Origin of the sequence: Stenotrophomonas sp. PD6 (genome assembly GCF_049199305.1) — a bacterium.
In the GTDB taxonomy this organism is placed as follows: Bacteria; Pseudomonadota; Gammaproteobacteria; order Xanthomonadales; family Xanthomonadaceae; genus Stenotrophomonas.
On sequence record NZ_JBLZQD010000001.1, the window covers coordinates 115,344 to 173,014 of the forward strand.

Annotated in this window: 48 protein-coding genes and 1 pseudogene (1 of these 49 only partly in view); 24 read left to right on the forward strand and 25 right to left on the reverse strand. The window is 61.7% G+C overall.

The features are described from left to right. Positions 1–181: 181 nt before the first annotated feature. Positions 182–1,204, reverse strand: coding sequence for a sigma 54-interacting transcriptional regulator (locus ACOZHM_RS00440; RefSeq protein WP_421566997.1), 1,023 nt, complete (start codon positions 1,202–1,204; stop codon positions 182–184). A 1,208-nt stretch (positions 1,205–2,412) separates the two neighbouring features. Here ACOZHM_RS00440 and ACOZHM_RS00445 point away from each other — a divergent pair. After that, on the forward strand, positions 2,413–3,546 hold the full coding sequence (locus tag ACOZHM_RS00445; RefSeq protein ID WP_421567461.1) for a hypothetical protein: 1,134 nt from the start codon (positions 2,413–2,415) through the stop codon (positions 3,544–3,546). 9 nt (positions 3,547–3,555) lie between these two features. Here ACOZHM_RS00445 and ACOZHM_RS00450 read toward each other — a convergent pair whose 3' ends face one another. The 4 genes from ACOZHM_RS00450 to ACOZHM_RS00465 all read right to left on the reverse strand — a co-directional run bounded on the left by ACOZHM_RS00450 (position 3,556) and on the right by ACOZHM_RS00465 (position 12,479). After that, on the reverse strand, positions 3,556–4,122 hold the full coding sequence (locus tag ACOZHM_RS00450; protein ID WP_421566999.1) for a hypothetical protein: 567 nt from the start codon (positions 4,120–4,122) through the stop codon (positions 3,556–3,558). A 578-nt stretch (positions 4,123–4,700) separates the two neighbouring features. Continuing rightward, entirely contained in the window at positions 4,701–11,096 is a 6,396-nt protein-coding gene (locus ACOZHM_RS00455) for a hypothetical protein (protein WP_421567001.1), read from the reverse strand. A gap of 159 nt (positions 11,097–11,255) precedes the next feature. After that, on the reverse strand, positions 11,256–11,966 hold the full coding sequence (locus ACOZHM_RS00460; protein WP_421567003.1) for a hypothetical protein: 711 nt from the start codon (positions 11,964–11,966) through the stop codon (positions 11,256–11,258). A 192-nt stretch (positions 11,967–12,158) separates the two neighbouring features. Next, positions 12,159–12,479: a hypothetical protein gene (locus ACOZHM_RS00465; RefSeq protein WP_421567005.1), complete on the reverse strand. Its 321-nt coding sequence runs from the start codon at positions 12,477–12,479 to the stop codon at positions 12,159–12,161. A gap of 119 nt (positions 12,480–12,598) precedes the next feature. Between ACOZHM_RS00465 and ACOZHM_RS00470 the strand changes: the two genes are divergently transcribed. Further along, positions 12,599–13,726: a helix-turn-helix domain-containing protein gene (locus tag ACOZHM_RS00470; RefSeq protein WP_421567007.1), complete on the forward strand. Its 1,128-nt coding sequence runs from the start codon at positions 12,599–12,601 to the stop codon at positions 13,724–13,726. Here the strand turns inward: ACOZHM_RS00470 and ACOZHM_RS00475 are convergent. The 8 genes and pseudogenes from ACOZHM_RS00475 to ACOZHM_RS00510 all read right to left on the reverse strand — a co-directional run bounded on the left by ACOZHM_RS00475 (position 13,712) and on the right by ACOZHM_RS00510 (position 22,764). Further along, positions 13,712–14,338 (reverse strand): DUF2306 domain-containing protein, encoded by a 627-nt coding sequence (locus ACOZHM_RS00475; RefSeq protein ID WP_421567009.1) that lies wholly within the window; start codon positions 14,336–14,338, stop codon positions 13,712–13,714. The two genes, ACOZHM_RS00470 and ACOZHM_RS00475, sit on opposite strands and share 15 nt — an antisense overlap. Before the next feature lie 168 nt (positions 14,339–14,506). Further along, positions 14,507–14,827, reverse strand: a complete 321-nt coding sequence (locus ACOZHM_RS00480; RefSeq protein WP_421567011.1) for a hypothetical protein — start codon at positions 14,825–14,827, stop codon at positions 14,507–14,509. Between the two features lie 46 nt (positions 14,828–14,873). After that, a complete protein-coding gene (locus tag ACOZHM_RS00485) occupies positions 14,874–15,065 on the reverse strand; it encodes an IS3 family transposase (protein WP_421567013.1) in 192 nt (63 codons plus the stop codon). Beyond that, complete coding sequence (locus ACOZHM_RS00490; protein WP_421567015.1) at positions 15,004–15,309, reverse strand: DDE-type integrase/transposase/recombinase; 306 nt, start codon at positions 15,307–15,309, stop codon at positions 15,004–15,006. Before ACOZHM_RS00490 ends, ACOZHM_RS00485 begins: the two co-directional genes overlap by 62 nt. A 155-nt stretch (positions 15,310–15,464) precedes the next feature. Further along, positions 15,465–15,689, reverse strand: a pseudogene (locus ACOZHM_RS00495) (IS3 family transposase); the annotation flags it as partial. 485 nt (positions 15,690–16,174) lie between these two features. Then, entirely contained in the window at positions 16,175–17,674 is a 1,500-nt protein-coding gene (locus ACOZHM_RS00500) for a restriction endonuclease (protein WP_421567017.1), read from the reverse strand. Positions 17,675–18,005: 331 nt separating this feature from the next. Further along, positions 18,006–21,776: a CHAT domain-containing protein gene (locus tag ACOZHM_RS00505; protein ID WP_421567019.1), complete on the reverse strand. Its 3,771-nt coding sequence runs from the start codon at positions 21,774–21,776 to the stop codon at positions 18,006–18,008. Positions 21,777–22,443: 667 nt separating this feature from the next. Next, complete coding sequence (locus ACOZHM_RS00510; protein WP_421567021.1) at positions 22,444–22,764, reverse strand: hypothetical protein; 321 nt, start codon at positions 22,762–22,764, stop codon at positions 22,444–22,446. Positions 22,765–23,244: 480 nt separating this feature from the next. On the opposite strand from ACOZHM_RS00510, the gene ACOZHM_RS00515 reads away from it, so the two are divergent. Next, the gene (locus ACOZHM_RS00515) at positions 23,245–24,069 is read left to right on the forward strand and encodes an AraC family transcriptional regulator (protein WP_421567023.1); all 825 of its coding nucleotides are present in this window, start codon (positions 23,245–23,247) and stop codon (positions 24,067–24,069) included. Positions 24,070–24,095: 26 nt separating this feature from the next. Further along, entirely contained in the window at positions 24,096–25,169 is a 1,074-nt protein-coding gene (locus ACOZHM_RS00520) for an alpha/beta hydrolase family protein (RefSeq protein ID WP_421567025.1), read from the forward strand. A gap of 67 nt (positions 25,170–25,236) precedes the next feature. Here the strand turns inward: ACOZHM_RS00520 and ACOZHM_RS00525 are convergent, their stop codons facing one another. Beyond that, positions 25,237–26,145 carry a LysR family transcriptional regulator gene (locus ACOZHM_RS00525; protein WP_421567027.1) on the reverse strand — a complete coding sequence of 303 codons (909 nt, stop codon included), beginning with the start codon at positions 26,143–26,145 and terminating at the stop codon, positions 25,237–25,239. A 247-nt stretch (positions 26,146–26,392) separates the two neighbouring features. On the opposite strand from ACOZHM_RS00525, the gene ACOZHM_RS00530 reads away from it, so the two are divergent. The 3 genes from ACOZHM_RS00530 to ACOZHM_RS00540 all read left to right on the forward strand — a co-directional run bounded on the left by ACOZHM_RS00530 (position 26,393) and on the right by ACOZHM_RS00540 (position 29,745). Then, on the forward strand, positions 26,393–27,598 hold the full coding sequence (locus tag ACOZHM_RS00530; RefSeq protein WP_421567029.1) for an MFS transporter: 1,206 nt from the start codon (positions 26,393–26,395) through the stop codon (positions 27,596–27,598). A gap of 112 nt (positions 27,599–27,710) precedes the next feature. Beyond that, complete coding sequence (locus ACOZHM_RS00535; RefSeq protein ID WP_421567031.1) at positions 27,711–28,547, forward strand: SDR family NAD(P)-dependent oxidoreductase; 837 nt, start codon at positions 27,711–27,713, stop codon at positions 28,545–28,547. A 55-nt stretch (positions 28,548–28,602) separates the two neighbouring features. Beyond that, a complete protein-coding gene (locus tag ACOZHM_RS00540; RefSeq protein ID WP_421567033.1) occupies positions 28,603–29,745 on the forward strand; it encodes a metallophosphoesterase in 1,143 nt (380 codons plus the stop codon). Positions 29,746–29,808: 63 nt separating this feature from the next. Here the strand turns inward: ACOZHM_RS00540 and ACOZHM_RS00545 are convergent, their stop codons facing one another. Then, the gene (locus ACOZHM_RS00545; RefSeq protein ID WP_421567035.1) at positions 29,809–29,970 is read right to left on the reverse strand and encodes a hypothetical protein; all 162 of its coding nucleotides are present in this window, start codon (positions 29,968–29,970) and stop codon (positions 29,809–29,811) included. 618 nt (positions 29,971–30,588) lie between these two features. Here ACOZHM_RS00545 and ACOZHM_RS00550 point away from each other — a divergent pair. Then, a complete protein-coding gene (locus tag ACOZHM_RS00550; RefSeq protein ID WP_421567037.1) occupies positions 30,589–31,260 on the forward strand; it encodes a class I SAM-dependent methyltransferase in 672 nt (223 codons plus the stop codon). On the opposite strand, the gene ACOZHM_RS00555 is transcribed toward ACOZHM_RS00550, so the two are convergent. From ACOZHM_RS00555 to ACOZHM_RS00570, 4 genes are all read right to left on the reverse strand, one after another. Next, positions 31,261–31,665, reverse strand: a complete 405-nt coding sequence (locus tag ACOZHM_RS00555; RefSeq protein ID WP_421567462.1) for a beta-eliminating lyase-related protein — start codon at positions 31,663–31,665, stop codon at positions 31,261–31,263. It lies immediately after the preceding gene. A gap of 108 nt (positions 31,666–31,773) precedes the next feature. Continuing rightward, complete coding sequence (locus ACOZHM_RS00560; protein ID WP_049431593.1) at positions 31,774–34,767, reverse strand: Tn3 family transposase; 2,994 nt, start codon at positions 34,765–34,767, stop codon at positions 31,774–31,776. 24 nt (positions 34,768–34,791) lie between these two features. Beyond that, complete coding sequence (locus ACOZHM_RS00565) at positions 34,792–36,063, reverse strand: site-specific integrase (protein WP_005413373.1); 1,272 nt, start codon at positions 36,061–36,063, stop codon at positions 34,792–34,794. Next, on the reverse strand, positions 36,060–36,473 hold the full coding sequence (locus tag ACOZHM_RS00570) for a MerR family transcriptional regulator (protein ID WP_012480230.1): 414 nt from the start codon (positions 36,471–36,473) through the stop codon (positions 36,060–36,062). Before ACOZHM_RS00570 ends, ACOZHM_RS00565 begins: the two co-directional genes overlap by 4 nt. Before the next feature lie 90 nt (positions 36,474–36,563). On the opposite strand from ACOZHM_RS00570, the gene ACOZHM_RS00575 reads away from it, so the two are divergent. Genes ACOZHM_RS00575 through ACOZHM_RS00605 form a run of 7 tightly spaced genes read left to right on the forward strand, consistent with a single transcriptional unit; the run spans position 36,564 to position 45,266 of the window. Further along, positions 36,564–38,519: an FTR1 family protein gene (locus ACOZHM_RS00575; RefSeq protein ID WP_005413375.1), complete on the forward strand. Its 1,956-nt coding sequence runs from the start codon at positions 36,564–36,566 to the stop codon at positions 38,517–38,519. A 27-nt stretch (positions 38,520–38,546) separates the two neighbouring features. Then, a complete protein-coding gene (locus ACOZHM_RS00580) occupies positions 38,547–39,164 on the forward strand; it encodes a cation transporter (protein ID WP_005413376.1) in 618 nt (205 codons plus the stop codon). Continuing rightward, positions 39,161–39,517: a hypothetical protein gene (locus tag ACOZHM_RS00585; protein ID WP_012480228.1), complete on the forward strand. Its 357-nt coding sequence runs from the start codon at positions 39,161–39,163 to the stop codon at positions 39,515–39,517. Before ACOZHM_RS00580 ends, ACOZHM_RS00585 begins: the two co-directional genes overlap by 4 nt. Positions 39,518–39,572: 55 nt before the next feature. Next, on the forward strand, positions 39,573–40,850 hold the full coding sequence (locus tag ACOZHM_RS00590; protein ID WP_005413377.1) for a TolC family protein: 1,278 nt from the start codon (positions 39,573–39,575) through the stop codon (positions 40,848–40,850). Continuing rightward, positions 40,847–41,794, forward strand: a complete 948-nt coding sequence (locus ACOZHM_RS00595; RefSeq protein ID WP_005413378.1) for an efflux RND transporter periplasmic adaptor subunit — start codon at positions 40,847–40,849, stop codon at positions 41,792–41,794. Before ACOZHM_RS00590 ends, ACOZHM_RS00595 begins: the two co-directional genes overlap by 4 nt. An 8-nt stretch (positions 41,795–41,802) precedes the next feature. Continuing rightward, on the forward strand, positions 41,803–44,994 hold the full coding sequence (locus tag ACOZHM_RS00600) for an efflux RND transporter permease subunit (protein ID WP_005413379.1): 3,192 nt from the start codon (positions 41,803–41,805) through the stop codon (positions 44,992–44,994). Continuing rightward, a complete protein-coding gene (locus ACOZHM_RS00605) occupies positions 44,991–45,266 on the forward strand; it encodes a hypothetical protein (RefSeq protein ID WP_005413380.1) in 276 nt (91 codons plus the stop codon). The genes ACOZHM_RS00600 and ACOZHM_RS00605 overlap by 4 nt, the downstream gene beginning before the upstream one ends. A gap of 375 nt (positions 45,267–45,641) precedes the next feature. Here ACOZHM_RS00605 and ACOZHM_RS00610 read toward each other — a convergent pair whose 3' ends face one another. Next, positions 45,642–47,042 carry an MBL fold metallo-hydrolase RNA specificity domain-containing protein gene (locus tag ACOZHM_RS00610; RefSeq protein ID WP_005413381.1) on the reverse strand — a complete coding sequence of 467 codons (1,401 nt, stop codon included), beginning with the start codon at positions 47,040–47,042 and terminating at the stop codon, positions 45,642–45,644. 111 nt (positions 47,043–47,153) lie between these two features. Further along, positions 47,154–47,981 carry a universal stress protein gene (locus tag ACOZHM_RS00615; protein WP_049430389.1) on the reverse strand — a complete coding sequence of 276 codons (828 nt, stop codon included), beginning with the start codon at positions 47,979–47,981 and terminating at the stop codon, positions 47,154–47,156. Positions 47,982–48,032: 51 nt separating this feature from the next. On the opposite strand from ACOZHM_RS00615, the gene ACOZHM_RS00620 reads away from it, so the two are divergent. From ACOZHM_RS00620 to ACOZHM_RS00635, 4 genes are all read left to right on the forward strand, one after another. Continuing rightward, the gene (locus ACOZHM_RS00620; protein WP_080101814.1) at positions 48,033–49,412 is read left to right on the forward strand and encodes an MgtC/SapB family protein; all 1,380 of its coding nucleotides are present in this window, start codon (positions 48,033–48,035) and stop codon (positions 49,410–49,412) included. A gap of 88 nt (positions 49,413–49,500) precedes the next feature. Next, positions 49,501–50,271, forward strand: a complete 771-nt coding sequence (locus ACOZHM_RS00625; protein ID WP_049447182.1) for a universal stress protein — start codon at positions 49,501–49,503, stop codon at positions 50,269–50,271. A gap of 20 nt (positions 50,272–50,291) precedes the next feature. Then, positions 50,292–51,131, forward strand: coding sequence for a universal stress protein (locus tag ACOZHM_RS00630; RefSeq protein WP_049430394.1), 840 nt, complete (start codon positions 50,292–50,294; stop codon positions 51,129–51,131). Beyond that, complete coding sequence (locus ACOZHM_RS00635; RefSeq protein WP_049430396.1) at positions 51,121–51,831, forward strand: DUF2238 domain-containing protein; 711 nt, start codon at positions 51,121–51,123, stop codon at positions 51,829–51,831. The genes ACOZHM_RS00630 and ACOZHM_RS00635 overlap by 11 nt, the downstream gene beginning before the upstream one ends. On the opposite strand, the gene ACOZHM_RS00640 is transcribed toward ACOZHM_RS00635, so the two are convergent. Next, a complete protein-coding gene (locus ACOZHM_RS00640) occupies positions 51,810–52,109 on the reverse strand; it encodes an ArsR/SmtB family transcription factor (RefSeq protein ID WP_032967187.1) in 300 nt (99 codons plus the stop codon). The two genes, ACOZHM_RS00635 and ACOZHM_RS00640, sit on opposite strands and share 22 nt — an antisense overlap. 207 nt (positions 52,110–52,316) lie before the next feature. Here ACOZHM_RS00640 and ACOZHM_RS00645 point away from each other — a divergent pair, with 207 nt between their 5' ends. The 5 genes from ACOZHM_RS00645 to ACOZHM_RS00665 are packed head-to-tail and all read left to right on the forward strand — an operon-like array spanning position 52,317 to position 55,316. Further along, the gene (locus ACOZHM_RS00645; RefSeq protein ID WP_421567463.1) at positions 52,317–53,228 is read left to right on the forward strand and encodes an MBL fold metallo-hydrolase; all 912 of its coding nucleotides are present in this window, start codon (positions 52,317–52,319) and stop codon (positions 53,226–53,228) included. Further along, a complete protein-coding gene (locus ACOZHM_RS00650; RefSeq protein WP_005413386.1) occupies positions 53,225–53,665 on the forward strand; it encodes a YeeE/YedE family protein in 441 nt (146 codons plus the stop codon). The genes ACOZHM_RS00645 and ACOZHM_RS00650 overlap by 4 nt, the downstream gene beginning before the upstream one ends. Continuing rightward, the gene (locus tag ACOZHM_RS00655; RefSeq protein WP_046272483.1) at positions 53,662–54,093 is read left to right on the forward strand and encodes a YeeE/YedE family protein; all 432 of its coding nucleotides are present in this window, start codon (positions 53,662–53,664) and stop codon (positions 54,091–54,093) included. The genes ACOZHM_RS00650 and ACOZHM_RS00655 overlap by 4 nt, the downstream gene beginning before the upstream one ends. Beyond that, positions 54,090–54,527 carry a TIGR01244 family sulfur transferase gene (locus ACOZHM_RS00660; protein WP_049430400.1) on the forward strand — a complete coding sequence of 146 codons (438 nt, stop codon included), beginning with the start codon at positions 54,090–54,092 and terminating at the stop codon, positions 54,525–54,527. The genes ACOZHM_RS00655 and ACOZHM_RS00660 overlap by 4 nt, the downstream gene beginning before the upstream one ends. A gap of 27 nt (positions 54,528–54,554) precedes the next feature. Beyond that, the gene (locus tag ACOZHM_RS00665; RefSeq protein ID WP_080341470.1) at positions 54,555–55,316 is read left to right on the forward strand and encodes a sulfite exporter TauE/SafE family protein; all 762 of its coding nucleotides are present in this window, start codon (positions 54,555–54,557) and stop codon (positions 55,314–55,316) included. Here ACOZHM_RS00665 and chrA read toward each other — a convergent pair whose 3' ends face one another. The 3 genes in view from chrA to arsH are tightly spaced (at most 54 nt apart) and all read right to left on the reverse strand, a layout consistent with a single transcriptional unit that may run on beyond the window. Further along, a complete protein-coding gene (gene chrA, locus ACOZHM_RS00670; protein ID WP_046272486.1) occupies positions 55,317–56,519 on the reverse strand; it encodes a chromate efflux transporter in 1,203 nt (400 codons plus the stop codon). A gap of 54 nt (positions 56,520–56,573) precedes the next feature. After that, positions 56,574–56,993: an arsenate reductase (glutaredoxin) gene (gene arsC, locus ACOZHM_RS00675; protein ID WP_046982947.1), complete on the reverse strand. Its 420-nt coding sequence runs from the start codon at positions 56,991–56,993 to the stop codon at positions 56,574–56,576. Then, positions 56,990–57,671: the 3' portion of an arsenical resistance protein ArsH gene (arsH, locus tag ACOZHM_RS00680; protein ID WP_046272488.1), read on the reverse strand. It continues 59 nt past the right edge of the window; 682 of the gene's 741 nt are visible here — the last part of the coding sequence; the start codon falls outside the window, past its right edge; it ends in the stop codon at positions 56,990–56,992. The genes arsC and arsH overlap by 4 nt, the downstream gene beginning before the upstream one ends.

Here is a 57,671-nt window from a genome sequence, read left to right on the forward strand (position 1 = left end):
TAGGGTTCGCAACATCCATGCCAAGGAAATTTGCGTCGTCGTGCGCGCTCGGACGCACGGAGCGTGCGTCAAAGTGTGAGCTTCAGCACAGTCAGGTTGCGCAAGCGCCGCCGGGCGACTTGATCGACTGGGTGATTGCACACCCAATGGCGATGCATTCGGGTGTGCCCGGACCCGGCGATCAGTTGTGGCAGTGGCGCCCGATGCCGTGCCGCTTGAGCATCTTTCCAAGATGCCGGCGTTCGGTGTTCGCCGCAGCTGCGGCGCGGCTGACGTTGTTGCCGGTACGGGCCATCAGCTGGGTCAGGTAGTCGTGCTCGAAGCGTTCGACGGCACGCTGCTTGGCTTCCGCCATCGAAAGCAGATCGTCTCCGCCGGCGCGCGGTGTCGACGGAGGCGAGGTTGATGGCAGCGCAGAGAACGCCTTCGCAGCGAGCGCCAATTCAGCAAGGCCGATCCGGCCATCGCCCGCGCGCATGCACGCCCGCAGTGTCACGTTTTCCAATTCGCGCACATTGCCTGGCCAGTCGTGGCGGGGCAGGGCATGCAATGCCTGCTCGGTCCACTCGCACGGGGGCAGGCCGAAGCGCTCGGTCAGCTCGGTCAGCAGGTGCACGGCCAGCCGTTGAACGTCGCCGCCACGATCACGCAGCGGCGGCAGGGTCAGCTGCAGGGCGCCAAGCCGGTAGTACAGATCGCGGCGGAAGTGACCCTGGTCGATCGCCGACAGCAACGGACAGTTCGTCGCGGCCAGCACGCGGACGTTGGCGGTACGCAATGTCCGCTCGCCAACCACCCGGAATTCGCCGCTCTGCAGGAAGCGCAGCAGCGTGGTCTGCGCCCGCGCGGACAGCGAGTCGACTTCATCCAGGAACAACGTGCCACCGCTGGCAAACTCCACCAGCCCCTGCTCACTGGTGCGGGCGTCTGTATACGCACCACGCCGGTGGCCGAAGAGCTCCGTCTCAAGCAGGGTGTCGGGTAGGGCGCCGCAGTTGACCGGCACAAAGGGCTTGTCGCGGCGCGGGCTGGCGTAGTGCAGCTGGCGGGCCACCAGTTCCTTGCCGGTGCCGGTTTCACCCTCGATCAGGACCGATGCATCACAGCAGGAGTAGCACTCAATGAGATCCTTCATCTCCCGCATCGCGGCGGAGTCCCCGACTAGTACTGGTATTTCAGGGGGTTTCGCAGGCGCACTGTCCATAGCACTCGACTCCGTGTGTAACCGTTCTTTGACGATAGGTTGCGCTGCAGATGGCGCATCAACTGGCCGGAAACACTCCTGGATGCAGGAGGCAGACTCTCGGGCAGCATAAAATTGAACGGAAGAGTTTGGAGTAACCGGACAGCCAATGACGCCCGCCGCGATCCCATTCCCTGTTCAGGTCGGACAGAGCAAGGCGCTGGTCAGCATCGCGGCGGACTTACGCCCATTCAGCAGGGGCGCGTCGTGCGCATCCCGGGCGCGACCTTTACATGAGCCGATCTGCTTGCAGCCGGCGCAGGCGCCGATTGCTGATCGTCAAGCCAGCCACCTCGCCGGAGGCCTTGCGCACGAGCGTAACCGTGCCGCGCGAGCCCACGAAGCGATCGCCGCCGACGGACTCGAGCTCGATCTCGTTCGCCGACTCTGTCCGAACAGGGTCACGGAACAGGGAGGAGGGGACGCGCGAAGGGCAGGGAGGCGTATGACGAAAGGGGCGGGTGCAAGCGTTGGCGAAAAATGGGGGCTGGCACTGGCCGGTGCCAGCGGAAGCCATGGCGTTGGGTACTCGGACACTGATGTGGCCATTGCCGACTCACGACAGTCCGCGTGAGCACATCATTGGTATTGTTCACCCAGCTATAGGGGGTTACATGGACGTAAGAGTAATCTTGGTTCTCGCGCTGATCTTCGCTGGACCTGCATCTGCCCAACAGGTCCACAAGTGCATCGAGGGCGGGAAGGCTGTGTATCAGTCGGCCCCGTGCGCCAACGGTGCCCCGGTGAAGACCTGGGATGCGCCGCCAGATGCTCCCAACCCAGATCGTCAGGCCCGGCTGGATGCTATCCAGCGCGACGTGGACCAGCGAAGGCAAGCAGCCACATACGCTCCCGCACCCAGGAACGGTACCAACGGCGTGGCTATCAGCCAACACAAAGATCGTGGACGCTGCGAATCGGCCAAGGCTCAGCGTAAAGCGGTGTTCGACGCCGCGGGCCTACATCGGACCTTTGAGACGTCCCGGCGTATGGACGATCTCGTTTACGATGCCTGCAAGTAGACCGGGCGTTGCTTCAGAAGGGGATGGGGGTTGCCAGAGCCATTGCCGATGCCTAGCATTTCCGATGTTGCTGCAGCACAATCGACCTGGAAGCACAAGGAAGCGCTCATGACACGACAAATCACAAAACTCGTAATCGGCGCGGGCATCATGGCTGTCGCGACGCAAGTCGGGGCCAGCGAATTTCTGATCGACATGCAAGGTGCAGCCGGAAATCGTGTCAATGTCTACGCCAATGACGCGGTGATCGACCGCACACCGATCAATGATGTCTTGAATCCTGGCCCAAACTGGATCCGTCAGATTGATTTGACAATGGTCTATGAGGCGGTCGACCAACCCCTATGGTTGGAATATAAACTTCAGTTCAAATGCCCCAAGCCGAGCAAACGCGGCCGTGGCGCGCCCAAGCAGAAGACAGAGTCAACCGGCATGTTGGACACGCCGGATTCCGTGGAATTCCGGGTGGCCAGCGGCACAAAGTCCATGAAACAGGATCCGGCGATCATTGATCTCCAGCCTACCGATTGGCAAAGTACGACCAGCTACACGATGCGACAGGCATGGAATGTAGCCTGCAACAATGACAGCATTGTCAGCGCCAAAGAAGCTGTGTCTGTCAATCGTGTGTTTCAGGCCGACGCATTGCGACCGAAACTGGCAGCCCTTGGTTTGAATGGACTGGAACTGGTCCCCGATGGACTGTCGATGAGTTTGCTTGCCGACTTTACCTGGGAAAAACTGTGGGCCGATGTGCCGAAACCCGCGATCAACAACGGCCGCAAGCTGACGCCAGAGGAATCGGCAGCGCACAAAGCAAAATTGGCGCAAATGCAACAACAAGTAACCGAAGCGCAGGGGAGGGTGCAGGGCAGTCTGGCGACGATGAAGACCGATCTGGATTTTACTCAGGCCGCCGCTGAATACCGGGGAAAAAGGCGTTTATCGCGCAGTGAGTCGATCCTGATCCAGGTGTGGACGGGTAAGACTGAGCAGGAGGTCGTCGCCGCGAACGGCAACCCAGCGGTCCGTCAGGCCGGGATCGCGCGGACGCTCTCTTATGGGCAGACCTTTGACAATCGCGTCATGTGGCAGAACCTCGCGACCGGCGCGACGTATAACGGCGGAGGTTACAAAAGCTGCAACGTACGCTATGTGCTGATCCCGGACAGCGCCGGGATGCTAAGGGTTGCCGATGTGAATGTCTTCGGTGAAGCAAGTGGCGACACAAGAAAGATACGTGACGCCTGCAACGACATCTTGAACGTGCCAAACGGCTGAAATCAGCGCCTATTTTTGTGCCACGTTCATGCAAGCCGAAAGCTGGCGATAAGCCAGCTGCAGCTGTACAACCTTTGAGCGGAACACCTCTTTCCCCTGAAACTGGATAGCGAGCTCATTACTGTCCGGCTTTTCCTTCACCGATTTCCGCACGTCGATGGTGAGCAACAACGCCCCACTGCTCTGGCCCGGCATGCTCACAAGGGCGGCCTGGACGTTCTGCGTTGGGTAGTTGGTAGATGACAACGTGATCGGAGCGATCTCGGTCTTTGTCACCGGGGGGATTGCCTTGCTGATGAACCAAACGCCGCCATGACCCTTTCGCGCCATCTCTGCGTCGGCGGGACCGCGAAGCGAAAAGGTGGAATCTGGCGTGATGAAATTAACTGAGCAGTGGTAGCCGGTGTTGACGGGTTCGCGTACCAGCACCCAATTGCCCTCAGCCCCTTTGTAGAAGGATTCGCTGAACATCGGTGTATCCGGATCCGCGCCGCCGAGCAACTCAGGGGCGACTTGAGCCACGCAAGGGTTGGTCCATGCCATGGTGACTACTACGCCGATCAGCCAATTCTTCATCGAAAATCGTTCTCCATTCGTTCGTCCTTGACGTACGGCTTCGTGCTACTGGCCGTAGCTTAGCCTTCCAAGCTTGCAGTGTAACGCTTTGCACGCCAAACCCTACAGCATGCTCGAGTGGTGGCCCTGGAAGACCTGGCCGAGGCCAGGTGGGAGCTCTCAGCTCGGCGCTAAGAGCACCAGATCGGCGAGCTGAAGCAACGCGGTGGCGAGATCTGAGCGAGAATCGCGTGGCGAGGACGTCAGATCTGCCGAGGGTCGAGCGCTACGCGACGTAGATCAGGTTGTGGCTCTTTGCCTTTTTCAGCAAAGTCCTCAGTAGAGCCAAGTTCGGGAGGTCGGGCATCAGGCTTGTCCGGTGATAGGAAGGCCGACAGATGGCAGGCCCAGCTTGAGCAGGCGCACGGAGTAGCCCGGTCGGGCCAGCCAGCGTTCTTACATAATATACATTATGCGAAATTGGGTTTAGGGCTGGCTGCGTGGATCGGCCCTCGGGCCCCCACTCGTTTTCCTGATAGGAACAAGGTTAAGCATGACTGTTTTGCTTACGAGTAGCGTGCGACGAAACTCGTGATACGTCACATGCGCTGCGCCGAAGCTCTTAGGCGAGCGATAATGCCGCCCAGCGGGCCGCGCAGCGACCATTGTGTATCGCACATGGTGGTCAGAACGAAAAGGACATGGGTAGCCTGTTCGCTATCAAGCCCCTGTGCCATCAGGCGACGCGTAAGCGAAACCACTGCATGGATCCAGTCGCCCTCTCTATCAAACGCGCCATAAGCAGTAAGACCCGCATGCAGACGCACTGCGATGGGAAGATTGGGTCTATGGACCAAAAAATCCTCAACGGCTTTTGCAAGTTCAGCGTGTCGACAATCGGAAGCCGCCATGGCAAGAGTTACAACAATCTGGTGCACCACTCGTTCCTCGACCTCGGCCAAGGACGCATCAAAACTACGTAGTTTCGCCGCAATATCGGCCGCGAGGGTTTGAGGCGCCTTCCCAAAACCTACGGTGTGCGCAGCAACCAGCAATCGCTCATAGAGCGGCCTCTCGTGGTCCTCCAATAGGCTCGCAGTCTCTTCTATAAGTTGCTCAGGTAGCGGTGGCGCAAAGGCCGCGTCGCCTTCCAATGGCCCTGGCAATCCCGCTAGCCCTGCCCTCCACTTTGATGCAAGTGACCCCTCCGCATCTGCGAATATGAGCTCGCCAAGGCTCGAACCCTCGATCTCTGCACGTCGAACCTGTGCCGCATTCATTACCCGCCCTATCAATTCTTGCGACAGTTGACCTGGCTGAAGCAGATAGCCGTGCCAGCGTGGCTCCTGGACAAGATCGCATAGCGTTGCTGCCTGGAAACGAGGCGATGCCTGTGCAGCCCACTTCGAGATGGTCGGCAGCGACACGCTGGTGCGTAGCAAAACGCGCTCGACGAGAGCGGAGTGCGCGATACTTGCAGACCTGCGCCAGAATGGAGGTTCTGAGGCTAAAATTTGACCTGTGTTAAGCGTACAATCGATGTGCGCGATGAGGCTAGACTGCAACTGAAGGCGGTCGCTTGTAGCATCGGCATGCTCGGCCAGGAGCCGAATGCCTGTGGCAGCTTCAGTCGCAAACTCCATGACCAAGTCTTCACGGGATAGAAGCCCTTCCAGCAAACCGGTCAGCGACCACAGATCCAGCGCGTCCAACCACTCCACAAGCCACGATTTGAGCTCGCCGCACGGGGCCGACTTGATGGTCTGCAGGGGCACCAGATTTGAGTGAGCGGACACGAGGAGATCTAATTCAAGCCAATCCAAGCCAGGTCGGCCCGCCTCTGTTGTGCGCCGTGTTACGGCAAAGGCTTTCACGTTTTGGCTCCCACCCCGCGCGCCAACGAGACGCTCGAAATAGAGTCGCTCTTTAGGTACTAGGTCGCTTCCTTGCATTGAACCGCTTTGGAGCCAAGCCTCCAATCGTTCTGAGAACCCCCGAGCGGTGTATTTCAAGTCTTCTTCGAAGGTCTCCACTGAATCGACCGAAGGCTGGCTGAGGCGGTCCCACGGGATGTGCTGTTCTTGCACTCCGTGCGCACGATACAACGTGCGGATGTACTCCTCCCGAAGATCGTTTTCGCTGGATATGAGTTGTGCGTGGCTAATTTGGAATTGGCCAGTGCCCTCTTCCTCGTGCGCCCATACCTCTCCAGCTTCGTTGGACGTCAGGCGCCATCGCTTGCCCAAAGAATCCTCAACGGCGGGCGAAGTATCTTTACTGAAGCAGCTTGCAGCAGCTTCGTAGAGTTCTGGCATGTCAATCGACGGCTGCCCTTCCACGTGCAACGAAACGATTCGCTTCCGTCGCATACCGATGCTTTCGAGCAAAGCGGCGTCCGCTATCACGGCGTCGCGAACCGATGTTGGTAGCCAGCTGATCATTTCCACTGCCATCTTCAAGGCTAGCGAGTCCAGCATCTCTTCGGCGAGCTTGGTCTCCTGGTCGGCCAGTATCGCGCGTATAGAGGTAAGCTGCCGCTTGACCAGATCGACTAGAACGTCGAAGGTGAGCGGGCGCTGCTTTCTCAAATCTTGGAGATAGTCACTTTCAAGCCACTCCGCATAGCTATGCCGCTGTTCCTCTTGGAGCGTCAACGGCGCGATCAACTGCCACAGGAGCATCGCATCGATGTGGTTCCATCGCTCTGAATCTACCAGATTTGGCAACGATGGGCCGAATCCGTCTAGACGGGCCAAATCTAAGAGCCAAGAACACTGAGCGGCCACGACCTTACTAGCATTGGCGTCGTTCCAAAGCTGCACAATACTGTCCCGCACGACGCGACTATTGTGGACAAGCCAGGCCGTCTCCTCAGGTTGCTGTAGCAACTGTGAGAACTGCGCGAGCTGATGGTTCTCGCGCAGCGCCCTAGCCTGAAGCGATTCTCGTAGCTCGCCATCTTCCGCTTCACAGTCCCCGACTACAGCAACTAGCTCCTCTTTCGCGAACGGGATAAACACATACCCTGCATGCCTGAGCTCCGCGCGTGCCGAAAGCCAGTCGTCGAAATTGATGCTGCCCCTGTCCAATAGCAAGTCAAGTAAATCTAACGTCGAGACGGCAAAGACTTCCCGCCCCTGTCCGTCTTTCATTGACCGGTGACGGTTCCCAGCGCGGTCGTCCATCGCGACTGCATCAACCGTTTCGAGATTAGCGAACAGATCGAGCAGCATGACCAAGCTGCTGCCACCTTCGTTGGTCATGGCCTCGAACGCAGCTTGATCTCTGGCGTCGTCGCCAGCCTTTGAACGCGGCGCCGGTGGTCGGGGTAGAATCGTAAGCTTGGCGTTGCTGCCAGATTGCTTGAGCAAGTCGCGGATACGATCAAGTCGTGCAGTGACGGTTTGACTAACATCATCCGCGGCCTCATAGGCGTGCGCCTCCTCATGCACTGACTGATCAACCCAAAGCGTGAAGCCACCACGCACACAGGCATCGACTAGATCCAGATGCTCCAGGTAGTTCAGTGCAAGATCGGTCAACAACAATGCACTTCCGCGGTCGATCGTGGATTCGTCGCCCCAACCTTGGTCGACGTTCGATAGATACGCTTTTGCTCGCTCATAGTCCTTGCGGCCGATTGCGCCTTGCTTTGAGAGGGTTTCAACTACGCAGTGCAGACTGCGCATACTCTGCGAGCACTGGCTGACATTTGCAATCTCCTCACCAAGCGAATTCGGCCGGTACACAGGTGCCGTCTGAACCACGAACCACTTTCCAGTCCCCAGCCCACTCGCAGCGGCAGACGCCATAAGTTGGGGAATCTCATCTCCAAGCTCGGCTGCAATCGCGCGTGAATATTCGGCTGGGCGAGTCAAGACCTTAATCTTGGATCGAGAAAAGCTGCTGACAAGCTTCCTCGCAGCGGAGACCTTGCTGGGTTGGTGGTGGGGCGTCCGCTCGCGCTCCTTGAATATCCATGCCCCCAAAGAGTGGGGCAGCGCGACCGCCTCAAACGTGTTGAGCACGACCTCGAGCAAATCAAGCTCCGCCAGTGTCAGTAGGGCGGTCGTATCGAGCGCAATGCGATCTACGTTCTTGAAGACCTCCGTATCCCGTGCAGCTGCTGCAAAGGCAGGAATCGCAGTTCGCTGTCCCGGATCTCCTTCGCGTCGATTGTGCTCAGCCGTCGCTGGATAAAGCTTTGACAAAGTTAGGTTGAGCTGCTTGGCCGCAATTGCTTGGAACATGCTTGCTGAGGCAACCGCGCTCGCGACTTGCTCGTTCTTCTCTCTCCAGGCGGGTGCGGCTTCCGCCAGCTCTTTCAGGCTGCGACTCTGGATTGGGCCATCGACGCTCGCTGACTGCACTGCGAGGTTGAGCCAACGGGCGACGTCTGGGTCAGCTTCCCAATTGCCGCTAACTGCCAATGAATAGCCTTGAATCCATCGCTGTGCATCTGCGCCAGGGAGCTGCATGGCACGACGTGTCAGGACCTTTGAGAGGTGCGGCTTGTCGAGAACGACGGCAATGTGCGCCCACTGCAACAACGCTCCTGCGCAGAGGTTTGGGGCGGATTTGGCGCGTTCGAGTTGGGCGCCCAAACGGTCCCAATGGCCAGAATAGAGCGCAACTTGTTGTTCCAACGCGTCCAATTCGTTTGAAGGCAAATCCTGTTCGTGAGCGACACGCAGCACTTGGTCCCAGCGCCCCAAGTTGAAAAGTGCGGCGATAAACCTCCCTTGTAAGAGGGGCGAAGCGCGTGTGAGCTCCGGCGCGGCCAAGAGTTCAGCTATCTCTTCCCACCTGCCCTCCTTATCCAGCGCACTAGCTAGCGCTTCGGCATCGAGGTGAGAGCTGCTTTCATCGAAAAGCTCTCTAGCCAACGGCAGCGCGCGCTTCCATTGAGCGGTTCGCATCAGCGCCTCCAGAAGCTCCCGTCGCGCGCCTTCTGTGGGATCTTCCTCAACACGTCGCTGCAGATCCGCAATTTCGTTACCGCCGGTCTTCGCTTCGATCCAGCTCAGCAATCGGTCCCGCGGGTCCGAATCCATTACCAAGTGCTCCCGCAACCACGCGCGTGCGTCCTCTACGCGACCGCGAGCAATGAAAGCTCGGACAGCAAAACTGGCGAGGCCGGTCTCGGAGAAATGCTGACTCAACTCCTCGTTGAAAAGTTCCCAACGATCTAGCCATAGCGCCGGATCTGTCGCCATCAGAATAGCAAGGAGTGCTTCTGATTTTGCTGACGTGAGGCCTCCGAAGATCCCGATCTGCCTGGCCAGCTGGGCAAGAAGCACCTCCGTTTCTATCTCGACTCCCGCATTGATTGCCAACGCAACCCACTCAAAGCTATCGGGCTCAGCCGCGAGGCGTGACTCGATCTCCGCACGTGCTGGAATCTGGCGGCCAGGATCTTGAAGTTCCAGCAAAAGCGCGTACTTGATCGCGCTGGTTGCGCGAGCTGCCAGGCCATTCTCAGCAGCCCATATAGCAAAGCCTCGAAACTCGCGAACTGCTCTGTTTCGCCTAAACTGCGCCTCGGCGGTGTCGCGGAACATCACCTGCCCGAACAAGGGAACGCCATGAATTACCTCCTCACGCGTACTTGTTGTCGACGACAGACCCGTCAGTCCGAATCCCAGTCCCCAGCTCAAAGCGGGACACTCGCCTGAGGGCGGCGGTAGCTGAGCAATCCACGTTTCGACCTGGCTCCAGCGACAGGCTGAAAGCAGGTCGTTCAGAACAAAAAACCGCCCGTCTTCGTCCAAGTCGTCGGGTGGAATTTGGGTTTCCTCAATCCAGTCAAGGGCCGCCTCGGGAGATGTCTTGCGTGCCAAGAAATAGCGTGCTGTCATAGCCAGTTGGCTACGGGTGTCTTTCAAGGATTTGATCGCTGCCTGCGGGTCTGACTCGCCCATCCGGAGCGCCACGACGATTGAGTGTAGGTCGTCTTCATTCAATTCTCTTGCTTCAAGAATGGCGGCGTCCGCGTCTTCAGGTGCCTTATCGAGCAAGACGCGCGCACACCAATTCAACGCCGTGGCGCGAACGGGAGAAGTGCCTCCCTGTAACGAGCCACCGCGGCGCACGTCGCGCAACAGCGCGCGTGCGTCTTTGAGCAAATCCTCTGCCCCAACAAAAAATCTCGTCTCCCGGAGCCGCCTTGTACGCTCGATAATCTTGCCGTCGAAGTACGAAGGATCAACGCTCCGCGCCACTTCGGCAGCATACCTGAGGCTTTCGTGCTCGCCATGGAGCAGGAACTTTCCCATGGCATCCTGAATGAAGCGCTTAAGGTCCTTGTGAGTAAGAGCGCGATCAGCCTCGTCCTTCTGCGCGGAAGCGGTCGTAATGCGGTCAATGAGTCTAGGAAAGGCTATTCTGGCGCTGGTCGCGTCCGCGCCCGTTTCTTCATACGCGCGCTTCACGAACATCTCTTGCGCTTCGTACTTAACGCTCTCAGTGCTGGCCGCACTGTGTAGCCAAGTCACGGCTTGGATGATCTTTTTAGTGATCGTGCCGGCATCCTGCGCGCTTAGAAATCCTGCGAGTGCGCTGCCATCTTTGGCTAAGCCTTTCAAGGCGCGAATTAGTTCGACTGGATCGCCTCCTTGCTTGACTTCGTTCCAAACATCTACCCCCCTTCCTCCTCCGTCAAAAAGTGGGGGTCGCTCGTTGCCCACCGCAGCTGTCGTCAGGTAAACGAACCGTAGGTGGCGAGAAGGATGGTTCTCAATGTGGCGCACGACGTTGTCTATGAAGGGCAACGCAACTCTAAGTGTTAGTGGGTGCTGGACTCGACGCACTTGCGTGATAACGGCACCCGAATCATCCCGTGTGGCGTAGTCCTCGGCCGTCTCAATCTGTAGCACTTCAGATGGTTCAAGTCGCAACCAAGCCAGCGCAGTGGCGTAGTTCTGATATTGAAACCCGCCCTGAGCCGCCACCGCGTCGCGGCGGGAGAGACCAACCAATGGTGTGTCGGAATTCATGCGTGTTGGTAATCCACTTGGGATCGTAAAAGGATGTGACTAGGGGCAGAATACACTTCAGTATCTCAATCCGAACGCTGCTTTGACGTCCGAAATGCCCCGCCCGTAACCTGGATCGTGAGAGCGACTTTGTTGAGTGGGCTAGTGTAAAATTCGACGTTACGGGACATCTGGTGGCGTCGCAGGACGCCCGCGAGTGATCTCCAGCTTCTCGAACTCGCTAGCTGCCAGAAGTATTGTTTTCTTTCCTTCGGGATTCCACAACGCATACGTGTCGCCTAAACGGCCAATCAGGTTCAGTCCATCGAGCGTCTTGGATTTGAGTGTCACGCTTGCGAAGTATTCTCCCTCCCCTTTCACGATCTTTTGCGCCCGCTCAGTGCCCAACCAGTTTGATGCTACCGAAAAATACACAAGCATAACTACTGCATATGTTATCCAAGGCGAGTTTCTCGCTGCCTCGGGCACCACCGGGGAGAGCGTAACCACCACTAGGCAGACAACTGACAGTAAGGCACCTATCAGAATTGCCCAAGCGTTTGCCCACCAAATGATCGCTCCCAGCCCTAGCACTAGGAAGAATGGCGCAAGCCACACGAGGACTTTGCGATCTGGACTGATGCTGGTGAGCTTGCCCCCCAACCAGTCGCCCAACAAAATCGCAAAGAGCATTAGGCCGAGCGCTAATCCGATTCCCGCGAGCCCGGCCAACGCAATCTCGCCTACTGCAACAAACTGAAATGGATCAAGGCCAAATTCGCGCCAATATGCTTGAAGATATAATGCGCCTTGCACGAGCCCAAACGTTGCGAGAGCAGATCCCCATCCGGCGACGTCCGCAATCGACAGCTGCTTTTTTTGGCGCTCCATTGGCTAGCCCTCGTCCCAAGGCTCTAATATAGCTGTGCGAGCATCGTTGAGCCAGTATCGTCATAGCGAGGCATACGGTGTCGCTGCACAGGTCTCGTTTTCTGGCCATCGGTTACTTGGCTGATCATACCGTGAAGGTAGTCTATGACGGCAACCGGGGCGACGCTGCCGGCGCCCCGGTTGTTGCACCTCTTACCCGATCGGCCCCAGCTTCCAACTGCCCCCAGTCTTCTCGAATCGCACCATCGCCTTGGACAGCGCCTCCGGCGATGGGTCTGCCGCCAGGACAAACAGCTCACGCCCGACGCCCAGGTACATTCGCGTGCCGGGCTCAATGCCCAGCCCGCGCATCCACAGCCCCCTCGCCTTCAGACACGGAATGGTTGGACAGCCGGGATAGGTTTCGAGCCCCGAGTGATGAAGCGCATTGATCATTACGCTCTTCTGCGCGCGCCAGAAGCGCCCGAGACGGGCGCGGTGCTCGGCGGTCAAGTTCCTCCAGTCGTCGTACATGATGGTTCTCCCCTGTGCCCCTCCCCCGTGATGCCTGCCTTAACCTGCACGGGGCAACGCCAACGCGTGAAGGGCTGCTAAGCTTCCGCCCACGCCTTGCTGCCGGTCTGCTTCCTTACATGGACTCCTGGAACATTGTCTTCGCTATCGGGGCTGCGCAGGCCGCTTTGCTGGCGGCCGCTCTTTGGCGTTGGCAGGTCAATGCCGCGGCTAACCGCGTACTGGCGGTGTGGATCGCGCTGATTGGCATCGATCTGGCGTTGAAGGCGATGCATTGGGATGGTCACACTCCCGGCTTGTTGAAGGTGGACCGGTTCGTCGGCCTGTTCCCGTTCCTCTACGGCAGCCTGTTCTACGTCTACGTAAAGACGCTTACCAGAGTGACCGCACCAAGCTGGCGGGACACAGTGCATTTCGCGGGCTTCATCATTGTGGTGGTCATGCACGTGGGCGTGTTCTTTCCGGACCTGCTGCCGACGGAATGGGCAGTGGCGCGAGTGGTGGGAGGGCCAGCTGAGCCGAAGTGGTTTCGCTTGGACATTCTGCTTTACGCGTACAGCCTGTCATACGTTGTCGCCGGGCTGGCCGAGGTGTACCGCTACCGGCGAGAGTTGCGGCAGCGACGTTCAGACGCGGACAGAATGTCACTGCGCTGGATCGATGCCATGGCGGCCTCGCAGATCGCCATCTGGTCCATTGCAGCCTTGCACTGGTTCGTCAGCATTTCCTGGGTGAGTTACCCGCTGATCTTCGGCGCGGTCACGGCTTGGGTGTTCGTGGTTGGATACCTGAGCCTCCGCCAAGGTGCAGTGGTGGTCGAGGCGCTTCCAGAGCCACCGCCGGCCGTCGTCGATGCGACCCCTGACGCCGACGACCCGCGCTTTGGGGACGTTGAGGAGCGGCTGTCACAGCTGATGGATAGGCATCACATGTATCGCGAACCGGCCCTCACCGTTGGTCAGTTGGCCAAGCGTTGCGGGTACCCGGAATACCTGGTATCGACGGTCATCAACCGTCGCTTCCAGGAGAATTTCTGGGAGTACATCAACCGGCAGCGGATCGGAGCTGCGGCTCGCTGCCTTGCCGATGCCAGCGATACCAGAACCATTCTTGACATCGCCTATGCCTGCGGCTTCACCTCGAAGTCGACCTTCAACGCAGCGTTCAAACGCCAGCTGGGTGAAACGCCCAGCGCCTTCCGCAGATGTCATGCCGGCGCTGTTGTTTCGGAGTCACCGAGCGGTTGACAGTGTTTTCACCGTCGCCGCCCGCGCTCGTTGCCAGCGTAGCGCCAGTTCACAGGCGGCCAGGTTGAAGGTCCAGCAGCCCCACGCCGCGGCCAGATAGACCAGTGGAAATGGAACGTGCAGAACACCAAGCCCGACGCCCAGAATCAGCCGCAGCGTCATGGCCGACGCGGTGAGAGCGATGCTGCGCCACATCCAGTCCCGGTGCTTGACCAGATTGCCGGCAAGGGCGTAGCCGAGTCCGAGTCCAGTTGTTACGAGCCACACGACCCCCAGCAGTCCAAAGCCCAGGCCGGTAGCGGCACCCCCCTGTGCGTGGCGGGCCAGGGACAGACCTGCCAGACCCGCTATCAGTACCCCGCCCGCGTATAGGCCGCCGCTTATGCGGTGCAAGCGCGGGATGCGCCGCCGGACCCATCCGCTCATCTGAAGCGGGGCCAGCAACAGGGCCAGGCCGCCACCGAAGAAATGAGCGGGGACGTCCATGCCGGAAAGTGCAAACTTGGCATGCAGCGGATTGCCAGCCTCCGGTTTTAGTGCGTCCGAGAGGAAGGAGAATGCGTAGACCGATACGGCCGCGCACAGAAGGGTGAAGGCCAGGCTGGCAAACACGCGTGCTGCCCTGGGGAGCCATCGTGACATATCTGAACCTCTTGTCGAAGGAGGCCCTAGCGTCGTTCCAACGCGGGTAATGGTCGTCCGAACCGGCGGAATCGTACTTGCCGGCACGCCAAGGCGGCACGCGGGGCGGGGCTGCAAGCGCCCCGCTTGTTGCCTCTCTCACCCAACCGGCCCCAGCTTCCAACGGCCCCCAGTCTTCTCAAATCGCACCATCGCCTTGGACAGCGCTTCCGGCGACGGGTTTGCCGCCAGGACAAACAGCTCACGCCCGACGCCCAGGTACATTCGCGTTCCAGGCTCAATGCCCAGCCCACGCATCCACAGCCCTCTCGCCTTCAGGCACGGAATGGTTGGGCAGCCGGGATAGGTTTGGAGGCCTTCGTGATGAAGCGCGTTGATCATTACGCTCTTCGGCGCGCGCCAGAAGCCCCTGAGGCGGGCGCGTTGCTCGGGGGTCAAGTTCGTCCAATCGTCGTGCATGATGGTTGAACCTTCCTCCTGAAATCGGACGCCAAGAACTGGCGGGTCAGGCGGTGGCTTTCAATCGTCTAGCGTAATCGTTTGGCGACCGCAATCCGAGCGTTGAATGTAACCGGGTTGGGTTGTACGAGCTGTGGATGTAGTTCGCGATGGATCGTCGAACATCATCTTTTGTTTCATATTGGCCGGTGGCTTCTTCGTTCTTCAAGGTGGCAAAAGAATCTCTCGGTAACAACATTGCCCCAGCAGTTTCCTTTTCGAATCATGCTTGGCAACACGCCGTGCGTGGTCACAGTCCCACCGAAGGCACCGTTGATGTATTGGGAGCCGCGAGCAGGGTGGAACAGCAGTCCAGGCTGACCTAGGGACGCTGCCCGTGCGTTGAGGAATGCTTGTTGGACCAAGTCATCGGGCATCCTATCGGACAAGCTGTAGCGCAGTACATGGCGTGTCTGCAGGCTGATAACGGCGGCAAGATACATATCCAGCCTTCGCGGGTTGCCAGATAGGTGATGTCGCCCACCCACGCTTGCTGATCGCTTTTCACGGAAAAGCGCCGATTCAGGAGATTCTCGGCAGGCGAGCGACCCTCGCTGCGATGACTACTTCGCGGCCGGTGAGCGTCCTTGATCCTGCCGCTCAGGCCCTCTTCGGCCATCAGCCGTGCGACGCACTTGTGGTCCACAGCGCGGCTTCGTGCATGCAGCGCTCGGGCCAACCGGCGGCGACCATAGGTTCGGCGACTCTGGGCGTGAATGGCCCGTAGGTCTCCGCGCAGTACCGCGTCAGGGTCTAACGACGGCTCGCAAGCCTTCGCAGATCGTCGCGGAAGCCCGTGGCCGAAGCGTCTATCAGTCGGCACAGTAGGCGCACTGGATCGTTGGTCCGTTCACGAGCGACGAAGGCAAGCCTCACTTGGACTCGTTGGCAAGGAACGCCGTCGCTTTCTTTTTGGATGTCGCGCTGCATGCGCAGGGTGGCATTTCACGCCCTTAAGCGGCTCAGCTCGGCCTCGACCTCCGTTACCGGCTGGCGCGAAGGGGCGCGCAACGGCTGCCCCACGCGTGACGCTGTGAGCCAGTTCGCCAGCGGCTTCACAGCAACGTTGAGCTGCCGGACAGCGGCGATAGGCCCGATGGATTCAGCCAAGATGACGGCCTGGACCCTCTGTTCATCGGTGTAGTGACGTCGAGGGAGAGGGGGGCATAGGGAACCTCCAAGTGGGATTAAGTTATCGCTTCTTGGTGTCCGTTTCAGCAGGGCAGGTTCAAATTGATAGTCCTCCCGGCAGATTCTACTTGAGGAACTACACTGGCTGTCGACGCAGCTACCAAAGCCTCTGACATCTCAAGCATCGACAGCAATGGCCTTGAATCGCGAGATCTCACCGAACGGAAGTACGGCGGCGTTCTGGGTCGCAACGGGGAAGCGGCTCACCACGAAGTGCTTGATGTCACTCAACCCTAGCTCGCCCAAGAGTACTTTTTCACGCGTGCCCTCTTTGTCGAGCGCGCGCTGATAAGCGCGATCCAATCTGCGGTTATAGCGAACGAACTTCTTCACGTCCGCTTCGATCCTGTTCAGATCCACAAGGTTGTTCTTGCACTGGATGTTATAGATCACACCGTCGAGTGTAGCAACAACGTCGAACTCGGCATGTCCAACCCTTTTGATGTCTGTAACAGTGAACCCCTGGCGCCTGAGAGCTTCCTTTACCGAGTGCTCGAAGATGAACCCTGATCGGATCTGATAGCGGCGAACGCGGTTGAGGCAGGAGTTCTTCCAATGGTTAGCAAATCGGCTAAGCAGGGTGATGGAAGTGACCAACTCACCACCGACCCGATTAAATGGTGCATATGTGCTTGTGCTCTCGACGTAGTCCCCACTATCAACGACCAGCGCTTTCTTGAGGTGATCGGGCAGTCCGTGCTTGGAGCACAATTCATCAAACCGACCAGTTGTCAGTTGCACGTAGTACTCGTCCACGACCATCGGGAGTAGGCTACGGAAGAAGGCAGCCAGCTGCCCATACGTAGTCTGATCGAGGTTGAACTCCGCATATGCTGCGGCGATTAGTCCCAGATTGTTCTCCAGTTCCGCTTTGGAGAAAATTAGGCGGCGATTCACCGGCACATTCTTGAATTCAGCAAGGTCCACGCCGGCCATCTCGGTAATGGCCGTTCGCTCAGGCTCCAAGAAGAGCGAGTCGAGGGCATTGAAACCATGGCTTGCGGAAGCCCCTGCGTTGTCAACTTCCAAACTGAAGTCCGGATAGACCATCGACAGCATCAGGTTGTAATGCATGGTAGTCGTTCCCCGGCAAGCAGTCTCTATCAAATAGAGAAACTGATTGAAACCATCCACTTCGTGCAGTCGCCTTGAGCCATGGCAGGTTTTGGGGATCGTGTAAAGAAGGGCCAAGATATGCCGCCGCCGAGACTGGAGGTAGTCAATAGCCGATCCCACTGTTACCAACTCGCTGGCGCAGGGGACTCCATGCATTGCAAACGATCTAGAGATGGCGTGCAATTGCACAAGCGTCTTGAGCAAGCGCATCACCACCAAGCGTGAGAGGCGAGAGTCTAGACTTGCTTTGATCGAAACCATCTCTTGGGCGAACCCCTGCATGTCAAGCAGGTCAAGGCCAAGAACTTGGTACAACAGCGGTTCGCCTGCAAGCTCTACTGGCAGATTGATTAGCTCTTCGATTCCGCGGTACGTCGAAAACCAAGCCTTGAAAGTGCTGCGCGGCTCAAATGGTGCCAGCGCCGAAGCGATAGCTTTGTGTGAAAACGCTAAAAGTCGCTGGGCTTCTTCTTGCGCGGCGGCACCGGTGAACTTCTGCATCACCATAATTCGGTCCTTGGATAGTGCGCTGAATCGTGAGATAACGCGATTGTTTGTTTTGAGCCGCTGACTATATGGCGTAGAACCGCTATGAGAAAGGCTCCTATGAGCGGTTGGCTGCCGTTTCTACTTTTTCTGCTTGGCGTTCGGTCCCAAGGTCCCGCCGCCCTATCGCCTGGTTTGGCTGCGCTAGAACGTATAGAGAGTCCACTGCTGAGCCAATCGCATCTTATTGCAGAGCTGAGGCGATCAATGGCTTGCTTCGGTGACCAATGCCTAAGGACCGTTCCGAGTCCGCTCTTGAGTAGCCGTAGATCTCTGTCGCTGACACCTATGCTGCTGGCGGCTTTGTCAGCATCACATCGCCATACGCGGTCATCGCCATTGCGTACTGCGGTACGCGTCCGAATTTCACATCGACCGCGGCGTTGGCCGCAAAGGTCGAATCCAGCGCGGTCGCACCCCGCTCCCATTCCCCCATGAACGTTTCCAGCCAGTATCCCGAAATGATTGGTGTAATCGGCCACGGCGAGGCAATGACAACGCGCGAGCCGGCCATCAACAGGAGCTTTGGTAGGCCGATAGTTGTGTTGGCATGCGGGTGCCGATCAACACGGCCACCACTACAGATGAACAAGATCACAAGCTCAGTCCCGGCCAGAGCCTGAGTCAATGCTCGCGGCGATATCACCAACTCCTTCTCATCGCTCACCCGATGCAAAAAGCGACCATCGGTGCCGACACTACCATGTGCCGCGATCACGGCGATTTGTGCATCGACCAGATCCTTGGGTAGCGAACCATTGGTATCGACCTTAAAGCCGTGCCTCTGAAACGCCTCGTCCGTGCGCTGAATAACCGCAACCAAAGCACTGTTGCTGACTAGCTCGCCCGGGTCGGATATCCATGCCACGCGTCGGGCATATGTGATCCTTGGCCGAGCACGGGTGGAGTGCAGCCACGTCAGCGAGGGCACGTACCCAATGGCCTGGTGCTGTCCCCAGAATCCGTCCCCCTTGGCCATAAGGTTGAGCGGAATCTGGAGCAACGCCGGCTCGCCTACCACGACCAGCTTGGTCGTCTCCGGCAGCGGTATCGCCACGGGCGCCATGGTTACGAAAATCTCGTTGTTGCCCTCTTCGCGCTCGATCTTCCCGTATCGAAGCGGGTAATTGTCGCTCCAACTGGCTAGTGCATCACCAAACGATCCCGTGTCTCGGGACGGTCGCGCTACCGTATCGCCTTGCTCGGTGCAGGTCAGCACCGCTAGTTCGCCATCGATGTCCAAGCCCATCATCATGGCCGCTCCTGCTACAGAACGGATCTCATGCAGGCATTGCAAGGGCCAACTGACGTCCAACACGCGCTCGATAGCCACCGGATCCATTTCGCGATCGGCCAATAGCTCAATCGCGGTTGCTGCATGCTCGGCAGTCAGTGCGGGTTCAGATAGGATTCGTCGGGCGGCAAATTCAGCGGCTAGAAGATCTCCAGGCGCGTCGTCCGAATGTCGCGCCACTTCCACGCGATTATGCAGGCGTACCGCCTCTTCAATGGTCGGATGAGCGGCCGAGATCGCGTCCAGGTACGCTCGATCCACCGCCGTCACCTGCTCCATCGCCGCCACTTTAATCTGTTGGATGTCCTCAGGCACGACGCCACCTACGCTTTCGAACAATCCCATGGACTGCACCAGCAGTGCAAGGGCCGGGATCAGCTCCTCGCTCATTCCCTTGACCGAGACGCAGTGATTGGCCGTGTCTTGCACCATCTGCTCAAGCGTGGCCGGGGTACGGTCCTGCCTATCCATCAACCGCACGCCCAGCTCCAGCGATTGCATGCGGGCGCGTCCGGCCGGGGTGTCAGCGACCATTTCTTGCAGGCGCCTGAGAGGCATCAGCAGCTCGCGCGCGAACGTGAATAGGCCTATGTCACGAGCACTGCGGAACAGGGTGTAGGTCTCCCACCACAGCGTGGCGGCATCGACCGGCACATCTATGGAGAACGCAGACGAGAGACCGATAAGTGCATCCAGCGGATGCCGTGAGCGCTGATACAGGTCTGCATACGCGCCCCAAGCAAGCCGGCCTCTAATCTTGGAGGTGCCGGCAAGCTCAAGAATCTGCTCGGCCAAGTCGCGGCTTCGCTGCACCTTCCCATCCATCGCCCGACGGCTCGCGATCAGCCGGAGCATGTTTATGTCGGTGAGCGTGTCGGGGATCCGCTTTGCAAGCATCGCACCTACAAAGGCCACGTTTTCGACGTTACCGGCCTTGTCAGGCTCCCACGTTTCGACCAGGTAGTCGACCGCATCTGACATCGCATCCAGCAGTGCAGCCGGGTCGTCCTCGCCGATGACAGAGTCAGGCACTACCGTGCTTTTGACATCGATGACGCCTGATTGGCCCATCCACAGAGCAGCACGCCGCATGAACGTCTCAAACGCCTCAGGCGAGGCGGCCTTCATCACTGGAGGGGCGATGATCACGGCCACGGCACGTGTCGCCAGCTCTACCGTTTGCGTTACGAGCAAAGCAAGGCCCCAGCTGCCACTGGTCTCGACACTGAACAACCCGCGAAAGTATTCCCGCAACTCTGGATCATCTGGGTGTGCGGCGACGTAATCGCGCAGCCGATGGAATACCTCATTGTAGAAACCTGCCTCGTGTACTTCTGTTCTTTCCAGCAGTACACGCTTCAGCGCGGCAATCAACATCCAATTAATGCGCCTCGCATGTGCCCCGCGTGTGGACGTCTGTATTGCCAGCGCGATAGCATTGTCCGCCTCATTGAGAGCCAGAAGCCGGTGCGCCCCGCACAGCCTTGCAAAATCGCGCTGGTCGGCCGACCAGGGTGCGCTTAGCTCGACCAGCGTCTCTACCCCTTTAGCAGAGAGATCGCACAATGAGTTGGCAATGATGGCATCGTGGCTTGCAAGTGTCAGGTGGCGGATCACACCGCCGGTCCGATCACCGGATACTTCCCGACTCCAGCGAATCAGCAAGCGCTCCCGATAGTCCATTAGGGCCTCACTGTCCGGATACAGCGTCCGTAGGCGCTCATAGACCAGTACTTCCAGCTCGCTATCGTCCAGCCCTGTGCACGAACCCAGGGCGCGCGCGAGGTGGGACTCCTCGGTCACTTCGTGTATTCCCTGCCTGATGAGTGACTTCGCCGATTCGGCATCGCCTCCTTCCTGCGCCATCCACCCAAAACGGACCGCGCTTTCGGCCGGAACTTTGACACCGCTGGCAAGCAGCGCGCGGATTTCCTCAGCCGCCCGCTCCCGTTCCTTTCCCCGAAAGAGTACTTGGATACCCAATTGGCGCTTCATGCTTGCACTAAGTTCAGACGCCTCGATGTGCGCAAGCGCCTCCCGCGCACGCCCCGTTTCCGCTAGGGCCGCCCAGTGCTGCATGTGATTTACAACAAAGGCGTTCTGTTGCACATCGTCTTCATAACCAAAGTTGGCGACGTCCAGGTCCTCGATTGCATCAATCGCAGCCTTGTTGTCGTCCCGCATCAAGAGCGGACCGGGGATACTGAACATGATGGCGCTTTCATTGGCGTATACATGCTCAATGCAGCCTGGAAGCCATGCGCTGACGTTGGGTACCCAGATGTCCTCCGCCAGTAGCACTGTGGCCCGCCCATGCGGCGCACCGGCCGCGGCACGGGTATCCCGATAGATCTCCGCCATTGGCACCAAGATGAAGTCTCCATCGGATCGCGCCACGTGGGCGAGCAACGACACGGCGTTCACGTCGTCGCAGCGCACGATCGTCACGCGCCTTTTGATAGCGTTCACTTCATCGGTCAGCAGTTGTGAGCCTCGAAGCTCGCTGCCGCCTTGCGAGATCAGCGCGATGATTTCGTCATCGTGCTTTGCCCAGGCGGCCGTGGGCGGCGCGATGATTGCCACGCGCGGGAAGGAGGGCGTACCGTCGGGGGATTCGCACATCAGAATATGCGCCGTTGTCCTACCTACCGCCAGGTCGGTATCGACACCGATCAGCAACGTGGCGCGCCCAGCGGCTCCCCTATAAATTTCAGCAGGATCAAAGCCAGACAGGCGCGATGGGGTGGTTGTACTTGATGTCATGCGACTTCTCCTTGTCTATGGACTGCAGGTTGTTGACGTATTCTGTTATTGGACCGATCGCGGAGCAAGACAATGCTATCGGCGGCCATACTGATATAGCGTTATGGGCTGCGGACTGAAATGCTATAGGGTGTTGTCGCCAGGCAGATTACAGCCTCCCCTTTCGCCGTCCTTTGCGCTTCCTTACCCAGCGAAGGATAAGCGCGGCATGTTGACGGACTTGATTACCCGAGCCATTTGCGACACCCGCCGACCTTGATGCTGCGCCGCCGATTCTTTCTAGCGAGCTGCCATCCGCTACCTCCGATGAATCGTCCTAGTCACCAGAACCCTATGCTTGTGAGTGTGTATTGAAGTTGAGTTGGTGAAAGTGCGGGGTGGAGTTCTGGCGCCTCCATTCGACGTCGTACTCACCATTGAATTGTGCACCTGCTTATTAGCAGTGGGTTGTGGCGGGCGTGCAGGACCCGTGGTCGTGTGAATCTGTGAAGCCGCAATCGACGACATCAACATGCCAATCGTAGGCATCGATAAACGAACGTCCAGTTACCTCCCGCCTTCGTCCGTACCTATACTGCACAGAATCGGGGAGCGCTGCCATAGGGCGTCCCCCGACACGCTTCAACGCTCCGGTGCGGCGCTGCTGCCGCACCTCTCAACGCACAGGTCAACCAACCGGCCCCAGCTTCCACCTGCCGCCAGTCTTCTCGAATCGCACCATCGCCTTGGACAGCGCCTCCGGCGACGGGTCTGCCGCCAGGACAAACAACTCACGCCCGACGCCCAGGTACATCCGGGTTCCAGGCTCAATGCCCAGCCCGCGCATCCACAGCCCCCTCGCCTTCAGGCACGGAATGGTTGGGCAGCCGGGATAGGTTTCGAGCCCCTCGTGATGGAGCGCATTGATCATTACGCTCTTCGGTGCGCGCCAGAAGCCCCTGAGGCGGGCGCGTTGCTCGGGGGTCAAGTTCGTCCAGTCGTCGTGCATGATGGTTCTCCTCTGTGTTCTCCCTCGCCGGGATGGCGAGGGAGTCGGGAGGTTCAGAACCGTGAAACAAACAAAAACGGTGCGACGTGTTTCCACGAGGGTGTTGTATTCCGCCACCCTCCCGACACAGGACGTCCAACATGCAATGTTTGTTTCGGGTTCTGACACCCAGGCACACCATGCGACAGACGCGAGAGTACTGGAACTCGACGCCGCCCGGTCGCGGTTCACGGCATCAATGGGGTTGCCAGGCGGCATTTCGCGAGCAAATCATTTCGTGAGAATTCGTGTGACGGCACGCATTTACCAAGGCATCAGGTCGCACTTTCAGCCCGCTCGGTCGCCAGCAAAAACGTTCGCCAAACCACCGCCAACACTGTCGCTTCCAACCCAGACCGCGCACCAACAGCAAGATCCCGCAAACGCCCTCCCCCACCCTGCGGTACGCTCCCACCCAGTCACTGGCACGGAGCAGGCGTCATGGGTGCGGCACGCAAGGCGCTGTGGTACATCGAAAGCCACTTTGCCGAGAATCCGTCGCTGGCCCAGATCGCCGAGGCGGTCCAGCTCTCGCCGTTCCACCTCTCACGCCTGTTCCAGGTAAGTACTGGAACCTCGATGGCGCGCTACCTGCGTGCGCGTCGCCTGACCGAGGCCGCGCGCACGCTGGCCACTGGCAGCTCGCCCATTCTTGATGTCGCCCTGGCCGCCGGCTACGCCTCGCATGCGGCCTTTACCCATGCCTTTACGGAGCAGTTCAAGCAGCCACCGGAACACGTGCGGCGGGAAGGTCTGCAGGGGCTGGCGCTGGTGGAGGCCGTCAAGCTCGATGCCCCGCCCCTGCCCTGCGAAGTGGCGCCGGTACGCCGCCGGCTCGGCCCGCTGCGTGTGGCCGGCATCCGTGCCCGGCACACCTCCGCCACCGTGGCATCCATTCCCTCGCAGTGGCAGCAGTTGGCGCTGACCCGGGAGCTGGGCAAGGACATCGCGTTCGGGGTCTGTTGCAACCGCGATGGCGAGGGGGCGTTCGACTACATCGCCGGCATGGAGATCGGCGCGAACGCCGCCGTGCCGTCGGCCTGGCAAGCCGTTTCCATTCCCGCCGGGGACTATCTGGTGGCGTGGCATGCGGGCCACATTTCTACGATCCGCTCCACCTGGTTCTGGTTGTTGAACGACCACCTGCCCCGCTCCGGCCTGACCCTCGCTGACGCGCCGGATTTCGAACGCTATGACGCCCGTTTCGACGACCGCACCGGTCACGGTGGCGTGGAGATCTGGCTGCCGCTGTCCACCCTGAGTTGACCCAAGGAGATTCATCCGTGCGAGCAATGCCACGCGCCCTCGTCCTGCTTTCCTGCCTGCTCGCACCACTGGCATGGGCGGCCCAGCCCTCCCCCGCCGTTGGCGAAACCCATGGCGTGGCACATACGGCCAGTGCAGCGGTGCGTGATGCCGGGCACAGCGACCGCGTGCGCTATACGGTGTGGTACCCGGCGCAGCCCGGTGCGAAGGAGCAGCCACTCGCGATAGGGCCGCCGGGCGCGCCGCTCTTCGAGGAGGGATCGTCTGCGGTGGACGCCCCGGTTGCGTCGGGCCGCTGGCCCCTGCTGCTCATGTCGCATGGCAACGGCGGCAGTGCCCGCATGATGGGGTGGTTCGGCACGGCCCTGGCACGCGCGGGGTATGTGGTGGTGGCGGTGGACCACCCCGGCAACAACGGCGTGGACCCGATGACGGACGCGGGTAGCATCCTCATGTGGAACCGGGCCGACGACCTCGCTGCCGCGCTGGCAGCGGTGCAGGCCGACCCCGTGCTGTCTCCCCATGTGGATGCGGGCCGGCTGGGCCTGGTGGGGTATTCGGCCGGGGGATTCACGGCGCTGGTGGCCGCCGGTGCGCACCCGGACATGACCAGGCTGATCGCCTTCTGCCAGTCATCCCCCAAGGATGGCGTCTGCATGCCGCAGGCCGAGAATCCCGAGCTGACCCTTGAGCGGCGCTTGGCGGCGGCCGCTACGCCGGAGCTGGCACCTTGGGTGGCCAAGGCAGCTGAGGATCGCCGTATTCCCAACGTGCGCGCGGTGTTCCTGATGGCGCCGGCGATTGTTCAGGCATTCGAACCGGGCGAGCTGGGGCGTTTGGAGGTGCCGCTGTCGGTGGTTGTGGGTGAGGCGGACAAGGTTGCCTCGTCCGCCACCAACAGCAAGGTCATTGCCGAAGCGAACGGCAAGGCGCGCCTGCAGGTGTTGCCGTTGGTGGGCCACTACGACTTCCTGGCCGATTGCACGGCGCTGGGCCGTGAGCGGGTGGGCCCGCTATGCCTGGTGGAGGCTGACAAGGCCGCTACACATCAGGCAGCGATCCAGCAGGCCAAGGTGCTGTTTGATTCCGCGCTTCGGTAGGTACGGAGTGGCTTTCAATCGTCCAGCGTAGTGGTTGGGCGAAACGAATCCGAGCGTTGGTTGTTTGCTAGGCAGACACACCTTCCGACTGAATCATACGAAGCAATGCTCGCAGCGCTTCAGGGAGCTGACGGCGACTGGGGTAGTAGAGATGGAATGCCGGACCCATCGAACTCCACGCCGGCAGCACTTCCCGTAGAGAGCCGTCTGCCAGCTGCTTGGACACCCTGCTCTCCAGACAATACGCAATCCCGCCACCGGTCTCGGCCAATTCGATGGAAAGATTTGTTTCGTTGAGGATAGCCGCCCATTCTACGGAGACAACGGCTGACTCCTCGCCGGACTCGATCTCCCAGTGGTAAATCTGCTTGTTGCCCATGCGGATACCCAGGCATCTGTGATGGGCGAGATCTGCAGGGCTCCGCAACGGGGGGGCTTCATCAAGATAGCCTGGCGATGCAACCATGACCCACCGCAGTTCTCGACACAGCGGGATTGCCACCATGTCCTCCGGCACGTGACCGCCGTAACGAATGCCGGCGTCGAAGCCATCGTTGACGATGTCGACCACGTCGTCCTGGACCACGACTTCCAAGCGGACGTCCGGAAAAGTTGACACGTATTTGGCCAGGATCGGCGCCAGTATCAGCCGAGCGGCGTCGCTCATGATGTTGAGCCTCAACTGCCCTATCGGGCGATCGCGGTAGCGATTGAGCGTCTCCAGACCCAACTCGATTTCGCCGAAGCCAGCGTTCAGCCGAGTCAGCAGTTCCTGGCCGGCTGGAGTCAGTGTGACGCTTCGATTGGTTCTGTTGAACAGCCGAACGCCCTGGCGCCCCTCCAGCCCGCGCATCGCGTGGCTGAGCGCGGACGGAGAGACATCCAGATGCGCCGCGGCTTTGCGGAACCCGCCCGACTCCGCGATCTGCCGGAACATGTTCAAGTCGCCCAAGTCACCCCGTGTCAGCCTTGCCATTTCATCTCCGTTTGCCCTGCCCTGCCTGCACCCTACACGCCCCAAGGCGGGCGCAAGGGTGAAAACAGCTCACGCTGGCGTTTCATTTCCCTCGCCTCAACGCAAGTGATTGATGCGAAACCACTTTCGGGCCGTAGATGAGCCCACGTCATCAATACGTTTACTTGAACTCGCCCATTATGGCGCGTCTGCCACCCAGTATTCCGCTCATCCGACACGCGCCTGCATGTCAAGAAGGTGAGCAAGCATGACCAACGAGTTCAAGAACACCCCCCCAATCGGCCTTCTACCAGCACAGCTGGTGCTCGGTATCGGTGGGCTGTTCATCGGTACCGCGGAGTTCGCCGCCATGGGGCTTCTTCCTGATATGGCCGAGACATACGGGGTTGATATTCCCGCTGCAGGCCACCTGATCAGCGCCTATGCAATCGGCGTGGTGGTTGGAGCGCCGCTGCTGGCGATGATCACGGCCAGGATGGAGCGCCGGAAAATACTGATGTGGCTCGCAGCCTTGGTGCTCGTGGGCAACGCGCTTTCCGCAGCAGCAGGCAGCTTTGGCATGAACGCGGTTGCCCGGTTCATCTCCGGCCTACCGCATGGCGCTTACTACGGCACCGCAGGCCTGCTGGCTGCCTCAATGGTTCCGCAAAGCCAGCGTACCCAAGCCATTGGCCGCGTGATGCTCGGTCTTGCCGCAGCCAACCTCGTTGGCGTGCCCCTGGTCACCTGGATGGGCCAGGCATTCGGCTGGCGCTCCGCGTTTGGCCTGGTCGCCGCCGGCGGGGCGCTCATGCTGCTGTTGTTGCCGTTTACGGTGCCCAAGCTGGAACCCGAGTCCGGCGCCTCGCCTCGCACGGAGCTTTCCGCCTTTAGTTCGGCGCAAGTGTGGATGACGCTGGCGACTGCAGCCATCGGGTTTGGCGGCATGTTCGCCGTCTACAGCTACATAAGCCCCACGCTTACCAAGGTGACCGGTCAGCCTGAATCGAACGTTCCTTGGTTCCTTGCGCTGTGGGGATTGGGCATGGTCGTCGGAAACGTCGCCGGCGGCTGGCTGGCGGACAAGTCGCTGACAAAGTCCATCGTTGGCTTCCTGATCTGGAACGCCTTCTTCCTCGCCATCTTCACGTGGACCGCGAGCAACGTTCCAATGGCTGCCGTCACTCTGTTCCTGATTGGCATCGGCTTTGCGCTGGTTCCGGCACTGCAGGCCCGCTTGATGGACGCAGCCCCCAAAGCACAGTCCTTGGCATCGGCGTTGAATCACTCGGCGTTCAACACCTCCAACGCTATCGGTGCCTGGACCGGGGGGATGTCCATCTCCATGGGTTACGGCTGGGCGTCTACCGGCTTGGTTGGAGCTGCACTGGCTGGTGGCGGACTTCTGATTTTTCTGGTCGCAGTGGCGCAAGTGCGCTTTGCCGCATCGGGAGTCGAATGCCGCGGCAAGTGAAGCAGAAGGGGCGCAGAAATGTCGCTCTGCCTACCCATTCGCACGACTCAAATGTCGGTTTCTACGTTTCACATCGATTTCGAGCTGAGGAGAAATAGCCATGACGCAACGCATGAACCAGATCGTCGCCAAGAACAAAGTCGCCGTGATCACTGGCGCTGCCAAGGGCATTGGTGCGGCGCTCGCCAGGGAGCTACACGCAAGGGGCATGCAGCTTGCGTTGTTCGATCTTGACGCCCAAGCACTGAACTCATTGAACGACGAGCTAGGCCCAACGTTCTTGGCATTCAAGGGTGACGTGACCAGTGCGGCCGATCTCTCCGCTTTTCACGATCAGGTCATTGAACGTTTTGGGCAAGTGCACCTGCTCGTCAACAACGCAGGTGCCACGCTGAAAGCAGGCCCGTGGGACAGTGTGGAGACCTGGCGTGAGACCATGGAGGTCAACTTCAGTTCCGTGCTGTCCGTCCATCATCTGTTCGTACCGGGCATGATTAGTGCGACAGAACCCGCAGCCGTGGTCAACCTCGGCTCCAAGGAGGGCATTACGACTCCCCCAGGGAACGCGGGCTATTCCGTGGCGAAGGCGGCGGTCAAGGTGCTCACCGAACAGTTGGCACATGAGCTGCGCGAGGTGACCGGAGGCCGCGTTTCTGCCCACCTTCTGGTGCCTGGTTACACCTGGACGCCGATGAATTTCCCGGGCATGAATGCCGCCTCCGACACCAAGCCCGACGGCCCTTGGACCGCGCAGCAGGTCGTGGACTACTTCTTGGCCAGGTTCCTCAACGAAGACTTCTATGTGATTTGCCCAGATAACGAGGTCTCCTCTGAGCTCGACGCCAAGCGCTTCCGCTGGGCGGTCGACGACATGATTCAGAACCGCCCGGCGCTTTCGCGGTGGCATCCAGCATGGAAGACGCGCTTTGCAGAATGGCTGAAGAACTGACTGGCCGCCGAATGAATCTGCGTTGCTCTTGCCCCGCCCTCCTCATGGTGCTCCCGTGTTCCACATCTACTGCTTTCTCCTGTTCTGCTATGTGCTAATTCGATTGATCCTCCCTCTGCATATCTATTGGCCCTACCGGACAGTCATCGGTTTGGCTTTGCTCATGGGCGCAATGAATCGGTACTTGTGCCAACTACTTTTCGGCGACATGTTCTCCCCTGAGCTCCCCGGTGCGGTGGTACTCGGCGCTGGGGCATTGATGGGTACGGTGTTGTTCGCCGCGGCGCTGGGCTTGGCCGCTGATGCAGCTGCAGTTGTTATTCTGGCGGCACGGGGAAAGGCGAGTGCGTCGCAGTGGCTGCGTTCGGCGCGCATTGTCGCATTGGCAGCCGGTTCCCTGTTGGCATGTACTGCTGCATACAACGGTCAGAAGCCACCTGCCGTAACTGAGGTTGATGTCACCCTTCAGGATCTTCCGCCGGAGCTCGAAGGGCTTCGGATCGCCCAACTCTCCGACCTTCATGTAAGTCGACTTCTCGGTAAGAAGTGGCTGCATGACGTGGTAGTTCGGGCCAACGCACTGAACGCCGACGCGATGGTGATCACGGGCGATCTGATAGATGGCTATGTTCCGGTCCGCGATATGGATGTGAGCCCGCTGAGCGAGTTGCGCGCCACGCACGGCGTGTTCGTTGCCTTGGGAAATCATGAGTACTACTTCGGTTCCGTGGCGTGGACGGCGAAGTTTCGCGCGCAGGGGATGCATGTGCTCATCAACGAACACGCAGCAATCGAACGAGGGGGGCGGCGGCTGATTATTGCAGCGACCAGCGACGAGGCAGCAGTAAAGTATGGCGGCGAAATGCCTGATCCTGCGAAGGCATTGAGGGGCGTTGGTGCTGACCAGCCGATTGTTCTACTTCGGCATCGGCCAAATGGCGTCTTTGACAGCGAACGCTTGGGCGTGGATCTTCAACTGGCCGGCCACACCCACGGCGGTATGATCTGGGGCGTTGATCGCGTGATCGCCAATGCGAACGACGGCATGGTCTCTGGGATGTACCAGCGCGGCGCCACCCAGGTGTACGTAAACAATGGTACGGGCGTGTGGAATGGGTTTCCGCTTCGTCTCGGACGGCCTGCGGAGATAACGGTGTTTACCCTGGTCTCAGGTCGATCCAACACTTCCGACACCTGATGCATCAGCCCACGCGGCTCAGGCGTGTCATTGGTTCGGAAGGTACACAAAGGTACAGATCCCCTAGCGGCGTCCCTCGGCACGGGCCGCATACTCCACGGCTTCGGCCGCCTGCTGCTCTGAGACTCTGGCCATCTCCAGCGCCTCATCCACCTGCGGCAGGCCGGGCTTCCGATCAATGAACAGCCCGAGCGCCGATTCGCGTGTGCGGTACGTTACGTCCATGCCCGTGATCGTAGTGCCGCCCAGAGACGCGTCGCAATGGTGGACATGTACCGGTCCGCGCTCAGTCCTCAATACGACAGAGAGGAGCGTGCAGGTAGGTCGGCGCGAGCGTCCTGATGACTTATGTTTGGAGCTGTACACCACGGTTCCGCTTCGGGTGTGCTCGGTACCTGCGGCAGCGGCCAGGGTCATGCCCGCCCCGTAGACCGTGAACAACCATCCGGCCACCAATGCCAAAGGGAACACCACCCAAAGCGGGGAGTACGGCGAACGCGCTTTTCGGCGCCTGCCTTGAAGTGGGGAGTAAACCTCTTCGGGTACGGGCTGTGCCCTTATGGCCCAGAAAGCCAATGCCACCGCGACGACGCAAGCGGAGTACATCAATCCCGTGCTGGGCTGAAAGTCCGAGTACGAGAATCCGATCAGGCCCAGAAACCCTACGATCAGAAGCACCCACTCAACCCGTGTTCTGCGCATCCTTGCGATCCTCATCAACCGCGGAGGCGGCGCGAAGGATGCTACCGCTGAAGTCCTGCTTCTACCAAGTTCCGCATTGCGCGCCCATCGTATGTAACAATTGCAGTTACATATATAAGCGCCCGCGCGAGCTGAGTACCCATGTCTACATTCAAGGACCCCTCCGCAGTCAGCAGCTATCAGCAAACCGCTCAGGCCAAGGTGCCTGGCATGGCGGCGCTCCATCGCATGACCCACATCCTGCTGGCGGAATCCGTTCCGCCAACGGGCGAGGTGCTGGTGCTGGGCGCCGGGGGCGGGCTGGAGCTCGACGCCTTTGCCCAGGCGCAGCCCGGCTGGCGATTTGTCGGCGTAGACCCGTCACTTCCGATGCTGGACCTTGCACGGGAGACCCTGGGCGCGAAGGCCTCGCGTGCTGTGCTGGTGGAGGGGCTGATCGAAGATGCGCCGGAGCGCGAATTCGACGGCGCTACTTGCCTGCTGACGCTGCACTTCCTTGACCCCGATGCGCGCCTGAAGACCCTGCGGGAGTTGTTCCAGCGCCTGCGGCCTGGTGGTGTGCTCGTGGTCGCCCACCACAGCTATGCGCCTGAAGCCCGCATGCGCTGGTTGCGCCGCTCGGCAGCGTTCGCGTCGGTGGACGGCGTTCTGAACGAACAGGCCGAAGCGTCGATTGCGGTCATGGCGGAGAAGCTCCCGGCCATCTCCGCAGCCGACGAGGTTGCGTTGCTGCAGGCGGCCGGCTTCACGGACGTGGAGCTCTTCTACGCCGCCCTCAGCTTCCGGGGCTGGGTCGCGCGCCGGCCTCTTTGATTACCCCGCCACGACGCTCCGGATCACTGAGACGGTCCTGTCGATCGCTTCCCGGTCGATCTGCCAATGGGTCACCAGGCGCATCTTGCCGCCGTACGCACCGTTGGCCCGGATGCCGGCTGCTTCCAGGGCGTCCATCAGCCGGGGCACGTCTACCTGCTCGGGTAGCGCGAACCACACCATGTTGATGTGGACGTCGTCCATGTCCACGTCAACGTCTGGCACTTCGGCCAATTGCTGCGCCAGGTACCTTGCATTGTCATGGTCCACATCCAGCCGTTGCGTCATCTCGGTGAGCGCAAGTATGCCGGGCGCGGCAATCACGCCGGCTTGGCGCCACCCGCCTCCCAGCAGCTTGCGGTTGTAACGGGCGCGCTTGATGAAGGCCGCCGGCCCCGCCAGGATCGAGCCTACCGGAGGGTCGGCAGGGAATCATTACGTACAGGGCCAAAAGCTGCCTAAGCGACTGAATTTCAAGGTTGATTGCTCGTCTCTCGGGCAGGCTCTCCCCATCTATGGGGTCTGTTCAAGCACCTTGGCTGTGTAGCTCAGCGGCGCCACTTCCCTTTCAAGATCCAGGTGGTAATCGCCGAAGCGATTGATGTGGCTGGTCCGATAAGGCGACAGGCCGGCCAGGATCTCGGGCGTCAGTTCAATCCCCTCCTTCCTCATCTCGGCCAAGGTCCGGCTCATGCCTTCCACGTTGTGGAGGATGATCATGTTGGCCACCAGCTGGCTGTACTTGATGATCTTGCGCTGCTCGTGTTGGACGTTCTCAGCAATGATCCCCTGGCTGCCAAAGAACACCCATTTCACGAAGCCGTTGTATTCCTCGCTCTTGTTGGTCGCAGCATGGATCGTTTTGCGGATCTCGTTGTCATCAATGTAGCGCAGCAAGAACAGCGTTCGGACGGCCTTGCCAAGTTCTCGGAATGCGAAGTACAGCTTGTTCTTCCGGCTGTAGGTGCCCAGCCGGCGCAGGATCGAGGACGCGGTGATCTTGCCCAATCGGATTGAGATCACCACCCGCAGCATGTCGTGGAGATGGGTGGCGATCAGTTGCCAGTCGATGCTGTCCCCGAACAGTGCCTGGATGTTCTTATAAGCCCTACCCGGTTCGGGCCGAAAGAATGTCAGGTCCTTGATGTTCCGGATCCGGGGCATCAGCTGGATGCCCAGCATGTGGGCCAGGCCGAAGACCGGGTAGCTTTGGGCCTGCGTGTCGCCATGGACGATCTCAGGCTGGATGTCGGAAGTGTTGGCCAACAGACCGTCGAGGATGTAGATGCCCTCGTGCACGCCACAGGGAATGAAGTGGCTGAAGAGCGCCACGTATTTATCGGACACATGGTAGTAGCCGATGCCACCGTAGCCGCCGTAGCGGATGTGATACTCCGACAGCAGGTTGTCCTCGTAGACGCTCCACTTCGTGCCATCAGCTGATGCGCTCTTGCCGCTGCCCCAATAGCCAGGCAGGTCGAATTTGTTGTAGGTATTGATGACCTCCACGATGGCCTTCTCAAGCACATCCTCGGTCACGTATTTCAGGTTTAGCCAAGCGACTTGGCGCCGGCTGAAGCCCTTGATCGACCGCGCCGTCTGCGTCGGCCCCAGGTTGCAGCCATAGCAAAATAGCGTGGTGATCACACGTCGGGGCAGATCTTCGACCTGGCTCTCGGTGCCGGCGATCGGGCGGAAGAAACGGTGCAGATCCAGCCATTGGCTGGCATCGATCAGGACATCGACGATGCTGGATTCTGGAAGCCGTTCGGCGATGAGGCGATCCACGGTGGTAATCGCGCTGGAGACTTCGGCGCGTTGCCCCTTCCGCAGCACCAGGCGCCCATCCAGGATGTCCGCATGTACGTTCTCCGGGAAACGCGCGTCGACCTCATCGGCCAGGGAGGTCAGTTGTGCACGTAATCCCGCCACGAAAGACTCGGCGTCGGTGGGCAGGCCTGACACCTGGCCGTAGGCTTCCAGTTCCTGGGCCAAGGTGGCTTCATCGACCAGCTGCTCACGGTAGTCATCAAACCGTTCGCTGCTGGGAATGAAGAGATCTCCGGACTTCAGTTCGTCCTTGACCTGCACCAGCACGGCCAGCTCGAAGTACTTACGGTGCATCCAGCCGGCGCCGGCTGCACTGGCCCGCTTGCCGAACACGTGCTGACGCCAGAGCTTGGACATCCAGTCAAAGTCCTTTTCCGGGTCCAAACCGAGGGAGGCGACCTCGATCAGCTCACGGCGCTGGTTGCGCAGCGAGAGCACCGCTGCGATCAGCGGCTCCATGCCGGCGTCGTGGCTGGTCGCCCGAAGTTTCATCAGCTCCAGCCCATTGAACAGCAGCGGCCTGACCGCGCCATAGGGCTGCAGCATGAATGGCAGGTAGTTCTTCCCGGCGTAGGCCATATGTTCTTCGCATTCGGCCAGCAAGGTCGACACTTCCGCTTCCAGGCTGTTGTCGATGGCATCCACGCGCTGACTATCGCTGCCGTCGAGCTGATAGGCCTGTAGGATTTCCTTGAGCTGGCCGATGAGGAAGTCGGCCCGTTTGGCATGTTCGAGCTGGTAGGCCAGCAATTTCTGCTGGGCCGTGTTCTCCAGCCCGCGCACCTGCTTGATGAACAACTCGGCTGCATCATCCAGTGTCTTGGCATGCTGGGCGCGAATGAAGATGGTGGCCAGCGCATAGCGCTTGTCCGGAGCCAGTTCGGCCAGCTCGCTGGCGTCATAGGCCCGAGCCATCGCACGGAACTGCTTGAGCTTGGGCACCGGCACATCAATGGGAGGCAGCTGGTCGGCCAACTGCTGCAGCATGCGGATGTGCTGCAGATAGAACCGAACTTCCTTGTTGGTGGGCCGGCCGGGCTCGCGCTTGAGTGATTGCCAGCCGGTGAACCTGGACCCTTCCGGTGCGCGCAGCAGTTCGTCGATGAGCGTGCGCGTGGCAGGCGTCAGTGCGTGGCTGATGCTGCGGTAGTAGCCCAGATTGACCCGCTCACGGGCGCCGATGGCGGCCAGCTCCAGAGTGCGGAAACCGGGCAGTTCGTAGCGATGGTGCACCAGCTCTTCGAGCAGGACGTTCACGATGTCCGGGATGGTGTGCTTGGTCTGGGCTGCTCCGGTGGCCACGGTGTCCAGCCAAGCCAAGCCCGATTTATCCAGGGGACGTACCCCGATGAATTGCCGAAGCTGCGGCATATGCCGGCGCTGGCTGCCGGAAGCGTCGTAGCGTTCGAGCTGGTCGGTGTCCAATACGCGCCCGAGTCGGGCGGCCTTGGCGATGTGCTTCCGGATCCGCTCGGGTACGTCGGCCAACACCGTGAAGTAGCCCAAGCGTTGGAAGAGCTTGAGATGAATCAGTACCGCCAGCTGCGGACCCGGCTGGGTGGTCAGCTGCTTGGCGAATGCAATCTCAGCGGCGGTCGGGGTATAGATCTCCTCCAGTTCCTTGGCGGTGGGATCAGGCTTCAGTCGCGGGTAGGCGGTCTCGTGAAGGGTAGCCATTGGATCCGGAGGGTGTGAGGGGGATCAGTCCCAGTGCCGGCCGTCGTCTGTACTGAGCGACGCTTCCAGGAAGCACTGGTGCGTATCGGCCATGCGGTGCATGTCATCGAGCAACGTGGCCAGGATTTCATCCAGATCCCTTTCGGGATCGGTGGGAGCAGTCAACTGGTACTCGCTGCTGGCGGTGTTCAGGCGCACAGCCTGGAACGGGGCCAAGCAGATCTCTTCAATTCGGCCTCGGGCCTTGGCCGCGCCGCGGCCCGTGCGGGCAAACGGGGTCAGCACCATGCGCAGGCGCAGCTGCAGGGCCGATTTGCCCTCCGGCGCCGGCAGTGCCATCGCCGGTACCGGCACGGTTGGACTGGGCAGGCTTGCTTCAATGCGGTCCCGGGCAAACGGGTCACGCCCGTCCAGGTAACGCATGGCCGACTGCACATCGCGCCAGCCCACGTACTCCATCAAGGCCTTCATGTCCCAGCCTTGGTCGTTGGCCCAGCTGGCAAAGCCGCGGCGCAACGAATGGCTGCTGTGGAGCCCCGCATCGGCAAAGCCGGCACTGGTCAGCAACTCGCGCAGCAGGCGCACCAAGCTGTTGGGATGTAGGCCTTCGGCGCTCACCTGGCCCCATTGGTTGACTGCCCGAAACACCGGCCCTTCTTGCAGGTCGGCCGCCTGCAGCCACGCCTGGGTCGCCTCCACCGGACATAACCGCGACAGCGCCGGCACCTTGTAGGTGACGCCGGCTGCCTGGCGATCACCCTTGCTGCGTGGCAAGAAGCAGGTCATCCCCTGTCCCGGCACCAGCGTGAGATGGGCCACGTCCAGACGCAGCAGTTCATCGCCACGGAATCCCCGCCAGAACCCGAGCAGCACCAGCGCTCGGTCTCGTTGATGGCGCAGCGCCGCCGGCCCATCGCCCCGGGCATGTGCCGCAGCGATCGCCGCGGCCAGCCAGTCATCGAGCTCGACCAGCCGCCGAATCTGGAGCGGCGCGGCTTGCTTGACCTGGCCCGGGTGCAGGGTCTGGATGCCTTTGAGCACCTTGCGCACCAGCGGCGATCGGGTCGGGTCGACAAAGCCGTGGTCGCGGTGCCAAGAGGCGATGGCCGCCAGACGTTGGCGGAGGGTGCTGGTCGCCAAGGTCTGCGCATAAGCGGCCAGGTACCGGGCCACGCTGTCAGGTGTCGCTGGGAGGTGGCCTTGCCATTCAACCTCGAAGTGCCGCAGCGCCGACGCATAGCTGCGCACCGTGTTCTGGCGCGTGGCCGCATCGAGGTAGCGGTCCAGTTCGGTCACTGGCGCGTGGCCTCCACCGAGGTCGTCTGGCGCAGCGTCGACAGGATGGTGCATTCCGCCCGCTGCCCGCCATGGCAACTGGCAATCACCCGTTCCAGCTCGCTGGCCATGCGCTGCAGGTCGGCCATGCGGGCGCGCACGTCGGCCAGATGGCTGCGGGCCAACCGGTCCACGTCCCCGCACGAAAGCTCCTCATCGCCGGCCAGCTGCAGCAGGCTGCGGACCTCCTCCAGGCTGAAGCCCAGGTCCCGGCCACGCGCAATGAAGCGCAGCCGCTCGATGTCGGCCGGGCCATAGACCCGGTAGCCGTTGCCCGTGCGCCCCGGGCGCGGCAGCAACCCGATCCGCTCGTAATAGCGAATCGTCTCCAAGTGGCATCCGCTGGCGTCGGCAGCCTCACTGATTTTCATTCGTAGTACGCTTGACTCCGTAGTAGCTACGGACTTTACGCTGAACCCGTATCCGCCGCCACTCCGGCCGCGGCGCTGCATGTGACGACCATGCCACTGCCCATCGCCTTGATTCGCTACTGCCTGATTGCCTTGCTGATCGGCTGGGTTCTGCCCGCTTCTGCTCAGGCGGAGCCTGCCGCAGCAGACCTGCGCCAAACCTGGCAGATGCTCGATTACATCGCGGTCGACTACCCCGGCGCGGTCCAGGCCGGTCGCGTAATTGCCCCCAACGAATACGCCGAAATGAGCGAGTTTGCCGGCGCCGTGCGCAGTCAGCTGGCAGCATTGCCCGGTGGCCAGAACCAGCAGGAGCTGACGGCCCAGGCCGACCGCCTGGTCCAGGCGGTGGCAGAGAAGGCCGACCCGGCGCAAGTGGCAACGTTGGCGCGCGGGCTCGGCACGACGCTGTTGGCCCGCTACCCGATCGGCGCTGTTCCGGCGAGCGCGCCGAAGACCTCCCAGGCCGCGTCCATCTACAGCCAGCAGTGCGCGGCCTGTCACGGCCCCACAGGTCACGGTGATGGCCCCGCCGCGCAAGCGTTAAGTCCGCCGCCGATCGCGTTCACCGATGCCACTCGCGCCGCGCAGCGAACGCCGCTGTCGTTGTACGAGGTCATTTCCCAGGGTGTGCCGGGTACCGGCATGGTCAGCTTCTCTGGGCTGTCAGAAAGTGATCGCTGGGCGTTGGCATTCTATGTGGGCAGCTTGGGGTACTCCTCGCAAGCCAAGGCTCAAGGTGAGGCGTTATGGCGCACCAGTGCCGAGGCCCATACGCACATTCCCTCGCTCGAAGCGCTGACACGCACGCGAGAGGCCGATCTTGCCACCACGATGCCCGCCGATCAGGCAAACGCGATCATCGCCTACCTGCGTTCGCAGCCACAGGCAGTAAACGAAGCGGTACCAGGAGCCGATCGCTTTGCGGTGGCGCGGCAGCGACTGGCCGCCAGCCAGCGCGCTTACGCTGATGAGGACCTGGCTCAAGCCAAAAAGCTTGCGCTCTCGTCCTATCTGGATGGTGTAGAGCCGCTTGAACCCACGCTGGCCACGCGCAATCCGTCATTGCTGCGAGAGATCGAGACGGCCATGGCAGGCTACCGCGCGCAGCTGGATCAGCATGCGCCCGCGGCTGACGTTGCCGGGCAGGCAGCGCAAATTGCCCAGCTGTTTGATCGCGCGGACGTGGCGCTGCAGGACACCCGAATAGGCGCCAGCACCGCGTTTCTAGGCAGCTTTACCATCTTGGTACGCGAAGGACTGGAAGCGCTGCTGATCGTGATTGGTATCGTGGCGTTCTTGCGTAAAGCCGAGCGGTCTGATGTGTTGCCGTATGTGCATGCGGGTTGGATCTGCGCGTTGTTGGCAGGCGCAGCTACCTGGGCAGTGGCCACTTACTTTGTTGATATCAGCGGTGCGAACCGGGAAGTCACTGAGGGCGTCTCGGCCTTGTTCGCTGCCGCTGTCCTGCTCAGCGTAGGCATCTGGATGCACCAAAAGAGCCTTGCAGGGCGGTGGCAGGAGTACCTGCACGCCAAGCTGACGACTGCGCTGACACGGCGCTCGGCTGTTTTCCTGTTCATGCTGGCCTTTGTCGCGGTGTACCGCGAGGTGTTTGAGACGATCTTGTTCTACATCGCGATGTGGAGCGATCAGGCGTCCACCGCCATCCTCGCAGGCCTGGTGGCGGGAATCGCGGTGTTGGCTGCGGTGGCGTACTGGATGCTGCGCATGAGCAGGCGACTGCCGATTGGCCGGTTCTTTTCGATCAGCTCGATTCTCATCGCGGTGATGGCGGTCATCCTGATCGGTAAAGGCGTGGCCGCGTTGCAGGAAGCGGGCTGGATCTCTCAAACACCGCTCGCGTTGCCGCGCATCGAGTGGATCGGCCTGTATCCCACCTGGCAGTCGCTGCTGGCGCAGGTATTGGTAGGCACCGCCGCCATCGTGGGGTTCCTCGCCAATGCCCGTTCCGGTGTGCGTAGACAGCCAGGCGCAAACAAGTAATGAAACAACACAGCAGAGGACCAAGACATGAGTGATTGCGGGTGCCACCACGAAGCCAAGAACAAGGAGGAGCGACGCATCCTCTGGATCGCCTTGGTCCTGAATGCAGCGATGGCCGTGATCGGCGGCATTGCCGGCTGGATTGCCCATTCCACCGGGCTGCTGGCTGACGCGCTGGACATGCTGTCTGACGCCACCGCCTATGCCATTGGCCTGGTCGCTATCGGGCGCACGGCGCGCTTCAAGGCCAACGCCGCGTGGGTCAGTGGCAGCGTGCTGCTGGTGCTGGGCGTAGGCGTGCTGGTCGAAGTCGGCCGCCGGGTGATGTACGGCGCCGAGCCGGTCAGCGGTTGGATGATCGGTACCGCTCTGGTCTCGCTGGCCGTGAACCTGAAGGTGCTCCGTATGCTCGCCCCCTTGAAGTCTGGCGAAGTGCATCTGCGAGCGACCTGGCTGTTTACCCGCGCCGATGTGGTGGCCAACGTTGGGGTGATTCTGGCCGGCCTGTTGGTGTGGTGGCTGGCCAGCCCCTACCCGGATTTCGTGATCGGCGCCCTGATCGGCCTGTATGTGATCAAGGAGGCTTTCGAGATCTTGGGTGATGCTCGCCGGGCGCGTGCCGACGCGCGCAAAACGCCTGCATGACAGCGCTTGGCCGGCTGAGCTGTGGCCTGCGCTGGCTGCTGCTGGCGCACTTGGCCGTGGGCCTTGTGACGCAGCCGGTGCTGGCAGTGGTTGGCGAGCTCCATGCTCAAACCCATCTGGCCGCGGCCGACCATGACCCGGCAGTGGCATCACCAGCTTCCGAGCGTGGCGTAGACGCCGCGCTGCACCGGCTACAGCAGCTGGTGCTGTGCTGTAGCCAGGCCGCGCCGGCTCCAGAAATAGTGTTGGCCATTGCTCATATCGGCCGGCATTGGCCGTCGGCGACAGCCCATGCGGACAGATATCGGCATGAGCACCTGCTCGCGCCGTTCCGGCCGCCGATCGCAGGGTGATGCGCGCCGGCGTGCGCCGGATCCCTGTTGGCTATCGAAAATTCTGGAGTACTTCATGCATGTGCGATTGGCGGCCCTGGCCGCGTGGCTACTGTTGAGCGCGGCGGCAACGCCGGCGACAGCAGAAGAGCTGATGACCTTGGACGACGCGTTTGCACGCGTGGCCCAAACCCACCCCGAGCTGCGCCTGGTCGATGCGCGGGCCACGGTGCTCGCTGCCGAGCGCGACCAGGCCGTGCAGCGGCCACCGTGGACGTTGGGGGCGGAGGTTGAAAATGCGCTGGGCACGGGCGCGGCCCGTGGCCTGGACAGCGCGGAGTTGACCTTGAGCCTGAGCTCGGTTCTGGAACGCGGCGGCAAGCTCGACGCCCGCCGCACCTTGGCCCAAAGCCGGATTGATGCACTGGCCGTGCAGCGCGAGACCGGGCGGCTGGACCTGCTCGCCGAGACGGCGCAGCGCTATTTGGCCGTTGTCGGTGCCGACCGGCAACGTAGCCTGGCGAACATGGATGTCGGCCAGCGCCAGCGGACCGTCGCCGCTGCCCGGCAGCGCCTGCAGGCTGGCGCGTCGCCCGAATCGGTGGTGCTCACCGCACAAGCAGCACTGGCGCGAGCAGAATTGACCCGTGATCGGGCCGAGCAGCAGCGCATTGCCGCCCGACAGCACCTTGCTGCCCTCTGGGGCGAACGTGCTCCGAGCTTCGAGGTGGCCGCGGCCGATCCCATGGCCCTGCCGGCGATCGCGTCCATGCAGTCGCTGGCCGAGGAATTGGAGCGCACTCCCGAGTTGGCGCAGTTTGTCGATGCCCGCCGGATCGCGCAGGCACGACTGCAGCTGGCGCGTTCGGCGGCCTCGCCGGACCTGTCCTGGCAGCTCGGTGTGCGCCGCCTGCAGGAGACCGACGACACCGCGCTGGTGGCCAGCCTGTCCATGCCGCTGGGCAGCCGCAGCCGCGCACAGCCGGAGATTCGCGCCGGCGAGGCCGAGCTGGAGGTCCTGACGATCGAGCGCGAGGCCAAGGGCCTGTCGCTGTATTCCACCTTGGTCGAGGCCCATGGCCGCTACACCGTGGCGCAGGCGGAGGTGGCACGGCTGCAAGGCGACGTGCTGCCGAAGCTGGCCCGGGCTGAGCAGGCCGCCGAGCGCGCCTATCGCGCCGGCGCGATCAGCTACCTGGAATGGGCACAGCTGCAGTCCGAACGCACGGCCATGGCCCAGCAGCAGCTGGACGTGGCGCTCGATGCGCAGCGCGCCCTGATCGAAATTCAACGACTGACCGGACAGGCGCTTGTAACGCCGGCGGCGGCCGCTTCCACCGGAGAGACCCCATGAATCGCTTTTCCTGGACCGCACTGGGCATGGCCCTGTTGCTAACAGCCTGCAATGCGTCCGCCCCCAACGAAGCCTCCGAGGGCGCCGCCGCCGCTGAGGGCGAAGAGCACGGCGAGCACGAGGAAGCGCCGCTGGAAACCAAGATTGCCACCAAGGCGGCGCAGGCGGCGGGTATCCAGGTCGCACCGGCAGGCCCCGGTGAGATTGCCGATGAGCATGAGGTGCAAGGGCTGTTGACCCCGATTGACGGTCGCATCGCGCAGGTCACGGCACGCTTCCCCGGACCGGTCCGCTCCGTGCGAGCCGGCGTGGGTGATCAGGTCCGGGCCGGCCAGGCACTGGCCACGGTAGAGAGCAACCTGAGCCTGACCACCTATACCGTCACCGCGCCGATCAGTGGCGTGGTGATGGCGCGTACGGCCGCTGTGGGCATGGCGGCCGCTGAGGGCGCGCCGCTGTTTGAGGTCGCCGACCTTTCCACGCTGTGGGTGGACCTGCACATCTTCGGCGCCGACGCTCAGCACATCGGTGCTGGCGTGCCGGTAGCGGTCACCCGCTTAAGCGACGGCGTCACTGCACAGACCACCTTGGAGCGCGTCCTCCCCGGCACCGCAACCGCCAGCCAAAGCACCATTGCGCGCGCCACGGTGGCCAACACCGATGGCCTGTGGCGGCCGGGGTCGGCGGTCAAGGCGCGGGTCACCGTGGATCGTCAATCGGCCGCGCTGGTGGTGCCGATCACGGCGCTGCAGACCGCTGAAGACCAGGACGTGGTCTACGTGCAGCAGGGCGAGACCTACCACACCCGGCCGGTGAAACTGGGGCGCCGCGACGCCGAACGCGCCGAAGTGCTGGAAGGCCTCAAGGCCGGTGAACAGGTGGTGGTGGCCCAGAGCTTCCTGATCAAGGCCGACATCGAAAAGTCCACCGTGGAAGAGGAATGAGGCCCGCCATGCTCGAACGCCTCATTGGGCTGTCCATCCGCCATCGCTGGCTGACGCTGGTGCTCACCGCTGCGCTGGTTGCGCTGGGCGTGTGGAGCTACCGTCACCTTTCCATCGACGCCACGCCGGACATCACCAACGTCCAGGTCCAGATCAACACCCAGGCCCCGGGTTACTCGCCGCTGGAGGCTGAGCAACGAGTGACCTTTGCCATTGAAACGGCCATGGCCGGCCTGCCCAAGCTGGACTACAGCCGCTCGCTGTCGCGGTATGGGCTCTCACAGGTCACCGTGGTGTTCAAGGACGGCACCGACCTGTACTTTGCCCGCCAGCAGGTCGCCGAGCGCCTGCAGCAGATCGCTTCCCAGCTGCCCGACGGATTGGACCCGGAAATGGGGCCGATCTCCACCGGGTTGGGCGAGATCTTCATGTACACCGTGGAGGCCGAGCCCAACGCTCGCAAGCCCGACGGCACCCCGTACACCGCCACGGACCTGCGCACCCTGCAGGACTGGGTGATCCGGCCGCAGCTGCGCACCACGCCCGGCGTCACCGAGGTCAACACCATCGGCGGCTTCGAGCGGCAGATCCACATCACCCCGGATCCGGCCCAGTTGGTGGCGCTGGGCTTTACGTTGAACGACGTGGTCGCCGCGGTCATGCGCAACAACCAGAACATCGGTGCCGGCTACATCGAGCGCAATGGACAGCAGTTCCTGGTGCGCGTGCCTGGCCAGCTGGCGAATCTGGATGCGATCGGCAACATCGTGCTGGATCGCCGCGATGGTGTGCCCATCCGGGTGCGCGACGTCGCTAGCGTGGGCGAAGGCAAGGAGCTGCGCACGGGCGCGGCCACCCAGAATGGCCACGAGGTCGTGGTCGGTACCGCCTTCATGCTGTTTGGCGCCAACAGCCGGGAAGTCTCCCAGGCGGCCGCGGCCAAGCTGGACGCTGCCAACGCCAGCTTGCCTGCCGGCGTCCATGCCAAGGCCGTCTATGACCGCACGGCGCTGGTGGACCGCACCATCGGCACGGTGTCCAAGAACCTGATCGAGGGCGCGCTGCTGGTGGTGGTGGTGCTGTTCCTGCTGCTGGGCAATGTGCGCGCCTCGTTGATCACTGCGGCGGTGATTCCGCTGGCGATGCTGTTCACCATCATCGGCATGGTGCGTGGCGGCGTGTCGGGCAACCTGATGAGCCTGGGCGCGCTGGACTTCGGCCTGATCGTGGACGGTGCGGTGATCATCATCGAGAACTGCCTACGCCGGTTCGGGGAGGCGCAGCACGCGCTGGGCCGCCAGCTCAATGATGAAGAGCGCTATGACCTGACCGCCTCGGCCACCGCCGAGGTGATCCGTCCCAGCCTGTTTGGCCTGGGCATCATCGCCGCGGTCTACCTGCCGATCTTCGCGCTGTCCGGGGTGGAAGGAAAAATGTTCCACCCGATGGCGATCACGGTGGTGCTGGCCCTGACCGGTGCCATGGTGTTGTCGCTGACCTTTGTGCCGGCAGCGATCGCCAGCTTCCTGCGCGGCCGTGTGGCTGAGCACGACAACCGCCTGATGCGCTGGTCGCGCGCCCGTTATACGCCGCTGCTGGATTGGGCCCTGCGTCGGCGCGTGGTGGTGCTGGCCGGCGCGGCCGTGCTGGTGGTGGGCTGTGGCGTGCTGGCCACCCGCTTGGGTTCGGAGTTCGTGCCGAGCCTGGATGAGGGCGACATCACCTTGCAGCCCATGCGTATTCCCGGCACCAGCTTGGAGCAGTCGGTGGCCATGCAGGAAACGCTGGAGAAGCGCCTGGCCCAGTTCCCGGAGGTGGCCAACATCTTCTCCAAGATCGGCACCGCCGAGGTGGCCACCGATCCTATGCCGCCGTCGATGGCCGACACCTTCCTGATGCTCAAGCCCCGCGACCAGTGGCCCGACCCGCGCAAGCCCAAGGCCGAGCTGGTGGAAGAGCTGGAGGCGGCGGCCAAGGAAATCCCGGGCAGCAACTACGAGTTCACCCAGCCCATCCAGATGCGCACCAACGAGTTGATCTCCGGCGTCCGTTCGGACGTGGCGGTCAAGGTCTACGGCGACAACCTTGACCAGTTGACGCGCCTGGCCAGCCGGGTCGAGCGGGTCATGCGTAGCGTCCCCGGCGCCGAAGACGTCAAGGCCGAGCAGGTCTCCGGCCTGCCGCTGCTGACCATCACGCCAGATCCGGCGGCATTGGCACGGTATGGCCTGAACCCGGGCGATGTGCAGGAAACGGTGGCCACCGCCATTGGGGGCAGTGTTGCCGGCCAGTTGATCGAGGGCGACCGCCGCTTCGACCTGGTCGTGCGCCTGCCCGAAGCGCAGCGCCAAGACCCCGCTGTGCTGGCAGATCTGCCCATTCCGCTGCCGGCAAGCACCAGTGTCGATGAGTCCAGCCGTCTGGCCGCCGGCGCCAATGGGGGGCCTCGCACGGTGCCGCTGCGGGAAGTGGCGAAGATCCAGGTAGAGCGCGGGCCCAATCAGATCAACCGCGAGAACGGCAAGCGCCGCGTGGTGATCACCGCCAACGTGCGCGAGCGCGATCTGGGCGGGTTCGTCGGCGAGTTGCGCACACGCATCGGCCAGGATGTCGCGCTTCCAGAGGGCTACTGGATCGATTACGGCGGCACCTTCGAGCAGCTGATCTCGGCCACCCAACGCCTGGGCGTGGTCGTTCCGGTGACACTGGCGTTGATCTTCGCTCTGCTATTCATGGCCTTCGGCTCGGCCAAGGATGCGGCCATTGTGTTCAGTGGCGTGCCGCTGGCGCTGACCGGCGGTGTGCTGGCACTGGCTCTGCGCGGGATTCCGTTGTCGATCTCTGCCGGCGTGGGCTTCATCGCGCTGTCGGGCGTGGCCGTACTCAACGGGCTGGTCATGATCGCCTTCATCCGCCGTCTGCGCGAACAGGGCGATCCGCTAGACGACGCTGTGCGCGACGGCGCCCTTGGACGCCTGCGACCGGTGTTGATGACCGCCCTGGTAGCCTCGCTGGGCTTCCTACCCATGGCCTTGAATGTCGGTGCTGGCTCGGAAGTGCAGCGGCCGCTGGCCACTGTCGTCATCGGCGGCATCGTCTCATCCACCGCATTGACCTTGTTGGTGCTGCCGGTGCTCTATCGTTGGCTGCATCGCGACCGAGCTCCCCGCGCCGGTAGCACTGCTTTGGAGTCCCCATGAACGAGCTCAACCTGGAACAGGTCCGTGCGGCGATGTTTACCGACCCGGGCGTGAAAGCGGTGGACGACCTGCGCCTGGTCGCCGGTGAGCATGGCCGTGCGATCGCGGCCACCATCACCGTCGCTGCGCCCTCGGTCGACCTGGACCTGGTGCATGCTGTGATTGCCCAGGTCCTGGCCGATCAATTCGGCATCGATCAGATCATGCTGTGTTTCAACGACCCGGGCCCGGTACCGCCGCCGCCCACCGCGGTGCCGTTAAAGAAGATGTGATCGCAGCCCCTGGCTCTATGCGTCTGCGCTGGCAGGCGCATAGAGCTGATGACCCGGCAACGCGCACGCGCCGGCATACACAAAGGCCACGCTTTGCCGCACGCACGTCAGCTATTACCGCGAGCCTAAGCTGCGCCCCAAGCGAATCTGCGATGAGGCGTCCCATGGGCAGCACGGTACACGAAACAGCAAGTAGCGATGCTCGGGTTCGCTTGTACGCACTCAACGCGTCTGCGAGCCCGAGAGCTGCTTCAACCCAATCGCGGAAAACAAGGTGTGTCACGAAAGTATCCCGTTTTTCAGAAGATTCGCACTCTCCGCCCATGCCGACGGGCGCCAACGAACTACGGCGTCTGCAGCCATGCCGGACCTTACTCAGCCCGGGTCGAGATCAATGTGCTGTAAGTACTCGGGGATGCATGCAGACCAATGCAGCTGCCGCTCAATGGCTAACCTCTGAGCGTCGGCAGCGTCTGGCTCTCCGTGTGTGATGAAAACCCGCCGCGGAGTCGTCTGTGCCGTGCGCAGCCAGCTTAGAAGTTCATCGGCGTCGGCGTGGGCAGAAGCTGCTTCCACCTGTACCACCTCGGCACGTATCGGCACGTCCTGACCATAGATTCGCAGTAACTTGTCACCGCGCACCAATGCCGCCCCGCGCGTTCCCCCTGCCTGGAAGCCTGGCAAAAGGATCATGTTGCGACAATCCGGGCCAAAGGCGATGAGATGATGAAGAATGCGTCCCCCGGTCAGCATTCCACTACCCGCGACGATGATCATAGGGCCTTGCCGAAGGTTGAGAGCCTTGGATTCCTCGATGCTATTGACGAGCCGGGTTGCCGCGTGCAACCGCTCCAGTGCGGCGTCATCCAGCAGATGTTCGTTTCTGTATTTCCCATAGAGCAAGGTGACGTCCTTTGCCATGGGGCTGTTCAAGTAGATCGGGGCGCGCGGAATCCGCCCTTCCGCCTGCAGGGTGGCGATCACGTGCAACAAGAGCTGGGCGCGCCCCACCGCGAACGCCGGTATCATCACCACTCCACCCCGCCCGAGGGTGCGCCGGATCGGCTCGATAAGCAGGTCCGTCAAAGACGTCGTCGGATGGCGCCGATTGCCGTATGTCGATTCGACCACGACCCAATCCGATGCCGGCAGCGCCCAGGGAGGGCGCATCACCGGATCGTTCGAACGACCGACATCACCACTGAACGTGATGCGCCTGCCCCGATGGATCAGCGATACCGATGCGGCGCCAAGGATGTGTCCCTGTTTGCGAAACGTAGCCGTTACGCCAGGCACCGGTTCAAAGGGATCGGAAAAGTAGACGACGCGCATTAGATCCAGGCACCGTTGCGCATCCTCCTCGGTGTAGAGCGGCTCGGCCGGATGGTGTTTCGAGCTGCCACGCTGATTGGCGTGGCGCGCCTCCTCCTCCAGCAGGCGCGCGGCGTCGGGGAGAAGTATCCTGCATAGATCCCGGGTGGCCGGTGTGCACCACACGGATCCATGGAATCCCTGCTTCATCAGTCGTGGCAGATATCCGCTGTGATCCAGGTGCGCGTGGGTGAGCACCACCGCATCAATGGATGCGGGATCCACCGGAAACGGTAGCCAGTTCCGCAATCGCAGCGGTTTGTATCCCTGGAAGAGCCCGCAATCCACCATGACGCGGGCGCCACCGGCCTCTATCAGGTAGCGTGAGCCGGTGACAGTATCCGTGCCGCCCAGGAACGAGACACTGAGGCGGGTTGCATCGTGAGGCGGATTGTTCACGTACATGGATCACCTGGGAGGGCGTTGGATCAGCCGTGCGGCAGGCCAAGCCGGCGTTGCTCGGCAGCCGATGCCCGGTACGGGAGAACTGGGTGGCCAGCGGGCTTCACGCCGATCTCAGTGGGCGAGAAATACTGGTATCGGACTGTGCCGGATCAGTGTGCGGGTAACGCCGCCAAACAGGAATTCCGAGGCACGGGATCTGCCGTAGCCGCCGGCGACAATGCAATCGGCGCCGCTCTCCTTCACGAAGTTCAGTATGGCCGGTCCTGCTCCACCTTCCTCATAGCCGCGGTGCACAGGCGAGGCTGAGACGCCGTGGCGCTGTAGATGAGTCACCAGGCGCAGAGTCGCGTCTTTCTCCCTGCTGGGTTCGCCGGGACCGGCATCGATAGACAACAGGTGTACACGCTGTGCAGCGACAAGCAACGGCAAGGCATCATGGACCGCGCGAATGGATTCCCTCGTGCTTTTCCATGCAATTACAACGTCACGCGGCACCGCATCGCGTGCTTCCGGTGGCACGAGCAGCAGCGGCACGCCCGATTCCACCAGCAACGAGGAGACAAGCGTGTCCTCAATGCCGGGGTCATCGCGATGCAACCCCAAGATGGTCAGGTCAACGCATCGTGACTGAGGCATCACCTGATCCACAGGCCCCTCCCACACCCTCTCGTTCGCGGACACGAGCCAATCTACCCCTGCGCCCGCCAGCCGCTCCTCCAGCGACGTGGCAAGCATCCTGACCGTTTCCTTGGCCGGCTCGTGCAGAGCGGTGTAGACGGCAGGGTAGTACATCCAACCCGTCGCTACCGGCACAACTACACTGGCCCCAGCCAGAGCTACCAGACGGCTCCCCTGCTCACGCGAAAGCGCCGTGGCCAGACCCAACGCCTGCTCGTGCAGGCGCCCCAAGACGAAGGGCAGCAGAATGTCGCAGTACATGATCGGTCTCCCCGGGGTGAAGGAGTCGTTAGCTTGAGCCCCGCGCGACGAATGAACTTGATCGAAGTCAACGAAAGTTCCCCTGGATCGTTGACTTGGATCAAGTCATCCCGGGATTCGTTCTGGACAAATGCCCGAGCAGAATCGCCATTGACCGATTCCAGTGGGCAACCAAAAATGCTGAGCATCGTCCAGGATCCGGCAGGCACCGCCGCGGGGCTGATTACCGCCTCTGTCGTGGGCGCCCTTGTTGGACTGGCCTGGCAGCGAGCAGGCGGGAGGATGGCGGCGGCCCACACGCGCTTTGGGGGCAGTGTTGTGCTTGCGCTGGTCGCGATCTCAGGCGGGTTGGGAGCGCTGCTGGGAGGCGCGGCGCTGGTAGCTGGCGCAGTGCTGCTGGGCCTGGCAGTCTGCCCTCGCCCACGACACTCCCAGGCAGCCGCGGCCAGTCTGATTGTGCTGCCTGCCCTGTATCTGGTAGGCGCCATTGCGGTAAGCGCACCTGCAACGGCGATCCTCGCCGGCAGTGCCATCCTGGTGATACTGGTTGGGGGCCCTGCCCTGATACGGAAGGTGAATGCGAAGGTTTCCAGCCGTGAGCTTCGGGACGTCGCAACGGTGCTGGTTGCTGGCTTTCTGATTCTTCCCTTGCTTCCAGACCGCACCGTCGACCCTTGGGAAGTCATCAACCCGAGTCGGCTCGGCACACTCATCGTGGCGCTGATGGCAGTCAGCGTCGGAGCGCACCTGGCGCTACGCCATCTGGGGCCCCGGTCGGCCTTGGCCTTGACCGGCTTCGCCGGTGGGTTTGTCTCCAGTACCGCCACCATCGCGGCAATGGCGGACGGGGCGCGGTCGTCGCCCCGGCTGGCGCCTGCATTCGCAGGAGCAGCCTTGCTTTCCAACGTGGCCATGATTCTGCAGTTGGGCCTGGTAATGGGCACGCTGGCACCTGCATTACTCGCCTACAGCATGGTCCCGCTGGTCTGCTCGGCAATCGTGGCCATGGGGATAGCATTGGCATTCGGATGGCGGTCCTTGCTCAGTACCTCAGCGGTGTCCGGGCTGGCCATCGTGCGGCCATTCAAACCGTTGGCGATCGTGGTTTTTGTTGGGCTGATCGTCATTCTGCTTCTGGCAGCAAGTCTGCTGCGAGACTGGCTGGGTGACGAGAGCCTGCCCTGGACTCTGGGCATCTCCGGCATTGCCGACGTACATGCCGCCACCGCCTCTGCCGCCCAGATGGTTGGTGCGGAGCGGATCAGCAACGGTATCGCGATACAGGCGATCACCATCGCACTCGCGACCAACTCATTGCTGAAATGCTTGATCGCCGCGGCAAGGGGCGGATGGCGCTTCTCTGCTCCGTTGTTGATCGGGACCAGCCTGATCGTCGGAACGTTCGCTGTGGCCGCCGGGCGTAGCGGGTGATCGTCAACACCTTGACCCACGTCAATATCTCCGTGCAGGACTGGCGGAGAATGCGGGGCAACGCCGGCCTCTGTGTCCAACAGCCAAGATGGATATTCTTGTCCCTTTGACGGATACGCCCGCTGATGCTTCTGCCATGCAGCTGGCAGCAGCGCTTGTCGGCGCCCGTGGCGGGCACATCACGCTGGTGCAGCCAGTGGAATCTCCCTTGCCCGACGTTGCACGCGCCGAAGTCCCGCCCAGAGTCGCCACGCTCTTGCGCCGGGTTGCGCAGTGGAGCGTTCCGCATGACATCCAGATCGAGGACGGGCGCGCGGAACGTCCTGTGGACGCGATTGCCCTGCGCGCACAGGGTTTCGACCAGGTGATAATGGCGTGCGCCGGACATGACCACGCCGAGCGCAGGCTGCAACATGCTCAGTTCTCTTCACTGGTTAGCCGATCCGGACGCCCCATCCTGGCATTGCCAGGGAGAACCCGTTTCGACGGAATCTTCAAGCGGGCCGTCATCGGCTGGAGTGCAACCCCCGAATCCGCTCGCGCGGCACATGATTTCCTGAGATTGGATTTCGCGTGTGCCCTTGTGGTTACCACCGTGGACGGAAGTGACCGGGTCAATGAACATGCTCAGGCGTTCATCAACAGTCTGATGCGGCAGGGGCGAGAAGCGATATTTACTCCCGTGTCGTCAGATGGGGGGAGCGTGGCTGAAGCGCTACTGGGCCACGCATTTGATAGCCAGGCGGATCTACTCGTCTGCGGCGCCTATGGCCATTCGCGCGCGCGCGAATGGCTGCTGGGGGGAACGACGAGGGAGCTCTTCGAGCGCACCCTCACGCCCCTGTTCCTGTCACGTTGACGCACCAGGATGCCAGAGCCATGTTGAAGGATATTCTTGTGCCTTTGTCAGACTCATCAGCAGATGACGCGGCCATCCGCTTCGCCGTCGAGATCGGCAGGTCGCAGGACGCGCGGGTGCGCATCATCGAAACGGTCGACCTGCCTCCGCCGGCGATCGGGACTGCTGATCCGACGCCCCGCGCATCGTTCCTGGCTGCCCAGGACGCATGTCGGCGGGAGGCCTCGGAAAGAGCCTCAAGGATCAGGGCCAGAATCGCAGAGCACCCTGGTGTTTCCGTAGAAGTTCACGAAGCGGGCATTGAATCTCCTGCAGAGCTCGCCGCTCGACTGGCCTTCTCTGCGGATCTGGCCATTGTCGGGGGCTGGTCAGGATTCGCCAAGGCCGACCCAGCGGGCGTGGCCCTGTTCAATGCGCTGCTTTTTGACGCGGGAAGGCCCGTTGTGGTGGTGCCGCCGCATTGGCGGGCAAGCGACCACTCGTGTGCGATTGTGGGTTGGAAAGACACCCCAAACGCATGCCGCGCCCTGCACAGCGCGATCCCATTGCTACAGCAGGTGCAGACTGTCCTTCTGGTGGAGATATGCAGCCATTCGGACGAGATGGAGGGTGCTGCTGGCACTGTCACAGCTTCCCTCATTGAACACCTCCGGAGCTGGGGCATCGCCGCATCGGCCACCCGGCTGCTTGCCAGACACCGCCGTTCCAGCGAGGTCCTGCTCGATCACGCCCGCGCGACCAAGGCGACGTTGATCGTGGTTGGCGGATACGGACACTCCCGCCTGCGCGAGCGGACCATCGGAGGGATGACGATGGAGCTATTGCAGGGGGCGACCATTCCGGTCCTTTATGCCCATTGAGTACCCCCAACGCCAGGATCGTGCCTCGGCAGCGGCGAAAGGCAGATTGGGGAGCACGCAGTCGGACTCCTGGCGCTTCGCGCTGTTCTGCCTTGGAATCTACATAGGGTGCTGGCTGCTTGCCGCAGTCGAACCCTACCACCGGCGCGACTGGTTGCTGGAGAATCTGCTGGTATTCATCGCCATTCCCTACGTTGTCTTCCAGCAGTGGAAGCGCCCGTTCCGGCCCGCAACCAATGTCTCGCTTCTGCTTTTTCTGTGCCTGCATGCCGTGGGCGCTCATTTTACGTACTCGGAAGTCCCTTACGACGCTTGGGCGCAGAAACTTGCGGGCTACAGGATCACCGACCTGTTCGGCTGGGATCGCAACCATTTCGACAGACTCGTTCACCTCGCCTACGGCGTATTGGTCTTTCCCGCGGCGAGAGAGCTCTACGCAAGGCGTGCTGTGGCCAGCGAGCTGACGCTGACCCTGATTGCCACTCAGTTCATCGTCGCCACGTCCGCTGCCTATGAACTGATCGAATGGGGCGCGGTTCTGGTGGTCGACCAGGACCTTGGAATGGCTTATCTCGGCATCCAGGGCGACGTGTGGGATGCGCACAAGGATGTGCTGTTGGCGTCGGCTGGAGCGATCATCAGCGCGGTGGGTGCCAGCGTACGGCACGCCACGTCTGCTCACTCCCGGTCGTCGGACTGATCCACGCAGAAGATCCTGTGCATGGCAACCAGCATCGCCTCAACGCGGCTGTCATTGATGCGATAGAAGACTGAACGTGACTCTCGCCGGGTCGTCACCAGATGCCGTTGACGCAGTTCGGCGAGCTGCTGGGAAAGGGCCGGCTGTCGGATGCCGGTGGCCTCCTCGAGGGCGCCGACGGTCGACTCCCCTTGGGACAGCTGACAAAGCAACAGCAGACGCGACGGCGTGGCCATGAAGCGCAGCAACTCGGCCACTTCAGGCGCCCGTTCCTTCATGTCGGCCAGGTTGTTGGCGGTGAGGCGGTTGGTCAAGAGCGGTTCACCAGAAAGGAGAGCTAGAGCGTACCTGTTAATCCGCACGCCAGCTGAACCGGACAAAGGACACGAAGCGGCACTTACATAGTTTACGTAAGTATGTATTAATATCCATCATACAACCACCGGGAGCGAGTCGTGAACAGGCCTGTCGTCGTCGATTCTTCATTGGAGAGAGCTCAAAACATCGTGCGTGAAGCGCGAGGTGGCCACACGCCTTCGCCTTGCGTGAAGACGTTCTTCGACCCCGCCACCTTTACGGCCAGCCACGTGGTACGCGACCCCCGGTCTTCGGCGTGCGCCATCATCGACAGCGTTCTTGATTTCGATATGCCCTCTGGACGCACCTCGACCGACTCCGCCGCGGCGCTGGTCCAGTACATTCATGACGAAGGGCTGCAGGTTCAGTGGCTGCTGGAAACGCATGCCCACGCCGATCACCTTTCCGCTGCACCGTGGTTGCAGCGGCGGGTCGGCGGAACGCTTGCCATTGGCGAGCACATCACCGGCGTGCAGGACACCTTCGGCAAGGTTTTCAACGCTGGCAAGGAGTTCAAGCGCGACGGGAGCCAATTCGACCATCTGTTTGCCGATGGCGCGGAGTTCACCGTTGGGAATCTCCAGGCAACTGCCTTGCACGTGCCAGGCCACACCCCTGCGTGCATGGCCTACGTCATCGGGGATGCGGTCTTTCCGGGCGACACTCTGTTCATGCCGGACTACGGCACGGCCCGCTGCGACTTCCCCGGTGGCTCGGCCCGCCAGCTCTATCGCTCCATCCAACGTCTACTGGCCCTGCCGGATGACGCCCGGGTGTTCCTCTGCCACGACTACAAGGCCACGGGCCGGGATCGGTTCGCATGGGAAACCACCATGGGCGCGGAACGAACCGCGAATATCCATATGCATCAAGGTGTGACGGAGGACATGTTCGTGGAGATGCGTGAGAGCCGCGACGCGACGCTCCCCATGCCGCGCCTGATCCTGCCCTCAGTGCAGGTCAACATGCGCGCGGGCCATCTGCCCGACCCGGATGACAACGGGGTGCGCTACCTCAAACTGCCGGTGGACCTGCTATGACCCTCCCCTCTTTGGCGTGGTACTGGCCCGTCATCGGCGGCCTGATGATCGGTACGGCAGCGGGTGGATTTCTGCTGCTGACCGGTCGCATTGCCGGCGTCTCCGGCTTGCTTGCAAACACTCTTGGCCTGTCGTCCGCTGGCGACCGCTCCTTGTCGGCCCTGTTCCTGGCAGGGCTGCTGGTGGCGTCCGGGCTGGCGCTCGCGGTCAAGCCCATTTCGCTGCCGTCGCTTTCAATCTCCGCTACGCCGTTGTTGGTGTTGGCCGGGCTGCTGGTCGGCTTTGGAACCCGCCTCGGATCTGGCTGCACGAGCGGTCACGGCGTTTGCGGCCTGGCCAGGCTGTCACCACGCTCCATGGTTGCCACGGGCGTTTTCATGCTCATGGGCATGGCGACCGTGGCGGTTGTCCGCATGATGATCGGAGGCGGAACATGATCCGGCTGGCGGCAGTTCTGTGTGGCGCCTTGTTTGGCCTGGGCCTGGTCGTCTCGGACATGGCCAATCCCACGCGCGTACTCGCCTTTCTTGACGTCACAGGCAGGTGGGATCCATCACTGGCACTTGTCATGGCCGGGGCGCTGATTCCGTCAGCGATCGCCTATCGATGGGTCCGCGCACGCAATGCTCCTGTGCTCGCTGCGGCGCTGCACATTCCCAATCAGCGTCAGATCGACCGGAACCTGGTCATTGGCGCGGCAGTGTTTGGCGTTGGGTGGGGGCTGGCAGGCGTATGCCCGGGCCCGGCCATTGCACTGTTGCCAACGGGTCAACCCTTTGCACTCGTTTTCGCGGCCGCCATGGTCGTCGGCATGCTCCTCCACTGGCTCCTCCACCGTCCCCGCTCAACAGAGAATTCGCCATGAATCTGCACTCACTTGCGCCGAGCTTGCATGTGACCGACCAACTGGTTCCCACCGACATACCTGCCTTGAAAAAGGCGGGCATCTCGAGTGTCATCTGTAATAGACCCGACGGCGAGCAGCCGGACCAGCCCGATCACCTTGCACTGCAGGCGGCCTGCTCCAGGGCGGGCCTGGGCTTTGCCTATCTGCCCGTCGTGCCTGGCGGCATCACCGATGGACATGTGCAGCAGTTTGGCGTGCTGCTGGAACAACTGCCTGCACCCATCGTCGCTTACTGCAGGACCGGCACCCGCTCGACGTCGCTATGGGCCCTATCCCAGGTTCGTAACGGCGGAGCTACGCCCGAACAGGTGCTGTCCATTGCCGGTGAGGCTGGTTACGACCTGTCCTCTCTTGCTTCGCGCCTGCGAGGCGCCCCCTCTTCCGCTGCCTAACGGCCAACTGACATGGAAACCCTTTCCCTGTTGCAGCTCGCGCTGGGTGGACTCTCCGGCATTCTGGTGGGCTTCGTACTCGGGCTGGTCGGCGGAGGCGGCTCTATTCTGGCTGTCCCGCTCATGCTTTACCTGGTGGGCATCGACAGTCCACACGTCGCCATCGGTACCAGTGCATTGGCGGTTGCTGCCAATGCACTTTCCAACCTTTTCGTTCATGCCCGCCGGGGAAACGTGAGATGGCCGTGCGCGTCGGTCTTCGCGTTGGCAGGCATCGCTGGCGCCTATCTGGGCTCCAGCTTAGGTAAGGCCGTGGATGGGCAGCGACTATTGTTCATGTTTGCCCTGCTGATGGTCGTGATAGGCATTCTTATGCTGCGCAAACGCAATGCGGAAGGTGATGCAAGCGTCCGCCTCAGCAAAGGGAACATGCCGGCACTGCTCGGATTAGGGGCGTTCTCCGGGGCACTCTCCGGATTCTTCGGTATTGGCGGCGGCTTCCTGGTTGTCCCTGGGCTGATGGCCGCCACGGGCATGCCGATGCTGGCCGCAATAGGCAGCTCCCTCGTAGCTGTCTCCGCTTTCGGTCTGACGACTGCCATCAACTATGCTCAATCCGGCCTGGTCAACTGGCCACTTGCTGCCGCATTCGTCGTTGCTGGAAGTGCGGGCGGAATCGCCGGAGCGCGCGCATCAGCAGCGTTGGCAGAGCACCGTGGAGTGTTGAATGTTGCATTCGCGCTACTCATTTTCATGACGGCGGCTTATATGCTCTGGCAGATGCCCTGACTACCGCGCCATCGCCCAACCCGCCATGGCAGCCAGCAACACCACCACGATCGGCGGTGCACGCGCGACGACCAGTAGCCCGAACGCAACCAGCGCCATCGTGACATCCCATCGGTCATGGATCGCACTCGTCCACACCGGGTCGTACAACGCTGCCAGCAGGATCCCGACGACCCCGGCGTTGACGCCTGCAATTGAAGCCTGCAGATCCTTGCGGTGGCTTAGCGACTCCCAGAAGGGCAGCACTCCTACGAGCACGAGAACGGCAGGCATGAAAATGACCGCCAACAGCGTAAGACCTCCCGCCCAGCCACTCAACGGACCCGCGGCCATGGCCCCCAGGTACGCTGCGAATGTGAAAAGAGGGCCCGGCACCGCCTGCGCCGCACCGTACCCGGCGAGCAGATCTGCCGTGCTCACGGTGCCGCTCTGGACAACCGCGGTCTGCAGCAATGGCAGCACGACGTGGCCGCCGCCAAAGACCAGGGCGCCGGCGCGGTAGACCCCCTCCAACAGCATGGCCAGGGGGGATCCGCTCGCCGCGGCCCACACCGGCAGCAGAACAAGTGGCAGCACCAGTAGCACCAGTGCCACCGTGCCGGTTCTTCGCGAGACGGGATAGCCGCCGTCTGATTGGCCGGAAACTGGTTCGATCTTCAGCATCCAGCGACCGAGCAGTCCGCTGAAGATGATCACCACGATCTGGCCGACGACCGAGGGCATGGCCAAGGTCAACACAGCGGCAACAAATGCCATCCCTGCGCGCAGACGGTCCGGGCACAGGGACCGGGCCATTCCCCATACCGCTTGGGCCACCACGGCAACTGCCACGATCTTCAGGCCATGCAGCCAGCCGGATTCAACGATGCCCTGGTATCCGGCAACGCCCAAGGCAAACAGGATCATCAGCACGGCCGAGGGCAGGGTAAAGCCTGCCCAGGCGGCCACCAGACCAGGCCAGCCGGCTCGACGCAGGCCAAGCGCCATTCCAACCTGGCTGCTGGCCGGGCCCGGAAGTAGTTGGCACAGGGCCACCAGATCGGAATAGCTACGGTCCGTCAGCCAACGGCGACGCTCGACGAACTCGTGGCGGAAATAGCTCAGGTGGGCAATCGGGCCGCCGAACGACGTCAGTCCCAGTCGCAGGAACACCAGGAAGACGCGCCACGCGCTTTCGGTTGTTGCGGGATCGAGCGGCGACATAGGGCATGACCTCCTGTGGTTCTCAACGGCAGCGAGCCCAGCCAAGCAATGGGATCACGGCGTCGAGCTTCCGGTATGCCCGGTCACCCACTCTCCATCTTCCTTTCGGAACGGTCCGGGCAGCGGCGGCAGGATGTCCAGCACCACTTCTGATGGCCGACACAGACGGGTACCCCTATCGGTTTGTACCAAAGGACGATTGATGAGTATCGGGTGCGTCAGCATCGCATCAAGCAGCGCGTCGTCGCTCAGTGCTGCATTGCCCAGTGCCAGCTCGTCATACGGCGTGCCCTTCTGCCGGATGGCATCACGCACGCTCAACCCTGCGGCCGTGATGAGGTCGACCAGGCGCGCGCGGCTGGGCGGGTGGGCCAGGTAGTCGATCACTTCCGGTTCGATCCCGGCGAAGCGGATCAGCGCGAGTGTGTTGCGCGAGGTGCCGCACTTGGGGTTGTGGTAGATGACAGCGTTCACGCACTTTCCTCCTGATTCAAAATGGTCTCGACCACGCCTGCAGCGGCCGCCAGCGCCGCCGCTTCAACGGCGCCCTTGCGCTCGCTGTAGCGGTCGACCAGGTAGTCACTGCGCCCGCGCACCAGCAGGGTGAACTTGACCAGTTCCTCCATCACGTCCACCACGCGATCGTAATACGCCGAAGGCTTCATTCGACCTTCGTCGTCGAACTCCTGCCACGCTTTGGCGACCGACGACTGGTTGGGGATCGTCACCATCCGCATCCATCGGCCGAGCACGCGCAGCGCGTTGACCACGTTGAACGATTGCGAGCCACCGCAGACCTGCATCACTGCCAGGGTGCGACCTTGGGTCGGGCGCACGCTCCCCTCTTCCAGCGGTAGCCAGTCAATCTGGTTCTTAAACACGGCGGTCAAAGTGCCGTGGCGTTCCGGGCTGATCCACACGTGCCCTTCAGACCACAAAGAAGCCTGGCGCAGCTCCTGCACCTTGGGGTGGGTGGCCGGCACCGAATCGAGCATCGGCAGCTCATGCGGATCAAACACTCGGGTCTCTGCGCCCAGATGTTCCAGCAACCGCTGCGCCTCCAAAGCCAGCTTGCGGCTGAACGACTGCGGGCGCAGGGAACCGTACAAGATCAGGATGCGGGGCCGGTGCGGCGCGGCATTCGGCTCGCTC

Coding starts and splice junctions, on each gene's coding strand:
- ACOZHM_RS00465 (WP_421567005.1), bottom strand. CDS start 12,479: ATGTACGACGACTGGAGGAACTTGACCGCCGAGCACCGCGCCCGTCTC.
- ACOZHM_RS00590 (WP_005413377.1), top strand. CDS start 39,573: ATGCATGTGCGATTGGCGGCCCTGGCCGCGTGGCTACTGTTGAGCGCG.
- ACOZHM_RS00580 (WP_005413376.1), top strand. CDS start 38,547: ATGAGTGATTGCGGGTGCCACCACGAAGCCAAGAACAAGGAGGAGCGA.
- ACOZHM_RS00535 (WP_421567031.1), top strand. CDS start 27,711: ATGAACCAGATCGTCGCCAAGAACAAAGTCGCCGTGATCACTGGCGCT.
- ACOZHM_RS00505 (WP_421567019.1), bottom strand. CDS start 21,776: ATGACATCAAGTACAACCACCCCATCGCGCCTGTCTGGCTTTGATCCT.
- ACOZHM_RS00550 (WP_421567037.1), top strand. CDS start 30,589: ATGTCTACATTCAAGGACCCCTCCGCAGTCAGCAGCTATCAGCAAACC.
- ACOZHM_RS00560 (WP_049431593.1), bottom strand. CDS start 34,767: ATGGCTACCCTTCACGAGACCGCCTACCCGCGACTGAAGCCTGATCCC.
- ACOZHM_RS00650 (WP_005413386.1), top strand. CDS start 53,225: ATGACCCTCCCCTCTTTGGCGTGGTACTGGCCCGTCATCGGCGGCCTG.
- ACOZHM_RS00570 (WP_012480230.1), bottom strand. CDS start 36,473: ATGAAAATCAGTGAGGCTGCCGACGCCAGCGGATGCCACTTGGAGACG.
- ACOZHM_RS00510 (WP_421567021.1), bottom strand. CDS start 22,764: ATGCACGACGACTGGACGAACTTGACCCCCGAGCAACGCGCCCGCCTC.
- ACOZHM_RS00575 (WP_005413375.1), top strand. CDS start 36,564: ATGCCACTGCCCATCGCCTTGATTCGCTACTGCCTGATTGCCTTGCTG.
- ACOZHM_RS00600 (WP_005413379.1), top strand. CDS start 41,803: ATGCTCGAACGCCTCATTGGGCTGTCCATCCGCCATCGCTGGCTGACG.
- ACOZHM_RS00455 (WP_421567001.1), bottom strand. CDS start 11,096: ATGAATTCCGACACACCATTGGTTGGTCTCTCCCGCCGCGACGCGGTG.
- ACOZHM_RS00595 (WP_005413378.1), top strand. CDS start 40,847: ATGAATCGCTTTTCCTGGACCGCACTGGGCATGGCCCTGTTGCTAACA.
- ACOZHM_RS00485 (WP_421567013.1), bottom strand. CDS start 15,065: ATGTTGTTACCGAGAGATTCTTTTGCCACCTTGAAGAACGAAGAAGCC.
- ACOZHM_RS00655 (WP_046272483.1), top strand. CDS start 53,662: ATGATCCGGCTGGCGGCAGTTCTGTGTGGCGCCTTGTTTGGCCTGGGC.
- ACOZHM_RS00605 (WP_005413380.1), top strand. CDS start 44,991: ATGAACGAGCTCAACCTGGAACAGGTCCGTGCGGCGATGTTTACCGAC.
- ACOZHM_RS00470 (WP_421567007.1), top strand. CDS start 12,599: ATGGACTCCTGGAACATTGTCTTCGCTATCGGGGCTGCGCAGGCCGCT.
- ACOZHM_RS00480 (WP_421567011.1), bottom strand. CDS start 14,827: ATGCACGACGATTGGACGAACTTGACCCCCGAGCAACGCGCCCGCCTC.
- ACOZHM_RS00585 (WP_012480228.1), top strand. CDS start 39,161: ATGACAGCGCTTGGCCGGCTGAGCTGTGGCCTGCGCTGGCTGCTGCTG.
- ACOZHM_RS00525 (WP_421567027.1), bottom strand. CDS start 26,145: ATGGCAAGGCTGACACGGGGTGACTTGGGCGACTTGAACATGTTCCGG.
- ACOZHM_RS00625 (WP_049447182.1), top strand. CDS start 49,501: ATGGATATTCTTGTCCCTTTGACGGATACGCCCGCTGATGCTTCTGCC.
- ACOZHM_RS00660 (WP_049430400.1), top strand. CDS start 54,090: ATGAATCTGCACTCACTTGCGCCGAGCTTGCATGTGACCGACCAACTG.
- ACOZHM_RS00515 (WP_421567023.1), top strand. CDS start 23,245: ATGGGTGCGGCACGCAAGGCGCTGTGGTACATCGAAAGCCACTTTGCC.
- ACOZHM_RS00630 (WP_049430394.1), top strand. CDS start 50,292: ATGTTGAAGGATATTCTTGTGCCTTTGTCAGACTCATCAGCAGATGAC.
- ACOZHM_RS00545 (WP_421567035.1), bottom strand. CDS start 29,970: ATGGACGTAACGTACCGCACACGCGAATCGGCGCTCGGGCTGTTCATT.
- ACOZHM_RS00450 (WP_421566999.1), bottom strand. CDS start 4,122: ATGAAGAATTGGCTGATCGGCGTAGTAGTCACCATGGCATGGACCAAC.
- ACOZHM_RS00500 (WP_421567017.1), bottom strand. CDS start 17,674: ATGCAGAAGTTCACCGGTGCCGCCGCGCAAGAAGAAGCCCAGCGACTT.
- ACOZHM_RS00530 (WP_421567029.1), top strand. CDS start 26,393: ATGACCAACGAGTTCAAGAACACCCCCCCAATCGGCCTTCTACCAGCA.
- ACOZHM_RS00635 (WP_049430396.1), top strand. CDS start 51,121: ATGCCCATTGAGTACCCCCAACGCCAGGATCGTGCCTCGGCAGCGGCG.
- ACOZHM_RS00490 (WP_421567015.1), bottom strand. CDS start 15,309: ATGTATCTTGCCGCCGTTATCAGCCTGCAGACACGCCATGTACTGCGC.
- ACOZHM_RS00620 (WP_080101814.1), top strand. CDS start 48,033: ATGAACTTGATCGAAGTCAACGAAAGTTCCCCTGGATCGTTGACTTGG.
- chrA (WP_046272486.1), bottom strand. CDS start 56,519: ATGTCGCCGCTCGATCCCGCAACAACCGAAAGCGCGTGGCGCGTCTTC.
- ACOZHM_RS00615 (WP_049430389.1), bottom strand. CDS start 47,981: ATGTACTGCGACATTCTGCTGCCCTTCGTCTTGGGGCGCCTGCACGAG.
- ACOZHM_RS00440 (WP_421566997.1), bottom strand. CDS start 1,204: ATGGACAGTGCGCCTGCGAAACCCCCTGAAATACCAGTACTAGTCGGG.
- ACOZHM_RS00640 (WP_032967187.1), bottom strand. CDS start 52,109: ATGAAGGAACGGGCGCCTGAAGTGGCCGAGTTGCTGCGCTTCATGGCC.
- ACOZHM_RS00610 (WP_005413381.1), bottom strand. CDS start 47,042: ATGTACGTGAACAATCCGCCTCACGATGCAACCCGCCTCAGTGTCTCG.
- ACOZHM_RS00520 (WP_421567025.1), top strand. CDS start 24,096: ATGCCACGCGCCCTCGTCCTGCTTTCCTGCCTGCTCGCACCACTGGCA.
- ACOZHM_RS00460 (WP_421567003.1), bottom strand. CDS start 11,966: ATGGAGCGCCAAAAAAAGCAGCTGTCGATTGCGGACGTCGCCGGATGG.